This is a genomic window from Pseudofrancisella aestuarii (genome assembly GCF_003574475.2).
GTDB lineage: Bacteria > Pseudomonadota > Gammaproteobacteria > Francisellales > Francisellaceae > Francisella > Francisella aestuarii.
The window spans coordinates 115,344-173,014 of record NZ_QLIS02000001.1; the positions used below are offsets into that span (position 1 = coordinate 115,344).

Consider the following 57,671-nt stretch of genomic DNA (forward strand, 5'->3'; position numbering starts at 1 on the left):
TATTAACTGATTCAGGTGGTCAGTATAAAGATGGTACTACGGATGTAACTAGAGTTCTTCATTTTGGAAGACCAACTAAAGAACAAAGAAGATATTACACTTTAGTTTTAAAAGGACATCTTGGACTTGGTAGAGCGGTATTTCCTAAAGGGACTAAAGGCTCACAGCTTGATGTATTAGCAAGAGAGCATTTATGGCATTTTAGTGCTAACTATGCTCATGGTACAGGTCATGGGGTTGGTAGTTTCTTAGGAGTGCATGAAGGTCCTCAGTCTATTAGTGCAGCCTCTCAGCAAGAGCTTATGCCTGGTATGATCTTAAGTAATGAGCCAGGAGCTTATTTTAAAGATGATTTTGGTATAAGAATAGAAAACTTATGTTATGTAAGAGAAAGAAATGTAGATAGTCCAACTGGTCATGGACCTTTCTATTATTTTGAAGACTTAACTCTGATTCCTTATGAATTCAAGCTGATAGAAACAATAATGCTCACTTATACTGAGAAGAAAACTATAAATAACTATTATAGTAGAATTCGTAAAGAAGTACTTCCTCTCATAGAAGAACAAGAAGTGAAAGACTTCTTACTATATAAAACAAGACATATTAAATAATGAATAAAAAATACATTAAGATTTTTCTCTTCTTATTTCTTGCCATAACTGGTGGTTTTTCAGGCGCTTTCTTTGATAAATATAACTTAAAAGAAAAGTTTGTAAATTTTAGATATGAAATTTATCAGTTTTTCACACAGGAAAATAAAACTGATTCTTTAAATCAAGATGATGTAACTACACAACCAGAGCAGGAAGAAAAAACTAGCTTTTGGGCAAGGCTAGCTTCTGATAAAAAAGATGATGCAGCAGCTGCAGCTCAGTTTGATGATTTAAAACAATATGCTCCAGAAAGGACTCTACCAGCAGTTACTAATTATTGTCATGATTTTCTAATATATGGAAATCCTAGTTTTAATGTAACTTCAGGCTTAGGAAAAGTTGATCTATATTTATGTCGAGATGGCTATGTTGCAGGTTACAACTATCAAACAAAAGAGCCTACTTGGGTGGCATTTAAACTTACTAGTGCAAAAGTAGCAAATAAGAATGAAAGAGAGGATGCCTTTAGAGAAGATTCTGATGTTCCATTTGTTTATAGAGCTACATTATCAGATTATAAAAATTCTGGATATGATAGAGGGCATTTAGCATCTTATGCATCTATGGACTTTAGTAAAAAATCTGGGTATGAGTCTTTCTTATTATCTAATATTGCACCACAAAAAGCGGGTCTAAATAGACAGGGGTGGGAGAGATTAGAAACTTATGAAAGGATTTGGGCAAATATGTATCAAAGTATATATGTTTATACTGGACCTATTTATAAGAAAAAAACTATCCATAAAACGATTGGTGACAATAAAGTTGCTGTGCCTGATTATTTCTTCAAAATAATATATGTGCCATCTACAAATAAAGCTATAGCTTTTGTAATGCCTAATTCGAGTGTTGATAAAAAAGATGTTGATAAATATAGAGTTTCTATCAAAAGCATAGAAGAAAGGACTGGGCTAAATTTCTTATCACAAGTTTCTGATAGAGATAATGTGGTTGATAATGTTTCTCCTATGTGGAGAACGGCTTACACATAATCTAAACTTTAGTTTGCTCAATATACCAGTCACTTAAAGATATTACACAGTTACCATAACTTATTGACTGAAAAGAACCACCTTTATATACATAACTTACATTTTGACATATTTTATTTCTTAGCTCTTGAAACTCTTCAGTATTATGATTTTTTATCTTATCTATAGCTTTATTGGATTCTTCAATTTTTGCTTTTAGGCATTGATTTATTTCATAAGTATTTCCCTCATTGCATTCATTAGCGAATGAAAAAAATGGCAGGAGTAGAGCAATTAGCAATAATCTTTTCATTAGTTTTATAAATATGACTTTTTATAATTATATTACTTAAATTATTTAATATTTTAAATATAAGAAAAAGTTATTAACTTAATAAAATCAATATATTTAACATTTGTGTTACATGGGTATAACATAACAACCAAGAAAGACAGATACATAATTATAAAAGGTAAATAAAATGAAAAAGATAATCAGTTTAATGTTAGTAAGTAGTTTATTAGTAATGCCAGTTTATTCAATTGCTTTAGCAAGTGTGAGTTCTTACAGACCTTCAGTTGTGTTCAAACATGCTTCACAAGGTATAGACAGTTATGGTCAAGATCGTTATTTTGATCAAGTAGATAATATACAAATAAGATAGGAATTTAGATTAGAAAATTATTTTAATTTGTCAGAAATATCTCCAACAAGAGAAGGATCTTCTAGATTTACACTTATAGGTTTTTGTCCTTTATCAAGGTCTACTTTATTTAAATCAATCCATACACGATTACCTACAGCAACACTAGAGTAATATAATTTTTTACCACTTAAATCAGATGCGGATGTCCATACTGTTGGCCATGTATCTTCTGGATTTTGAGAACCTTTACCTTCAATCATTGCAGTTAAGCTACATTCTAAATTATTGAATGGGACACTAGCCATATTCATGATGCTATACATATCTCGGATAGCATTATTTTGAGATTCTGAGGTATCAGGTAAAATGGTTGTTGAGTAGTATGTACGAGCAAATCTATTTAATGAATTAGCACCACCTGGAAGATTATCAATACTATATTTTTTACCATTAGCAGAAAGTTTTAATAAGTTTTTAATCTGCTCATCATAGTTAGGTTCATTTGCCATAACTGTGTAACTTGGGTTATGGTATGTATAAACTTTTCCATCTGAGAACTCAATAATTGCTGAATCACCACTACTATCTTCAATTTTGTAATGGATAGGTAGTTTAACTTTTTTACCATTAACAGAAGCTGGATAGTTATGTAAATTATATTTCTTGATACTAGCTAATACTTCATTTACATTACTAAAATTTCCAAGTATATAGTGTAGCCACTTTATACTATTGATAGTTGGTTTATTTGGATCAATTTTAACTGTTGTTTCTTTACCATTATAAAGTATATGAGCGGCAAGTCCTTTTTCATTTAGTCCTTCTGAAGCAACACTTCCCCAGTTTGTTTCTTCTATAACTACATACCCATATTTATTTTTCCAGTTAACCGTGTTTTTTGTTTCTTCAGGGGTGGCGCCAGTAAATTCAAGATTTCTAGGATATACTGTAAACTGTGATTGGACAGCTAAGCAAACATCAAAATTTCTAGAAGCAAAAGTACCATATGGTTTAAAATCATGTGTAGCAACAGTACAAGCATTAGCTATACCTGTTAAACCTAAAGCTGCTAAAGTAGTAATAGCAGTAATACTCAAAATCTTTTTCATTAATATCTCCTTTTCAAAACTTGAGCGCCATAATAAAAGAAGCACTACTAAATTTATTTTCTAAAATATTGTTAGTTAAATCAAGGTAAGTACTTAGCAGCTAGTAATTAGAGTTATAAATACTTATAGTTGAATTGTTAAAGCAGTATCGCTGATAAATTTATCAATTTTGTCTTTGTTTGTAGTTGTTATAAAAACTTGAGAGCTTAGTTTTCTTAAGTAATTAAATAACATTTCAGTATGGTTATAATCAAGTTCTGATGTTATGTCATCAACTAAGTAAATACATCTATTTTCATTCTCTAAATTATGTATTTCACCTTGAGCTAATTTTATGGCACAAATAAGGAGTTTCTGTTGCCCTCTAGAAAATATATCTTGAATAGGCTTATGATTAATTGTTAGGATAATGTCCGCTTTGTGAGGGCCATGATTTGTGACATTATATTTATTGTCATTTTCAAAATTTTCTTCTAAAACTTCTATTAAGGTTTGATCATGTCTCCAACCTTTATAATAATCAATATCCAAATTTAAATCAGGATTAAAGTTTTTTAGAATTTCAAAAACTTTAGGTTTTAGCTTATCAAAATATATTTGCCTTTTGACATCAAGAAGATCCGCAAATTCTTGTAATTTTTTATCTAAACTAGCTATATAGTTTCTAGGATAGTTTTGTTTTAAAGCAGAGTTTCTTTGTTTTACTAAAAACTTAGTTTGTTGCCATATTTTTAGAAAGGTTTTATCAAGATAAAAAGCGCCCCAGTCGAGTATTTTACATCTTTGTTTTGCACCAGAGTTTATTAGATTAAAAGCTTCTGGATTTATTAATTGTATAGGTAATGTCTTAGTTATTTCTGTATGGCTTTTTTGTATCTCATAGTTTAGTTTACTAACACTGTTGCCATTTTTTTTTCTTGAGAGAGCTATTGTTATATCATCATCATTATTTTTAGCTTTTGAAAATATAAAAAACTCATCAGATTCATGATTTATTATTCTATTTAATTGAGAGGTCCTAAAAGATCTACTGTGAGAAAGAAAATATATAGCCTCAAGTATAGAAGTTTTACCAGAGCCATTTTGCCCAATTATGAAGTTAATGTCTTTTTCAAAAATTAAATCTTGAGAGCTTATATTTCTAAAATTTTGTAACTTTATATTAGAGATATACATTTTTAGGTAAGCTCTAGACTATTTTTGTAAATTTGTTGTTCTAGTATATCAGGATCTTCCATATAAAGATTCTTTAGCAAATCAAAAATCTTTATTATATTTTGTGGCTTATTTATAGACTCTTTAGAATCATAGAGATTCATATCAGGAGAGTCCGTTTCTAAAACAATATCTTTATAAGATACTTTGTGTAGAGTATCTTTTAATTTAGCAGTTGGGTGAGATAGTATTCCACCAATACCTAGCTTAAAACCAAGATTAATAAATGTTTTTGCTTCTTGATAAGTTCCATTAAAAGCATGAATTATTCCACCATTTGTAAAGCTAGTATCTTTAATTATTTTAATAATCTCATTATGTGTTTTTACTGAATGGATAATTACTTTTTTATTAAGTTCTTTTGCTATATTTAGCTGTTGAGAGAAGGTATCTATTTGTTTATCAAAATTGTTAAATCTCTTATCTAAACCAATTTCTCCAATAAGTTTACAATTATTTTCAAGAGTATATTTTTTCAGTTGTTCTATATGCACTTGAGAGTGTTTTTCTATAAAGATTGGATGTAGTCCGAAGCAAATAGAGATATTGCTAAACTTTTCCCTCACATGTATAAGCTCTTGCCAGTTTGAAAAACTAGTGGCTGGATTTATGAATTTGTTAATATTTAATGATTTACATTCTTCAATAATATCATCGCGAGAATCATCAAATATTTCAAAATCAAGATGGCAATGTGTATCAATAAACATAGGAAGAAATTTATTTTATTAAATTTTATCAATAGCTTTATTACTGTATAATACCTTAAGTGGATTAAATATTGAATTTTGCTATCTTTAAAAGGTTTATTATGACTATTGAAAAAAAAGATTTTTTATTTGAATTAGGTACTGAAGAGCTACCTCCTAAAGCTCTTAAAAAATTAGCTCAATCATTATTGTCAAGCGTAGAAGAACAGTTAAAAGAAGCTAAAGTGAGCTTTGGTAAAGGAGTATGGTTTGCTTCTCCAAGAAGGTTGGCTTTTTCTATTCTGGATTTAGCAAGTGAGCAAGAGGATGTTATTGTTGAAAAACAAGGACCATTCTTACATTTAGCATATAAAGATGGTCAACCTACACAAGTTGGTTTAGGCTTTGCAAAATCTTGTGGAGTAGAGTTAGATGAGTTAGATAAAATAGATACTCCAAAGGGAGAAAAACTTTTCTTTAAGTCTATTCAAGAAGGGCAAAAAACAACTAAGCTTTTAGAAGAAATAATAGCTAAAGCTTTAAAGCAACTTCCGATACCAAAGATGATGAGATGGGGTGATTCATCAGTAGAGTTTGTAAGACCTGTACATTGGGTTTTAGCTATGTATGGTGATGATGTTGTTGATATGACTATACTTGACCATAAAGCTAGTAATATTACATATGGACATAGATTTCATCATCCAGAGGCTATTTCAATATCTCGTATTTCTACATATAAAGATAAATTAGCTCAAGCTATGGTTTTAGTAGATTGGGAAGACAGAAAAGCTTTAGTGATTGAACAAGCAAAAGAGCTAGCAGCAAAACATGGTTATAATGTGGTTTTAGATGCTGATCTGGTAGAGGAAGTAAATGCAATAGTTGAATTTCCAAATGCTATGTTATGTAGCTTTAATAAGGACTTCTTAAGAGTTCCTCAAGAAGCATTAATATCTTCTATGCAAGAACATCAAAAATGTTTTCCGTTATTAGATAATAATAAAAAAATGGTTGCTAATTTTATTACTATCTCAAATATTCAAAGTAAGAAGCCAGAGTTAGTAACTACAGGAAATCAAAAAGTTATGAATGCTAGATTGTCAGATGCAGCATTCTTTTATGATACAGATGTTAAAAAACCTTTAGATAGCTTCTTAGTTAAGCTTGAAAATGTAACTTTCCAAAATAAGCTTGGAAATATGCTACAAAAGGCTAAAAGGATAGCAAATACATCACAAGAGCTAGCTAAGCTATCTCAAGAGGATGGAGAAATTGCATATAGAGCAGGGCTTTTGGCAAAAGCAGATTTAATATCAGATATGGTTTTTGAGTTTACTGATTTGCAAGGCATTATTGGTAAGTATTATGCAAAAGCACATGGTGAGCCTGATGTGATAGCTGATGCTATAGAGCAGCAATATTGGCCAAAATATTCTGGTGCAGAGCTACCACAAAGTAAGATAGCTAATTGTGTTGCTTTGGCAGATAAGCTAGATACTCTAGTTGGAATATTTGGAATAGGGCAGAAACCTTCAGGTAACAAAGATCCTTTTGCACTTAGAAGATCTGCTATAGGTATATTAAGAATACTCCGTGATACAGATCTAGATATTTCTTTAGAACAGGTTTTAGATGTGGCTTTTTTAAGCTATAAAGAAGTAAATAATCTAGTGTTTAAAACTGATATTAAAGATGAAATAATAAGCTTTTGTATAGATAGATTTAAGAATCTATATAAAGAAGAAGGTGTGCCAAATGATGTATTTGAATCAGTAATTAATACTAATTCTTCATCTGTAAAAGATTTTGGTTTAAGAGTGCAAGCGATTACTGGATTTTTAAATTCTAGTTCAGCAGCTAGTCTTATTTCATCTAATAAGAGAGTAGCAAATATTCTAGCTAAAAACTCTCAAGAATTAAAAGGTGCTTATGATATTTCTATAAGTAATAAAGCTGGTAATCAATATGAAATAAATTTAGCTGAGAATATAGAAAAAGTAACTCAAAAAGTTCATCATGAAGTTTCTATTAGAAATTATGAAACAGCTTTAGAGCTTCTAAGTAGTCTTGATAAAAGTATTAGTGATTTTTTTGATAATGTAATGGTTATGGATGAAGATGATAGTCTTAGAAAAAACCGTATAGCATTATTAAATAATCTTCATAAACTATTTATTTCAGTAGCAGATATTTCTAAATTAAATTAAGTTCTTTTAAAATCTGATTTTTCTTTACTTGAATGATTTTGTGTGGAATTATTCATTTGATGCATTCGGCAAATAATTTTAAGGAAAAATCATGAATAAATTATATAAAAGTTTTGTATTGTTAGTATTAAGCACATGGGGAGTAATGAGTTATGCTGCTTTTACTCCTACTAATCTTACACAGGCAAAAGATCAAGTTAAAGAATATTATGAATCTGGCCAACACGCCATAGAAGTTAGTGAAACTCTTCAAAAAGCTAAAGATGTTTTATATAGAAGTGCTTGGTATAACAAGAAAATAAAAGAGCCTAGGAAATTAGCTATAGTTTACGATATTGATGATACTGCATTAAATAACTATTCAATTATGAAGAAGTATAGTTTTGCAGATACTGATGCTGTGTGGGATGTCATACAGAAAAGTACAGATATTCCAGCTAATGAAGGTGCTTTGGAATTATATAATGAAGCTCGTGAGTTAAATGTGTCTGTGTTCTTCATCACAGCTAGATTAGAGAAGTATAAAGACACTACTAAAAAGGCTATAGAAAATGCAGGCTATACTGATTATCAAGGACTATATCTAATTAGTGAGAAATATGAAAAGCTACCATTTAGTGATTTCAAAGCAGATGTTCGTAGAGAGATAACAGAAAATGGCTACCATATAGTATTAAATATAGGCGATCAATATAGTGATTTAGTAGGTGGATATTCTGATTATGTTTATAAACTTCCTAACTATATGTATGGAAGCTATTAATTAAAGTTTAGATTTATCAAAAAATATTTTTCTAGTTTCTTTAGAAAAGCCAACTATTCCTTTATCTATAAATTCATCTATTATCTGTTCAGGGATATCTTTATCTAATTTCTTGATAATCAATCGATAAAAAGCATCTTTAGAAGTTTCTTTAAAATGTTTTTTGTATTGATGTTGTTGTACCTCTTCTGAGCATTCTAAAAATTTTTTTATTCTAACTCTAGGATCTGTATTACTTGTTCCTGTTACACACCCTTTAGGGGCAGAAGTTGCTATATTAAAACCTTTTCTAGTATAGTAAGAGGCGATTCCTCTAAAAATTCTATCATTACTAAAAATTGTAATGCTAAGGTGAGTACGAAATTCACGATATCTTTCAACATATTCACCAACTTTAGCGCAAATGTAACCATCCATATTATCTTTATTACCTTCGCCATAAATAATAGGGACTAACTCAAAATTATTATAAATCCGAGTTTTTTCATAGTTTGCTTCTAACTCTTCATTATTTGTAAAAACTATTACACGATCAAAATTTTCTGAAGAAACTAATTCAAAATTATTATAGTTTTCAGAATCAATAATGGCTAATCTTAGATATTCCATAATTAAGACCTTTAATAGATGTAGTATATTTATATTTTACAATAAAAGGCAGATTACTAATATAGAAGTCTATTTATTAAGTTTTTGTTTGATAACTATATAAGCATCACGAAAAGATAGGCCTTGTTCAACTAATTTATAAACCTCTTCAGTAGCATATAAATCTGAAGTCATAGCTTGTTCTAGTTTGTCGGTATGAATTTTCAGATTTTCTATAGTGGAGTTAAATAATAGGATTGTATTCTCTATTAATTCTATTGCTTCACAGAAAGGAGCTTTTGTTAATTGATAATCACGATTATAGCCACTAGGAACGCCATCAATTATAGAAGTAATTTGTTGTAAGTAACCTTGATATAGTTTTGCATTGCCCCTCATAATCTCAAATAGATCATAATTACGCTTTTGAGGCATTATAGATGATCCAGTTGTGTATGAGTTATCAAGGCTAAAGTAGTTAAATTCAGACATTGTGAAAAGCATCATATCATTAGCAAATCTTGAGTAAATACTCATAGGATTTGATAATGTTTGAAGAATTAGTTTTTCAAAATATCCTCTAGAAAAAGCACAATAAATAGGATTTTCTTGTGTTCTATTAAAACCAAGTTGTTCAGTTGTATAATCTTTATCATGCTTAAAATTATCAATACCAAAACCTGATGCAGATCCTAGAGGGTTTTGGTTTATGACTTTATTGGTAGTTGATACTAATAGAAGAGTATCTTCTAAAGCATCTGCAAAAGAACCTAACCATACTGAAACCGTTGTTGGCATAGCTTTTTGCATATGTGTATAACCAGGCATTGGAGTATTTACATATTTATTAGCTTTTGTCCGTAGGGTATAAATATTTTCCTGTATAGCTTTTTCCAATAGTTTAATTTTATCTACCATAAAAAGACGAAGCATTACTAGAGACTGATCATTTCTACTTCTTCCAGTATGTATTTTTTTACCAACATCCCCATAGTGTGTGCAGAGATATTGCTCAATTGCTGTATGACTATCTTCTTGATCTTGAGTTATTGAGAATTTATCTTCAGCTAAAAGTTCTTCTATCTCTTGAAGGCCTTTTTCTAATAGAGAAAGTTCATCCTTGGAAAGCACATTTATTTTATGCAACATTTTTGCATGAGCTAAGCTAGCTTGTAGATCATATTTTAATAGTTTCTGATCAAGTACATAGTCTTGACCTACAGTGTATTTTTCAACTATAGGTAAGAGTTTATCTGTTTCAGTTTGCCAAAGTTTTTTACTCATAATATTTATTTCTTATTTTTCATTATTGAATAAGCGGTACGTTGAGCTAAGCTATGAAGTTCTATAAATCCAGCAGAAGCATTATGGTTGAATAAATCTCCACCAGCTTCAAAAGTTGCTAGCTCAGGTTTAAGCATAGAAAAAGGTGATTCTACAGCGACTACTTCTATATTACCTTTATATAAAGATATAGTAACTTTCCCTGTAACCTTTTTATTTTGTTCTTCTATAAATGCAAGAATGTTATTCATAACAGGATTATACCATTCAGCAGCATAAGCAAGATAAGCCCATTTGCTATCCATAAATGATTTTAGTTCATTTTCCTGACGTGTAGAAACTAATTGCTCTAGTTTTTTATGAGCAGCTATTATAATACTTGCTCCTGGATTCTCATAAATTCCTCTAACTTTTAAACCAATTAATCTATCTTCAATAAGGTTAAACACTCCAACTCCATGTTCACCACCAATCTTATTACATTGCATGATTAGCTCAGCTAAAGGCATTGACTGACGATCTAACTTAGTTGGTATACCTTCAACAAAATCTAATGTAATAGTTTGAAGCTTATTTACAGCATTCTCAGGAGTTTTACACCATTGTAGAATAGCCTCTTTAGGAGCAATTAAATTTGAATGTTCTATTTCTCCACCTTCTGCAGTGTTTCCCCACATATTCTCATCATATGAGTAGGGTTTGTCTTTTTGTTGTTTAACAGGTATGCCATGTTTTTCAGCGTATTCTAATTCTTGCTCTCTACCCATTCCCCATTCTCTAACAGGAGCGATTGTTTTTATATTTTCATCTAAAGTAGTAAGATAACTTTCAAAACGAACTTGATCATTACCTTTACCAGTACAGCCATGGGCAACAACTTGGCAATCATATTTTTTAGCTACTTCAACAGCTATTTCTGAAATAATAACTCTGCCAAGAGGAGTTGAAAGGGCATAGCCTCCCTGATAATCAGCATTTGCTTTAATAGCTTTACTTATAACCTCATCTGCAAAGCGAGTTTTTGCATCATATACAACAGCATCTATAGCTCCTAAATTTATAGCTTTTTGTTTTATTTGTTCTAAATTGTCAGCTACTTGTCCAATATCTATAGTTAAGGCAACCACTTCTACTTCATATTCTTCTTGTATCCATTTTAACATTACAGAAGTATCTAGACCTCCAGAATATAGTAGAAGGCAGCGTTTAAAATCTCCTTTCTTTGCCTCATGACTAGCAACTTTTTGATATTGTTTTGACATATAAAACTCTCCCCATGTAAATTGAATTTTTATTCATTCTATCAAAAAAAAATGCAAGTACAAATATTTAGTTACAGCTAATATATAATTATTATTCTCTGATGTTATTATGCTATTAAAAGGTTTTAATATTATGTTATTTAAAATATACTCATAGAATAATTATTCACAAAAGTGAAAAATGAAGCTATTTATAGGTATTTTTCTGATTATTGGTTCTACTATAGGTGGTGGCATTGTAGGGTTGCCTATAGCTGCTGTTAATTTAGGTTTTTTAGGAAGTTTATTTGCTATATTTTTAGTGTGGTTAATAATGACTATTACTGGATTATGTATATTAAAAATCTCATATAATTTGCCAGTTGAGCATAATACATATTTTACACTATCTACTAAATACTTAGGTTTTAAGGGAGCTAAGTTTAGTGTTTTTGGGAGCTACTTGTTAATTCTATATTTAACTTTAGCTGCTTATATATCTGGAGTTAGTTCAGCCATAAGCTTATATCTTTTAGAAAGTAGTAATTTAAGCTATTTATTATCAGGAGTAATTCTGATTTTCATATTAGGCGGAATTACAGCATATAATTCTAGACTAATAATTAAAAGTAATGTCCTATTTGTAACAGCTAAGCTTTCTCTTATTGTTGTGGCTATATTTTTAATTTTTTATACTACTAATACAGTTGCTATAAGTATTAATAGTTATCCTATTCGTTCAGTTGGAGCATTATCATTTTTGTTTGTTTTATTTAATGCATTTGGCTATCACTTTATAATCCCTAGTTTGGTAAAGTTTTATGATCGATATTTATCATTAAAAACTTTAGCATTTCTACTTATCTTTAGTACTTCATTAATAGCTTTTATATATATGGCTTGGGTTTTAGCTATATTCTTTACTATACCTGTAGATGGAAGTTATGGGATGTTAAGTATCTATGATAGTGAAAATCAGCTTGTAGCTTTTAACAATAGCATTAGTTTTTTCACTAAGTCTAATGCTATTAGTAATATACTTAGTGCTTTTCAACTTATATCAATGGTGGGTTCTTTTTGCTGTATTTCTATAGGTGTAATGGATGCTTTGAGAGATGCTTTTGGCCAGAATGCTTATATTAAAGTTCTTGTTTGTACTTATTTACCACCACTTATTTTAATGTGTCTATCACAAAATATGTTTTTAATTGCGATGTCACTAGCTGGGATACTAACATTCTATGTTGAAGTATTTGTACCTATTGCAGGAGTAAGAAATTTTTATAAAAGTCTAAAGGTATAAGCTTATAAAAACTTTATAAAAAAGTTAGAATGCTACTATATTAGTAAAGTATTAAGTTATATGAGCTATCCAGTTTTAGAATATTCTTATATAGAACTTCCAGAGGAGTTTTATTCTAGTCAGACTTTAGAAAATTTTCTTGATGCAAAAGTAATTATATTTAATCATAAATTAGCAAATGAATTAGGATTAGATGTAAGTAGTTTAAATGAAAAAGAATTGTTAGGTTTTCTACTTGGAAAATCTAGTAAAAATCCAATAGCACAAGCTTATGCGGGACATCAGTTTGGAAACTTCACAATGCTTGGTGATGGAAGAGCAGCATTAATTGGAGAGTATAGAACAAAGTCTAATAAATTATTCGATATACATTTAAAAGGCTCAGGGAAGACTAGATACTCTAGAGGCGGTGATGGCAAGGCTGTTTTAGGTCCTATGTTGAGGGAGTATATAATTAGTGAAGCTATGAGTGGTTTTGATATACCAACAAGCAGGTCTCTAGCAATAATCTCTACAGGGGAACCAATTTATAGAGATGGGCTAAAGAAGGGAGCAATAGTTGTTCGTGTAGCAAGTAGCCATATCCGGGTTGGAACTTTCCAATATGCTGCAACTTTGGGAGATAAAGAGTTAGAGTCTCTGTTAGATTTTACTTTGAGAAGATACCAAATTGATCCAAAAGATAATAAAGCAAAAGCATTACTTGAATATACTGTAGAGAAACAAGCTAAACTAATAACTGAATGGGAAAGAGTAGGTTTGATTCATGGAGTAATGAATACTGATAATATGACTATCTCGGGAGAAACTATAGATTTTGGGCCGTGTGCTTTTATGGATGAATATCATCCAGACACCGTCTTTAGCTCAATAGATAGAAGAGGGCGATATGCTTTTGCAAATCAAGCACCAATAGCACAGTGGAACTTAGCACGATTTGCAGAAAGTCTTTTACCTTTACTTGCAGATAGAACTGAAGAAGCTATAGACATTGCTCAAGAAATTATAGAAAAATTTGCTGACCTATATAAAAATAGTTGGCTTAAAATGATGTCAGCAAAATTAGGGCTAGTAAATTTTCAATCTCAAGATCAAGAATTTATAACTAAGCTACTAGAATTAATGGCTAAATATAGATTAGATTATACAAATACTTTTTATGATTTAGGCAATGATTCTTTAGATGTATCTAATAAGCTAGATTTGGAGCAGTGGCTTAATAGTTGGCAAGAAAGAATAAAAGAGACTAGAGAAGAATCTTTAAAATTGATGAAAAAGACTAACCCTATATTTATTCCAAGAAATCATAAAGTTGAACAAGCTTTAAGAGCAGCAGAAAATAAGAATGATTTATTACTATTTAATAAATTATTAAAGGTATTACAAAAGCCTTATGACTTTAATCAGGATTATAATGAATATATGCTTCCACCTAGCTTAGATGAGAAGGTAGAACAGACATTTTGTGGAACATGAAACCTTAAAGTTTGATAGATTTTGCTTTCTCTTTAGCTTGGTTAAGAAGAACTTCTTCAGCTATATCTTTTTTTGCTACTCCTTCTATACGGATAATCTCAATATCAGTAATACCAATAAAGTTTAGTATAGTTTGTAGGTAGCCTTCTTGATAATCTAAAGATTTAGCAGGCTCTTCTCTATATACTCCTCCTTTACTAAGAATAAGTATAGCTTTTTTGCCTTTAACTAAACCTTCAGGGCCATTTTCTGTATAACGAAATGTTTTTCGAGCGATAAGTATATGATCAATCCAAGCTTTTAGCATAGAAGGAATACTAAAGTTGTACATAGGAGATTCTATAACTATTACATCAGCAGAAAAAAGTTCATCTATTAACTTATTTGAAAGGGCTAGCCCTGCTTCATCATTAGTAAATAAAGCATTAAGAAAATTTGGATTTAAATGATTAATAGTATCTTTTACAAGATCTCTTTCTATAATTTGTGTTTCAGGAGCTATATTTTTAAAATGATTTATCAAAGTATTTCCAACATTTCTTGAAAAAGACTTTTGAAGATTACTGCTTGTTCTTATATGTAAAACTTTTTTCATTATTCTTATCCTTTTTTTTTCTTAAAAGTCTATAGACTATATTCTGATAATTGAAAGAAAAAAGCAAGAAGGTACAGAAATGTCAGATACTTACAAAAGTGTTACTAATAAACTTTCTGAGGAAAGTTGTAGGTCGTATAGAGAGGTTTTAAGTTTAGTAGGGGATAAGTGAAGTATTGTATTGATAAATCACTATTAGAAAATGAAACTAAACGATTTAGTGAATTACAATATGATATTAGTAAAATTTCACAAAGAATACTATCATTAAGTCTTCGAAATCTAGAGCGTAATGGTTTAGTTTCTCGTAGAGTGGAATCAACTATTCCTCCAAGTGTATATTATTCGCTTACACCTTTTGGAGAAACATTATTAGTACATATTAAAGGAATAATTGATTGGACAAGAAGGAATTATAAAGAAATCAAAAAGTCTCAAGAACTTTTTGATCAGAAGAAATAAGTATTATTGTTTTTCCCAAACACTGCTATTTGATGGAGTTTCACCTTTAGTCCACCATTTAGCTTTATAAGTGTTTCCGTTATAAGTTACTGTTTGACCACCAGTATAAGCTTGGTTTTTATCCCAAGCACCACCAACTACAAATGGTTTTTCCCAAACACCACCATTTGATGGAGTATCACCTTGTGTCCACCATTTAGCTGTATATGTTGTACCATTATATGTTACCTTGTCCCCAGTATTGTAAACCTTGCTAGAATCCCATGTTCCATTGCTAGGAGCTGGAGTCGGCGCAGGTGTTGGAGCTGGAGTCGGCGCAGGTGTTGGAGCTGGAGTCGGCGCAGGTGTTGGAGCTGGAGTCGGCGCAGGTGTTGGAGCTGGAGTCGGCGCAGGTGTTGGAGCTGCTGAACCTACTTTTTCCCATGCGTATTGACCATAAATTCCAAGTATATTATAAGCTGAATTTGAACACCATCCACCTTCTATACACTTATAATTATTACCATCAGAAGCTGTAACAATATCTCCAGTCTTATATGCATTTCCTGCAACATAATTTTGATAATTACCTGGAGCTGGAGTTGGCTCAGGTGTTGGAGTCGGAGTCGGCTCAGGTGTTGGAGTCGGAGTCGGCTCTGGAACTGAATTATTAACAGTAGTAAATTGTATACTATCTTTCTTAGATGTACCTGATGATGAGTTAGCAATAACTTCAATACTATAACTAGCTCCTTCTTCTAAATTAGTAAGAATATAATTTTGACTAGTAATGTTTGAAGCCACAGTACTTCCATCAAGAAGAACTGTATAAGTTATAGAGCCATCAATTTCTGGCTTATTCCAAGAAATATTAGCAGATGTTTCAGTTATATTATCAACTGATGCATAAAGAGCATCAGACTGATATACTTTAGCTACAGCCTCAATTAGAGATTTATTAGGATCTGTAGAGTCACCATCTGCTTCCCAGAACATAGTTCCACCAAGATTCATACTCTTAGCATATTTAGTTTTTTCACCTACAGACCAAACATCATCATAAGTAATGAAAGTTTTTGTAGAAGGACTATATGCCCAAGGTTGAAGCGCTACTTTACCATACTTGTTAAATATATCTATATTTGATTTTGTATCATAGAATTTTAAATTAGATAATCCACTTACAGGTTTTGATGTGCCACAACCATTTACAGGATCAGCTACTGGATTGATTAAACATTTATAGTCAAATACTCCATTTTCATAGTCACCAAAACCAGGAGCTGTTATAGTTTCAAATAATCCACCATTTGTATCACTATCTACCATCATAGATCTTGCATATAAAGGTAGACCTACTATTAATTTATCGGCAGGTACACCAGCTTTAATATAAGCATCAACGGAACCTTTAATTGACCAGCCACCTTCTTTACCTATTGCTTGATCTAAAGTAGATCCATCACCAGCATCAGTAACGTTATCTTGAGCATCAGCTGGTGATTCTCCAGCTGTATATACTTTATTTTGATATGGAGTATCACTAGGGAAGTCAAGTGACGCTTGGAAGTATGCAGGGAATCCTGTTCCCCATGCACCTTGATAGTCATAGTTCATGATATTAATTTCATCTACAGTTTGCCCAACTTGTTTCCAGAAGTCTGGTACACTATTTGGGTTACTAGAATTTTCCATAGCTTCTATACGGCTTCTAGCACCATTAACAGCTATAGCAAGATAGTATTTCTTACCATCTGCTTGACTAGCTTTATCTAATTCTGTACGAAGAACTTTAAGGAAAGCTAACATTTTCTTAGATGGAGCAACTTCATTACCATAGTCAGACCACCATTCCCAGTCAATATCTATACCATTGAAGCCAAGCTTACGCATCAACTCTACTGACTGCTTAGCAAAATTTTGCATACTTTGTTGGTTTGAAGCTAATGCATCAAACATTGGAGCTGTAGTAACTCCATTATTAGTCCAACCACCAAATGATAAAAATGATTTTAAATAAGGATATTTTTGAGCTGCTCTAGCTGCTGCAGAAAGTCCCCATGTATCAGCTGAAGCATCTAAAGTTTTTATATTACCAGTTGACTTATCAAATCCTATAAAAGCATAAATTATAGTATTTAATTTGTCATATTTGAAAGTATATGGGTCGTATTTACGTCCCCAAACTGCCCATTGAGCATAATATGCAGCATTAGTATATCCTGGAGCTGGATCTTTACATACGTTATCAGCACAAGGCCTTTCAATTTGTAAATCTTTACCATCAACTTTTAGATCGTATATTATAGGAACTACAACACCAGGTAATACAATAGCATTACCAGAATCAGTTCCCATAATGTCACAAGATTGGGTTAAGTTTAGTGATCCGCCATTACTTAGTGATAATTTAGTTACATAGTTTCCATTAGCATTTTGAGTAGTATCATATTTAATAAGATCTGCTCTAGCTCCAAAACATGTACCCCAACCCGTTTTAGGTTTGAAGTTACTAGTAAACTCAACTACTTTTGCAGAAGATACATTACTAATTTTTAGAACTATTTTATTGTTATAGTCTTTAAATGGTGCCTGAAAATCATACGTTTCAACGTTGTTTACAGGAGTAGCATTTACCATAGAAAATGAGCTTAAACCCATTAATGCGCAAACTGCTGAGACTAATTTCGTTTTGTTTCTCATAGAGCTTTCCTTTAGTTGTTTAGTTAAAATATAAATATTTTTATTAATTATATGTTGTATAAAAGTTATTTCAATTAATGTATACAGCAAATATATTTATTTATAATAATTTTAAACTTAAAAATAAATTATACAACAAATACTGACCATAATATTAAAATTAAATTAATTAATTGTTATAATAATATTAAGATTGGAAAGTTAATTAGACTTAATTTTTTGTTAAAAGTTTTATAAAGCTTTCTATAAAACTTAATCTTTCTTCAGCTGTTTTGGTAATTTTAGTTATAAGTAAATCTTGATCTTTTGATAGTTTAAAATCCATAGGTCTACTTTGAATAGCTTTTATTAATAAAGAAGGATCAAATTTTAATGGTGTTGAAAATACTATTTTTCCACTAGTGCTAAACATTTTAATTTGTTGTATTCCTAGCTTCATGGCATCTAATCTAATATGAGCAACTTTTAATAGGTATTGTACTTCTAAAGGAAGTAGTCCAAAACGATCAATAAGTTCAATTTTTATATCTATTAATTGTTTATGATCTGCTTTAGATATTCTTTTATAAATATTTAGTCTAGTATTTACATCGTTTACATAGTCATCCGTTATAAGAGTTGGAATATTTAGTTCGACTTCACAAGTATTCGCATTTATAAGCTCTTCTACATTTAATTCTTTGCCAGCTTTTATATTAGCAATAGTCTTATCTAAAAGTTCCATATATAAATTTAGACCAATACCATCAATGTTTCCACTTTGCTCTTTGCCTAATATTTCACCAGCACCTCGAATCTCTAAATCATGATTGGCAAGCATAAAGCCACCACCAAGAGAATCTGTAGAATCAATAGCGTCTAATCTTTTTCTAGCATCTTTAGTAATACTAGTCTCATCAGAGATTAGTAAATAAGCATATGCTTGGTGATGAGACCTTCCAACACGACCTCTAAGCTGATGTAATTGTGCAAGCCCAAACTTGTTAGCATTCTCTATAATTAGAGTATTAGCATTTGGAATATCTATACCTGTTTCAATAATAGTTGTACAAAGTAATATATGAAATTTGTTATGTTTAAAATCAAACATAACTTTCTGAATTTCTCTTTCACTCATTTGTCCATGAGCAACGGTAATTCTACACTTTGGAAACATCTCCTCTAGAATTTCTTTTTTCTTTTGAATAGTTTCGACATGATTGTGAAGATAGAATATTTGTCCACCACGCATAGTTTCTCTAAGTATAGCTTCTCTAACTATATTACTATCATATTCTTTAACAAAGGTTTTTACAGATAATCTTTTAGCAGGAGGAGAGGCTATTATAGAAAGATCTCTAAGCGAGGAAAACGCCATACTCAAGCTTCTTGGTATAGGTGTGGCTGACATTGTTAAGATATCTATTTCAGCCTTTAAAGCTTTTAGTTTCTCTTTTTGATCAACTCCAAAACGATGTTCTTCATCTATTATTAGTAGACCTAAATTCTTAAATTTAATTTTAGAAGAGATAAGTTTATGTGTTCCAATAATAATATCGACATTACCTTTTTCTAAATCTTCAAATAACTCTTCTTGTTTTTTTGCTGTTTTTGAGCGAGTAATAACTTCTATATTTACAGCAGTATTAGCAAAGCGATCTCTAAAATTATTATAATGCTGTTGGGCTAATATTGTAGTAGGTACAAGTATAGCTACTTGTTTCTGATTATGTGTAGCTAAAAAAGCGGCTCTCATTGCCACCTCTGTTTTACCAAAACCAACGTCTCCACAGATTAATCTGTCCATTGGCTTACTTGCTATCATATCTTTAAAAACATCAGAGATAGCTTTTTGTTGATCTAAAGTTTCTTCATATGGAAAATCAGCACAAAATCTAAGATACTCTTGTTCATCAAGATGATTTGAGAAACCTTGTTTTAATTCTCTTTTTGCGTAAATTTCTAATAAATTAGCAGCAACATCAATAATTCTTTTTATAGCCTTATCTTTTTGCTTGCTCCATTTATCAGTGCCTAATTTATTTAAAACAATATTATCTGTAATAGATGAGTTATATATACTTATTAAATTTAAAGATGTTACAGGAACATAGATTTTCGCATTATCAGCATATTTTAGTAATATAAACTCATCTTTCTTGTTATTAATCTCTAGAATTTCTAAACCTTCATATTTTCCAATCCCATAGTTAATATGGACTATGTGCATACCTTTTTTTAAATCTGTTAAGTCTTTTAAATCAACTGTAGGTAAGTCATCAAAATTTTTAGATTTAGCTATAGCCTTAGTATGTTCTGGAAAAAGCTCTGATTCTGTAATTATTACTATTTTACTAGAAATAACTATACCTTCTTGAAAAGGCGAATATATAAGAGAGTATTTACTGTCTGAATTTAGTGCATCATCTAAACTTTTAAAATTAGATAGTTTTAACCCTATTTTTTTGAGATGCTCTTGAAGAATCTCTCCTCTTCCTAAGGTATCTGTCGAAAATATTATCTTTTCAAAGGATTTGTTATCTAAAAAATTTTGTAAATTATTAAATGGTTTATTTAGTTTATAGTTTGCATTTATATTTGGTAAATTATCGATAGGTAAAATTTTTGATTTGCTAATATCATTTTCTAACCATTTTATTACTTTATAATTTTTAATGTTTTCTTGTATATTTTCTAGAGTTAAGAAAAGTTCTCTATATTCTAAAATCGGCCTATCAATATCTATATTAAGTTGTTTATATCTATTTTTAACTTCTTCAGTAAAAGCATTAATAGAGCTATAAATATCACCAAATAAATGGATATTTAAATTTTGAGGTAAATAATCGAATATATTTTCTAACTTTTTATAAAATAATGGAGTATAGAATTCAATACCACTAAAAAACTCTTTGTTCTTTATATATTTTACAATGCTACTATTTTTTACATTACTTCCAAAAAAATCTTCTAATTTATTTAGAGCAAGGTTGATTGAGTCATTATTGTAAATAATTTCATGAGTCGGGATTAAGCTAATTTCTTCTATGCTATTAGATGATCTCTGTGTTTCTATATCTAGCTCTTTTATACTATCAACTTCATCATCAAATAAATCTATTCTATAAGGTATATTTGAACCAATGGGGTATATGTCTATAATGTTTCCACGAATGCTAAATTCACCTTTCTCAAATACATTATTAACAAAGCTATATCCTAGATCAATAAGTTTAGATTTTTGTTTAGTGATATCAAAGGTGTCGTTAACTTTTAAGATAAAGCTATTTTGCTCTAGGAATATCTTTGGAGCTAATTTCTTTAAAATTGTAGAAATATTAGAGATTAAAATAGTATTTTTAGGGTTATTTTCTAACTTGTATAATATTTTCTGTCTAGTAGATAAGATATCATTGGAAGCTGAAAATCTATCATAAGCAAGTATCTCTAAGCTAGGAAAATATAGCACTTCAAGTTTAGAGTCTTTTGTTAAATATTTTAGTTCATCATAAATTTTTGATGCTTGTTGAGAGTCTTCTGTAATTATAAAATGAAAATTATTATTACTTTTTATAAATTCCTTTATGAAAATACTAAAAGAAGGGCCATAAGCATTAGAAATTATAGTGTCTTTAGAATTTATAGTATTAGGAATCATATTTAAAGAAAGTTAAAGTATAAAAGAAAAATAAGAGTAATTAGTCTCTGTCACCAGCAATAGCGCCAAAGAATTGAAGTAGGGTAACGAAGATATTAAATAAAGAGACATATATATTAACAGTAGCTAATATATAGTTAGTTTCTTCACCTCTAACAATAGCATTTGTCTGCCATAATATAAAACCACCAGAAATAAAAGCAATTACTAAAGAGATTACTAAAGCTAAAGCAGGTAACTGTAAAAATATATTAAGAACTATAGCTACTAAAGCAACTATTGCACCAATAGCACAAAAAGCACCAACTCTATTAAAGTTTCTTCTAGGATTCATAGCTATTGCAGATAAGCCTAAGAATATAGCTCCAGTAGTTCCAAGAGCCATCATTATAAGCTCTGATCCATTTTTGAATGTAGCTATATACATATTTAAGATAGGACCTAATGTATATCCTAAAAGACCAGTTAAAGCAAAAGTTAAAACTATTCCCATAGGAGAGTTTTTAGTTGCATTAATACCAAATAGTAGTCCTATATAAACTACAATCATAAGTAGAGGATTTATAAATCCAGCACCAGATTGCATTGCTATAAAAGCAGTAAATGCACTAAAAAGTAAAGTCATAGATAGTAACCAATAAGTATTTCTAAGAACTTTATTAGCTCTAATTGTTGATTCTTGGCTTAAAGAATCTATAACTCTAGTATTATTTTCAAAATTATTCATTATGTTTTCCTCATCTGAATTAATTCAATTTTAATATTTTTAAATCGCTAATAATATACCATAAATAGCTTCTAAATTAAATAAGAGCTTTTAAGCGTATAGATATGAGATAAAGATTAAGGAAGAGAAAGTTAAAAATAAACAAGCAGTTATTGTAATTTCATTTTTACTTCCAGCAAGTAGTTTACCTAAGGAGAAAAATACAGGAACAATAAACACATTAATTAATAATGATATAATTGTTGCTAGAATAAACATTATTAGACTTATTGTTTCTCCAATAAATAGTACTGCAACAGCAAGTAATATAATTTTAAAAATTTCTATATAAAATATTAGTTTAATAAGTTTTAGATTGATTATAGAGCTTATTTTCAGCGTTAATATACGGGCTTTCCATGCAAAATATATTAATAAGCAAAAAATGTATTCAATGCCTAGGAAAATAGATACATTCGCACTAGAATTAACATGAAGATCTTTTAGATTAAGCTCATATTTTAAAAATGTTAAATATATAACTTTATTAACTATTATTATAAATAAGCAGAAATAAATATATTTTAAGAGTTTTTTCCCATCTTCTTTATTATTTATTAGTGTTAAGATAGTTAGGGTTATTAATGCAATTGGGAAAATAGCTATATTAAATAAACTAAATATAGCTAAATTATTTAAGTAATAAAGAACGATTAATGAAAAAGCGATATATATAGTAAATACTCCATATACACTTATATTAAATCTTTCAGTTTTATTATTTAATGAAGTATTTAATTTATAATTATATTTTAGGAAAAAAATAAGAGTAAAAAATACAACAATAAAATAGAAAATTCTAAAGTCAAATAATGTTTTTACAAAAAGATAGTGAATAATATCACCGATAATAACACCTAGTATAATACTAGAAAAAAATCCTAAAAAACCGTAGAGTCTTCTAGAATCAGCTTTTAGATAGAAAGAGCTTAAACTAAATAAAAGGTTAGATATAACTACTGTTAGGCCAACGGCAAATACAGCAAGCCCAAAAATCTGTATATTATGTATAGTTGAAAAAAGTAAAGCAGCCATTATAAATTGTAGGCCATGGACGATTGATTTATTTGAGCCTAGTAAATAATTACTTATACATCCAAAAGTGGCAGCAAAAAATATTACAAAGAAATAATCTCCTCGAGTATAAAATATTCCAACTTCACTATAGATATTAAGCAAAGACATAAAAGGATCTATGCCAGTTGAGACACATAAAGTAATAATGGCAATTATATGTAGCCCTTGAGGTTGGCTAAAATATATATTGCTATGAGCTTTATTACTTACTACTTGTCTTTCCATAGAATTATTCTTTTAATACCTTTTCTAAATTAGCTACATAATCTTTTTCATTTGGAATTGAGTTATATTTTTGAGATTTCCAAATCTCCTCTGCAAGATGATCCATCATAATATGATGAACTTTATGCTCATCTTTATATTTCTCTATAAGTTTATTATAAATACTTCTAATTTCCAAAGGTCTATTAGTTTGGTATTGCTCTATGATAGCTAAATGAAGACTCATATGTAGGAAAGGGTTTACTTGACCACTTTCAGGAGAGTAATCTGTATCAATATTTTTTTCAGTTAGCATTGATTGATATTCAGGGTGTTTTTCTATAATTCTAACTATCTGTTCTTCTAGAGGGGTAAGAACTTTCTTATTTTGAAATTTCTGCCAACTAGATATGTATAGCATACGTAACTCATTTCTATCTTGAGAGAATATCATATGTATTTTTCCTTATCTTTATATTCGCAGTATTCAAAAATAACACAGTTTCTACATTTTGGTTTTTGAGCTGTGCAGATATATCTACCATGTAGTATTAACCAATGATGCGCATCTTTTAAATATTCTTTAGGTATTACTTTTAATAGCTTTTTTTCAACCTCAACTACATTTTTACCTTTAGCTATGGGTATTCGATTAGCTAGTCGAAAAATATGAGTATCGACAGCCATTGTTGGTTCTCCAAAGGCAGTATTTAAAATAACATTTGCGGTTTTTCTACCGACTCCAGGTAGAGATACTAAATCATCCATATTATTAGGAACGATACTATTAAATTTATCAATTAAAATCTTACATGTTTGTATAACATTTTTTGCTTTAGTTTTATATAAACCGATTGATTTTATATATTCAGCAAGTTTTTCATATCCTAAGTTGTAAATTTGTTCCGGAGTATTTGCTATTTTGTATAATACTGAGGTAGCTTTATTAACACTAACATCTGTTGCTTGAGCAGATAATATGACAGCTATTAGAAGCTCAAAAGTAGAGGAATATTCTAACTCTGTAGTTGGACTTGGATTATGCTCTTTTAATGTTTCGAAGATTTTGATTCTTTTTTCTTTATTCATTAGTGTTTTTTTTCTTATTTCTAAATTTAGCTAATGATGCGGCAATATATGCTTTTTTATCCATATCTTCTGCAGATGCGATATTTTTATATGTATCTCTTTGTTTTTCTTTTGTTTGTAACTGTTTTTGTTTATGAAAAATATATCTGTCTCTAAAGTGATTTTTTTGTTCTGTATATTGTTCATCTGTTAGTTTTTCTGGTTGTTTATTTTCAGCTAATTCAACTAGAGATATACAATCCATAGGGCAGGGCTCTATACATAGCTCACAACCTGTACACTCTGATTCTACGATGGTATGCATTAATTTTTTTGCTCCAACAATAGCATCGACAGGGCAGGCAAGTATACATTTAGTACATCCTATGCATAAATCTTCATCAATCTTTGCTATTGCTCTGGGTTTCTCTAAACCTAACGATTCATCAAGAGGTATCTCTTTTTTATTAAGGAGTTTAGATAATTCTTTTATTGTTTTTTTTCCACCAGTTATACATTTGTTATGAGTGTCGCCATTAGTTATAGCTTTTGCATAATTATAACAGTCATCATAGCCACATTTTGTACACTGTGTTTGTGGAAGGATTTTATCTATAGCTTCAATTGATATAATCATTTTTACACTTATTAATATAATTTAATGTTTGTTTTTTCTTCTATACCTTTAAGGTACTTCTCTACATTAACAGGTATTTTAACTAAGTCTTTCATTATAGTAATTAAACTTAAAAAAGGGAAAATATTAATATCATCCCAAGAAAATTTATCACCATTAATAAAAGGATAATTTATATATGTATCTATTTTATTAAGTAAAGTTTGTGTTTTTAAAACAATTTCTTTGGGTGGATTTTTGTATAGTTCATCCATATCACCAATATAAGAGCTTTTTTTATTAATAAAATAGTCTTTAGCACTTTGAGTCGGAAAGTCTTTTTTATTATTAGGGTGGTTAGGAACTCTTGAATAAGTAATTTTTTTAGAGATATTCTGAAGTTCAGAAATTAAGTTTTTCAATTCTATATTATTTTGACTAGTGGCTATATTAAAGTTTTGTAATCTAGATATATATTCACAAATATCATTACTTTCCTTTAAAAATTCACCATCACCTTTCTCTATAAAAGGTACTTGTTTAGAGCCTATTTTATCTACATGAGCTTTTTCATCATCATTTGCTAATATTACTGTCTCATATTTTAGATTGCTTAGATCAGCAACAAGTCTAGTTTTGATACAGTAAGGGCAGTGATTATAAATATACATTTTCATGTGTTTAAAAGAAGCAGAATATTGTTTATTAATTTGCCAATTATAGCATTCATAAGAAAGAAGTATAAAGTTAGATTATAAAGGATTTTGAGGCTTGAATGTTCTCTTTGCAGCTTCTTGATCTAATAAATACAAACCAGCATCTTTAACTAGTTTGATTTTGTTTATCATATCACAAACGTTAGCTTCTTCTTCAACTTGCTCATCTATAAACCATTGTAAGAAACTTTTTGTAGCATGCTCTTTTTCTTCTAAAGCAATATCCATTATTTCATAAAACTTTCTAGTAACATCTGCTTCATGCTTTAAAGTTTCTTCAAAAACCTCTAAAAGTGAAGAGAATTTATTTCTAGGAGCATCAAAGCCGCTAACTTCTATACGACCACCTTTATCATTTATAAATTTCATCATTTTTTTTGCATGAAAAAGTTCTTCTTCATATTGAGCCATAAACCAATTTGTAAAACCACTTAGTCCTAAATCAGCAGTTGCACCAGCCATAGCTAAATAAATATGAGCTGATTCAATTTCATAGTTAAACTGGGCATTTAGAGCATCTTCTAATTTTTTTGATAACATTTTTATTTCCTCTTAATCTAAATTTTTCTATTACAACCTAATAATTTTAAAGGTTTTTGACATATTATTCAAAAATAAAATTTTATGTATATGATGTTTATAAAAACATGTTTATTTCTTATAATGTATTAAAAATTTATAAATAAACGAGTTTTCTTAAATTTATGAAAGAAATTTCTAATATCAAAATTAAAATTGAGAGCGGTTCTAAATATACTACAGAGCAGGGTTTTTCTGCAGTTAAAGATGGAATAAAAAATAAAAAAGAAAACTCTATACATATTAGAAAACCAGAGTGGTTAAAAGTAGAAAAGCAAAATTCTAAAGAGTATTTAAAAGTAAAATCTATAACAAAGAAACATAAACTTTCTACAGTATGTGAAGAAGCTAAGTGTCCAAATATAAATGAATGCTGGTCTCATGGTACAGCAACTATAATGCTTATGGGAAGTGTATGTACAAGAGCTTGTAAATTTTGTTCTGTAGATACTGGTAACCCAAAGGGTTGGCTTGATAAAGAAGAGCCTAAAAATGCAGCAGAAAGTGTGAAATTAATGGGTCTGGAGTATGTTGTTTTAACATCAGTTGATAGAGATGATTTAGTAGATGGTGGGGCACAACATTATGCAGATACAATTAATGAAATAAAAAAACTTGATCCAAGTATAAAAGTTGAAGCTTTGACTCCTGATTTTGCTGGAGTTGAAAAAAGTATAGATAAGATCTTAAATACTAAAGTTGACGTAATAGCTCAGAATGTTGAAACAGTTGAAAGATTAACAAAACAAGTTAGAGATCCTAGAGCAGGTTACTGGCAAACATTTGATTTTCTAAAATATGTAAAAGAAAAAAATCCTAATGTACTTACAAAAACTAGTATTATGGTAGGGTTAGGAGAGACTGATGAAGAGATATATCAAACGATGGATGATGCTATAAAGTCTAAAGTTGATATAATAACTCTTGGTCAATATATGCAGCCAACAAAAAGTCACCTAAGTGTACAAAGATTTGTAACACCTCAACTATTTGAAGAATATAGAAGAGTAGGATTAAGTAAGGGCTTTTTAGAAGTTGCATCTGGACCTATGGTTAGGTCAAGCTATAGGGCCGATAGAGTATTCAAAAGAAATAACTTAGATTTAACAAATTAAGGTGAGTGAAATATGGCAAAAGTAGCGGTAGTACTTTCTGGCTGTGGATATTTAGACGGGTCAGAAATTCATGAGGCTGTTTTAACATTATTATATCTAGAAAAGCAAGGAGTGGAGTGGCAGTGTGTAGCTCTTAATGAAGAGCAAAAGCATGTGGTAAATCATATTACTCAAGCTGTAGATGCAAAAGCTTCTCCACGTAATGTTTTAGAAGAATCAGCAAGAATAGCTAGAGGTAATATAGTAGATATTGCAACAGCTGATAGTGATGATTATGATGCTGTAATATTTCCTGGTGGATTTGGAGCTGCTAAGAATATTTTAGATTTTGCTTTTGTTGGAAATGAGACATATAAGATGAATGAAGATGTCCTTAAATTTGCAAGATCTTTTTATTTAGCAGATAAACCAGCTGGTTACATATGTATAGCTCCTATGATGATTCCTTTAATATATCCAGAAGGAACTAAGGCAACAATAGGTACTGATGAAAGCACAGCAGAGATATTAGAAAAGAAAGGGGCAAAGCATATACCTACCCTAGCAACTGATATTTGTGTTGATGAAACTGTTAAATTAGTTTCTACTCCGGCTTATATGTGTGCAAAAAATATTTTAGAGGCTTCTCAAGGAATAGAGAAGTTAGTTCAAAAAGTTGTTAGTTTTATATAATTTTTAGGTGAGAATATGGCTGGTCATAGTAAATGGGCAAACATTAAACATAAAAAAGCAAAAGAAGATGCAAAAAGAGGTAAGGTTTTCACTAAGCTTATTAGAGAGATCACTGTAGCATCTAGACTTGGTGGCGATGATAAAGACTCTAACCCTAGATTAAGAGCCGCAGTAGCAACAGCATTATCAAATAATATGAGTAAAGATACTATTGAGCGAGCTATTAAAAAAGGTGCTGGTGGTGAAGAGGGTGGAAATTTAGAAGAGGTAAGATATGAAGGTTATGGTCCAGGTGGTGTAGCTATCTTAGTTGACTGTATGACTGATAACCGTAATCGTACTGTCGGTGAAGTTCGTCATGCCTTTACAAAACATAGTGGTAACTTAGGAACTGATGGTTCAGTATCATATATGTTTAATAAAAAAGGCATTATCTCTTTTATCGAAGGTGTTGATGAAGATACTTTAATGGAAGTAGCATTAGAGGTTGGAGCTGAAGATGTGATAGCACATGATGATAGCTCTATAGATGTGATCACAACTCCTCAAGATTTCTCTGATGTACAAGAAGCTTTAGTTGAAAAAGGCTTTAATGCTGGATCAGCAGAAATAACTTTTGATGCTGATATTAAAGCTGATCTTGATTTAGAAACAGCAGAAAAAATCATTGCCCTTATTGATAGGCTGGAAGATCTTGATGATGTACAAAACGTTTATTCTAATGCTAATTTTTCTCAAGAAGTATTAGAGCAGCTCTCTTAGGATGTTCTAATAATATGATTATATTGGGTATAGACCCAGGTTCTCGAATCACTGGTTTTGGAGTAATAAAAGCTTTTGAAAATAAGCTTTACTATGTTGCTAGTGGTTGTATTCGTGTTACAGAAAAAGAAACTGCTAACAGACTAAAACAAGTAGCTGATGGTATAAATGAAGTTATAAAAATATACTCACCGACAGAGGCAGCTATAGAACAAATATTTATGTTTCAGAATCCTATGGGGGCTCTAAAGCTTGGTCAAGCTAGAGGAGTTGCTATGTGCACTTTGGCTAATAATTTTTTATCTGTTAGTGAGTACTCAGCAAAACAGGTTAAACAAGCAGTAGTTGGTACTGGTGGAGCAGCTAAGTCACAGGTTCAGCATATGGTTCAATCATTATTAGGTTTAAGCAAAAAGCCACAAGAGGACGCAGCAGATGCTTTAGCAGTTGCAATATGTCATTATCATAGTAGTAAAAGTTTAGCTAGATTAACAGGTGCTAGCAAAGTTACTAATAAACGAATAAAGTAGGATTGAACATGTCGATAATAATCATAGCTAATATTAAAGCTAAGAGTGATAAAATTAATTTTATAAAAGCAGAGCTTACTAAACTTATTGAACCCACGAGAAGTGAGCCTGGTTGTTTGCAATATAAGCTTCATCAAGATAATGATAATATTACACATTTTCTTTTTTATGAGGAATGGGAAACTAGAGAGTTTTGGGTAGAGCATTTAGAGAGTGAGCATATAGAAAAATTTAGATCAGCAACAGAAGGCTGTATTAGCGAATTTATTATAAATGAAATGACATTAAAGTCATAATCTTAAGGCGTAATCACATGATAGGTTTAATTAGAGGAAAACTTTTAGATAAAGATCCTACAATGTTATTAATAGATGTGAATGGTGTGGGTTATGAAGTTGCAGTACCTATGACAACTTTATATAGACTTGGTAATGTAGGTGAAGAAGTTACTCTTTATACACATTTTGTTGTTAGAGAAGACGTTCAGCAGCTATATGGCTTTAAGTCAAAGATTGATAAAAAAGTTTTTCAAGAGCTTATAAAAGTAAGTGGAGTAGGTGCTAGAACAGCAATAGCTATACTTTCAGGCATGGAGTGTAATACTTTACTTCATTGTATAGAAAATAAAGATTATGGACTTTTAGCTACTATCCCAGGTATTGGTAAAAAGACAGCAGAAAGACTAGTTATTGAGATATATGATAAGATGATAAAACTCTCTGGTGAAATATATGGCTCTTCACCAACAGCAGAGGGGCTAACTGTGGCAACTACTTCTATAAGTGTTACAGAAATTCATATGCAAGGAAATAGTATTTTCTCAGAAGCAGTTGATGCACTATTAGTATTAGGTTATAAACAAAAAGAAGCTGAAAAAATGATTCGCTCTTCAATAAATGAATCAAAAAGTGTTGAGGAGGCTATACGTAAAGCTCTTCAAGGTTCAATAAAGTCTAGGAAATAATCTCATAATTTTTAGCTCGACTTGTTAAAGGGTTTTTTGTTGCTCTATCTGCATACTTGTAATCAACAAATCTATTTAACAAATGAGGATCTCTATGCTCTGGAATACCGAGTCTAGTAGTTGAAATAATTTTATTTGGTTTATATCCGTAGTCAGCAATAAATAGATCACTATTAAAAGTCTTTTGATCCCAATCTTTTACTTTAATATTCAATGCTTTGCAAAGTAGAGTTTGTCCGGAGAGGAGTTTTTCTATATCTCTTACTTTATTATTTACACGAGGATTTAGCTCTAACATTATATTAACCATTTCTTTATTATTTATAGCTTCTGGAAAAATAATTGCTGATTTTATAAGAACAGCCGCACCATCGCCTTTTGCAGAAATGTTAAGAGAGTCATGACCTCTAGAGTAGTACATATAAATTGTGCCAGCAGGCATAAACATAGCTTTACGCTTTTCTGTATATCCTAAGGAACTATGGCTTGCTTTATCATCGATATCATAAGCTTCGGTCTCAATAATTTGAGCTTGTAAAAGCAAGTTATTGTATTTTCTACAGATTACTTTACCTATTAAGTCTATAGACAGTGACTTAGCATCTGTATTAAAAAAATCTGTATCTAATTTTAGCATCTATGATTTTATAAAATATCTATTGCTTTCGAATACTACAATTATGGTAATAAACAATCAAGAAATTAACCTTTATATGGCGTTGGCTAAGTATATAAATCCATAAGTATGTTAATATTGAGCATAGATGATTTTCTATTAAATTTTAGAGGCTACTATTTTGATTTCGATAGGTAAATACCATAATTTAAAAGTTTTAGATAAAAAAGCTAACTATATAATTCTTGATGCTTTAGAGCTGGGTGAAGCAATATTACCAGTGTCTGAAGGACAAAACTTAGAAACAGGGGATAATGTACAAGTTTTTTTATATCATAATTCTAATTCTGGGCTTGTAGCTACTATGAAAAGTGGTATACCAGCAGTCGGAGAAGTTGCTTACTTAAAAGTTAAAAGTATTGGGAAAATAGGTGCATTTTTAGATTGGGGATTAGATAAAGATCTTTTTGTGCCATTAGCTGAACAGCATAGACCATTTGAGGAAGAAAAATCCTATTTAGTATATTTGTATTTAGATAAGATTAGTGGACGAATCACAGCATCATCTAAGATAAATAAATTTATAAAGGATTACGCAGAGGGTGATCTAGAAGCTAATCAAGAGGTAGATCTTATCATTGCTAACTCAACAACTATTGGTCATAAAGCAATTATAAATAATACTTATTGGGGAGTGCTTTACAGCTCTGAAGTTTTTACAAGATTAAGCTTTGGGCAATCTATAAAGGGTTATATCAAAAACGTTCGTGATGATGGTCGTATAGATTTATCTTTGCAATTAGTTCATAAAGACTTAGATAAAAATGCTAGCTTGATTGAAGATTATCTAGTAACACACAGAGGATTTGCACCATTTAATGATAAATCTGATCCAGAAGCAATAAAAAGACAGTTTGGTATAAGTAAACTAGCTTTTAAAAGGGCTATAGGAACACTTTTGAAACAACAGAAAATTTCAATAAAAGAAGATGGTATTTATTTGAATAATTGATTAATGATTTTATTTCTTATTTTTCTCACGAGCAGCTTCTCTAGCTTGCTGCTTTTTAATTTTGTTTAATTTTGCTAACTCTTTGGCTTCATCACCAACGTGTAAAAAACCTTTTTCTGCTGCTAGTTGAGATTGCTTTTCACGTTCAGCAAAACGAGCTTTTTGCTTTTCACTAGCTTTATCATAACAATGATGGCAGCTTATACCTTTAACATATTCAGGACGCTTTTTATCCTCTTCTGTAATTGGCATACGGCAAGCAAAACATTGATCATAGTTACCTTTTTCAAGATCGTGGTTAACTGCAACTCTTGAATCGAATACAAAGCATTCACCTTCCCACATAGTTTCTTCTTTTGGCACTTCTTCTAAATATTTTAGGATTCCACCCTGTAGATGATAAACTTCATCAAAGCCTTTAGCTTTTAGTAGAGCGGTAGACTTTTCACATCTAATACCACCTGTACAAAACATAGCCACTTTTTTATGTTTTTTAGGGTCTAAATTCTCGTCGACATACTCAGGAAAATCACGGAAGTTTTCTGTGTGAGGATTTACAGCATTTTTAAATGTACCAATCTCTATCTCATATTCATTACGAGTATCTATAAGTAGAGTTTCAGGGTCGGAGATTAAAGCATTCCAGTCTTTTGGTTTTACATATTTGCCACAAACTTTATTTGGATCAATCTCATTAACACCTAAAGTTACGATCTCTTTTTTTAGTTTAACTTTTGAGCGATAAAAAGGCATCTGCTCATGGAATGATTCTTTGTGATCAATATCAGCTAAACGAGAGTCTGACTTTAAATACTCTAATAAACTATTTATACCATCACGAGTTCCTGCAACAGTACCATTGATTCCTTCATTTGCTAAAAGTAGAGTACCTTTAACATTATTCTTTATCATCACATCTAAAAGAGGCTGACGCATTGCCTCAAAGTCTTCTAATGTAACAAACTTATACATCGCACATACAACTATTTGTGACATATGTTTATCCAAGAAAATTATTTAATATTTTGAAAGTTGATATTATACATCATGTTAAAAATATTAAAATGCTTTTGAGTAATCTCTAAATTACAGAAGTTTTAATTTTCTATAGCTTTTTGAGAGTTACTGTTCTACTTTAAAGCCAGATGTTTTATCATTGTCAGATACTTTATCTTATATGAGTAAAACTAATGTTTTTTAAAAATCTTACAGCTTTTAAAATCACAGATGTAAATATTGACTATCTTGAAGAGTCATTAAATAAATTAGCATTTAAACCGTGTAGTAATTTGCAGAAATCTTCTAGAGGTTTCATAAATCCTTTTGTTAAAGATGATGAGAAGTGCTTATTTAGGTTTAATCACCTAGCAGCTTTTTGTTTACTAAATGAAGATAAGCTACTACCTGCTCAAGTGATAAATGAGCAAGCACAGGAACATATCGAAGAGCTTGAATTAACTAGATACGTTAGTAAAAAGGAAAAAACTCAAATCAAAGAAGACGTTGAGCAAAGACTTTTGCCACAAGCATTTAGTAAGTTTAAAAAGACCTTTGGCTATTTGGATTTGACTAATAATTATCTAGTAATAAATAGTGTATCTGATAAACAGGTTACAGAAGTTTTAGAGCTGTTACAAAGATGTGAACTTAAGTTTGAACCAGTTATAAAAGAAGAAACAGATATATTAACAACATGGCTTGTAGATAATGCCTATCCAGTAGATGTTGAGCTGGCAGATAAATGTAAGCTAACTAGTGCAGTAGGTGATAGTATCGCAAATATATCATGTCAGGGTAGCGGTATGCTGAATGATAATATTAAAGCTTTTATTGATAATGGTGGTTATATTACAGAGCTTGCTATAGTTTGGCGTGAGCAATTAGCAATGGTTACAAATACAAAATTTCAGTTTAAATCTATTAAATTCTTAGATGGAATCAAAGATTTAAATAAAGAAGATAACCATAGTCATGAAGCTGATCTACTTTTAATGGCTGATGTTTTTACAGACCTAATAAATACTATGCAGAGTTGGATGGAGACAGATTAATAAATAAATCATATATATATAAAATAAATTTCTTTCTTTAAAAGATTGTTTTCTAAATATTTTCTCTAGATGGTAATAATAAGTCCATTAAAATATAATTATTTTTTAATATCTAAATTGATAAATTTAAGGTGTGGATGTGAGTATAAAATATGAAAGATCGGATTTTTCAATGGCTACGCTTATTTCTGGAAATAATAAGTTTGAAAAATGTGCTGTTATATTAAACTTTCCAAATCATTTAGATATAAGGTTTAATAGTTTAGAAGATAAAGATAGGTTTAAAAAAGAATTCTGTAAAAAAGAAATGTCTAAAGAATTAAAAGTTATTAGACATGGTTTTTCAGATTTGTTACTTACATACTGGATAGCTTCATGTAATGAAGATGTGCCACCAAAGCTTGTTGCAGTTGTTACATTTACTTATGCATTTAGTGTTCAACGGTTACAAGAAGATACCTATCAAACTAAATTTAAAGAAATATATATAGAGTATCCGTTTTTTTATTATAACCATTTTTTTAGATCATTAATTAACGGTTCAGAATTTGTTTTTTTTGAAAATAGCCTTATTAAAATAAGTTTTTATGAGGAAAAGAAAGAATTTAAAAGTTATACTGGTAAAAATTCACAAAGAGAAACAGTTAAAAGATATTTTCATATTACTAATAAAAAAAATGATGTTGAGTTTCTAATAAAAGATATTTTCATAATTTTAAAAAAGATTAATTATTTTTTCACAGTAATTTTCCAAGATTTACCTATTGAGCCAGAGAGTGTTTATTTTTCATATAATGCTTTAGATTCATTATTATTAGAGCGTAAATATTCCAATGATACGCATGTATCTTTTGTGTTTCAGTCGTATATAAAAGAATCTATATTAAGATTATTTCATAATTTTTATAAAGAATATGATAGGTTAGAGTATAGTTGTTATGCTTTAGATATATGTAACTTTTCTAACTGGTCGAAAGAGGCTAGAAGTACTGAGCTAATATTTCTTTTTAATGGTTGTGCCCATGCACTAGATGATATTACTAATCAGACCTCTAAAAAGAATTCAAATACTCAATTAATGAATAAGTTAAAAATCATTCGTGACGAAAATAATTTAGATAAAGAGGTATATAAAGTTTTAGATGAGTTGATTGAATTTAAAAGAAATCAAAAAGATAATTATAGAAATCGTTTAAAAAGTTTAATAAAGAGTTTTGCTCTACATGATTTTAAAGATGTTTTATCTGCTGATGATAAAGAATATTTGAAACAAAAAAAACCAGAATTTTCAATTTTTCTAGATAGAAATTCATCTTCTATGTTTTTATATGATCTATTTATGAAAGAGCCTTGTTTACTAAATAAAATGGAAAATAAAACAATAAAAAATATAGTATCTGAAATAGTTGATTGTAGAAATAATTTATCCCATGGTAGAGATATAAAAAATATTAATAAACTTATTGAAGCATTTATAAATGTAAAAGTAATTTTACGTCTGGCTATCATAGATATTATTGATAATGAGAGTCTAATAAATAAAACCCATTTATGGTTAAAGAGTAGAGAAGAGTTATCTAGATATTATAAAAACATAGAAGAATAATATCTGAGATTTTTCATTTACATAATATTTGCTTAATATATGTAAATAAATTTTTCAGTGAAGTGGTTTTATAAAGCTAATGTTTCAGGTATCGCAGTGATATAAATACCAGCGACTCCTTCTGAATCTATCCACATCTTTTCAAACTTACTTGGATTTAATATAGTTAATCCATAAGGAGATTTAATATTTGTATGATGTGATGCAGGATCTATTAAAAATATAAGATCTTTATCTTCCGCCATCGTTTCTCCTAATTTTTGGTACCCAACAGCTAGTGCCCAGTGACCACCCCAGTCAAACCAATTTACTAATGTAGGTATACCTTTTTCTATATTTTCTCTTATCTGCTTTATATTTCCATTTATACCAGAGTGAATTTTGAGACTATATTTGCTTAGTATTTCAGCTAGCTTTTGAGCTCTTGTACCATAGATGTTTCCAGTATCAGCATCATTTGCAAATTCAAGTTCTGTTTGCTTGTTTACTTCTGAATCATCTAATAGCTCATAATAGTTGAGTAAGCTAATAGTCGCAGCTGGACCACAGGTTATTTCTGTAGATTGTTCATAGTGATTAATATCAAGTAGAATAATATTTTCATCAGATTTTAGATTATATAGTTCAGCAATTTCTTTAATTTTACTAATGCTAGAAAATTTAGGTTGTTTAATCATATTTTAAAACCATAAAAGAGGTTGGCTAATTATACAACTGTTTGGTAAAAAGCCAAGCTTTGGCTATGGTATATAATATGAATGTGTTTAAGATACTTTTAGTTCTGTTTTGCTGATTTTGTAGCATTAATAAAGAATCTACCAAGTAATGTGGCTCTATTTTTAAACTATGGATTACCAAAGATGGTGCATACGGAAGTGCTAAAATACCCAAGTGATACTGAGTACCCAACTTTAATACAAGCTGAACCTTATAATGCCAATGACTCTGAACCAAACCCAGAAGATGATAGTGATATTATGGGGGCTCTATGATTGAGACTAGAGGAAGAAAAGATCTGATTGAGCAAGGGCAAATCAGAGTAATGCTCGCTTTAGATTTCTTAGCTGATGAACTTTATACAAACAGACAAATCTTAAAAGAAGTGACTGGAATTACTTCATCACAAGGTATTGGTGGATTTATTAAAAGACTAGAAAAGCTAGGTTTTGCTAGAGAGATAAATCTACCAAGTGTGGAAGAACCAAATAAAACTTATAAGATAATAGGTATAAATTCTCAAGGTATGGCAGAAGTTAATTATATTGATAGAAGAGGTTTTGAGATAAGCAAGCTTAAACATAGTCAGCTATTACATAAGTTTCTTTGTCAGCAGATACATTTACAAGCAGTTAAACAAAATCATAAATATATCAGTGGTAGATGGCTAACAGATGAATGGTTTGGTGGTAAGAATATCAAAAGACCAGATGCTATTATCATTACACAAGATAATCAAAAGATAGCTATAGAAGCTGAGAGAACTATAAAAAGTAAATATCGCTATCAGCAGATAATAGTTCAATATCTAAAGATAATAAAAACTGGTCAAATTAGTAAAGTTAGATATGTAATGCCAGATCAAGCTAAAGCTCAAATGGTTGAAAAAGCTATCAAGTCAATAAAGTCAGTTACTGTTTCAACTAATGGGCAGAAACGACTGTTTAATCTGACTGATGAAGTTTGGAAGTGTTTGAATTTAAAATTATCTAACAAAAGATCTAAGTTGTAAGAGCCTTACTGCTTAATATTTGTTTTAATTATCATAATTAATCAAAATTTTTTTATATATTTTAATTGATATAATAATTCTCAAAAGCTTATATAAATTAAACGATATGACTCTTGAGAGAAAAGTAGCAAAAGTATTTAATCTAACAGATGATAACTGGATGAAGCACGCTAATCCATGGAGTGTTTGGACTAGGTATTCTGTACTTCCGTTGATTGTCTTAGCCTTTTGGAGTCGTATTTGGATAGGTTGGTGGTGTATTATTCCAGGGATTATTTCTTTGTTATGGATGTTTTTAAATCCAGTATTTTTTAGTAAGCCTAGATCAACAAAAAATTGGGCTTCAAAGTCTGTATTAGGAGAAAGAGTTTACTTAAATAGAGATCGTATTGAAATTCCTAATATTCATAAGACACCTCTATATACTATACTTAATACAATTTCTTCTATTGGAATGATATTAGCAATTTGGGCGATTATTTACTATTCTGTTTGGGGAGCTATATTTGGAACTGTGCTAGCTTATATAGGAAAAAGTTGGTATTTAGATCGTATGGTTTGGTTATATGAAACAATGAAATCAAAAAATAAAGAGTATCAAGATTGGGAGTATTAGATGAATTAATTTAGATCTTATATTTCTTGAGTTACAAGATTATGCTGTGTTCCTAAGTTTATTTTGCCATCAGTTGAGTAAATTTTAGATTCAATAATATCTCCGACCTTTAAATAATTATCTTGAGATTCTTGCATCTTTAAAAATAACTTCCATTTAATTTCATCAGGTAGAAGATTCCCCAAAAACTTTTTGATGCCACTTGGTGCTCTTAGAGCACAACCACAAGGTGTTCCTGTTGCAATTAAATCACCTTTATCTAGATTGTGTATTTGAGATAGTTCAGTGATGGTTTTTTCTATACCAAAAACTAAATCTTTTGTATTACCTTTTTGGCGATTATTACCATTTACTGTTAGCTCTAGGGTTAAGTCATTTAAATATTGGAATTCACTACTATCTAATATGTATAAGTATGGTCCAATAGGCCCAAAAGTACGAAAGCTTTTACCTTTATAGAACTGTATTTGAGGTATCTGAATATCTCTAGCACTAATATCATTAACGATAGTAATTGCTGCTAGATATTCATGTAAATTTTCTTGTGTAATATTTATAGTGCTATCTATATTTTTTCCAATTACTATACCAAGCTCAATTTCATAGTCTAAAAACTTTACAAGTGAAGGTTTAATAATATCTGAATTGGCACCACACATTGAACTTTCATCTTTACGAAATAGCATATTAAAATTCTTTTTATTAGGATTTATTCCTGACTCAATCATATGTTGTTTGTAATTAGCTCCAACACATAGAAATCGTTGATTTTGAGTGATGGGTGATAAAATTTTTATTTGAGCTAATGGTATAGAATCTTTTGCTATTTCATTTATATTATATTGTTTTAAATATGTAATTATTTCTGCTGTGGTTACACACTTATTTTTAAGTTTTAGCTCTTGTACATGACTAGAAGATTCTTCGTTGATTACAGCCCAGAATGGTAAATTATCACCTTTACAAGCTCTTAGTAATTTTATTCCCATATAAACCAAACTCAATATATAATATGTTATATGGATTATAACTTTTTTGTAAGTTATCAGCTATCTATATTATTCATAGTAAGGATTCTTCTGAGCTATTATAGATAAATAAGTATGTTAAGGTCATTTTCACTCTTTTAGAAAGTATTTATATATAAAATTAACTCATGCCAGCCCAACAGCTTCAGTATAGCCACTACTAAAAAAGTATTTCTAACTTCTAAAAAAACATCTAACCTTGCTAATCCATAAATACCTAGATAATCACTGTATAGCTTTAGCTAATGCGATGACTAAAATAGGCTCTTCAGCGTAATGCTTCGCATGATTAATACTTAGAAACGCTATTGTAAAAGATTTATATAGCCTTAAAGCTATCTAAATCAATTAGCGTTTCAGATAATAGTTGAAAATACTCATTTTTGATTTATATGATTGCTGATAATTAAGAACTTATTTTTCTAGATTAATGTATGCTAGATCGAGTAATATAATCTCTAAGAGATACTTACTTTTTTAAAAGATATCATTTAAGTAAATTATTGAAATATAAATTCTCAAATATTGTTTTTTAATTTTAAAGCGAAATTTTTAGGTGGGTTTATAGGTGGGTTTATAGGTGGGTTTATAGGTGGGTTTATAGGTGGGTTTATAGGTGGGTAGAAACAAAAAAGCCCGCTACAAAGTAGACGGGCTCTATGTTCATGGCGGAGAAAGAGGGATTCGAACCCCCGGACCTGTTACAGTCAACGGTTTTCAAGACCGCCGCTTTCGACCACTCAGCCATTTCTCCGAAGTGATAGGGTAAATTATACAAATATTTTAAGGCTTTTCAATAACTTTTATCTAAAAAAGAAAACTTTATCAAATCTTTGATTAATTGGCTTTTTAAAGGTGTTAAAAAAGTTTAGAATATAGTTTGTGGTGTATATAGCTCGTTATTAGGAAAATTTTAAAATGTCTAATTTTCATACTCATTCCCATTCGGATGATTTAATGATATTTAGTGGTAATGCATCTAAAAACTTAGCAAACAAAGTTGCTGATGCTTTAGGTGTAACATTAGGTAATGCTGTCGTAGATAAGTTTAAAGATGGCGAAATCCAAGTGGTGGTTAATGAGAATGTTCGTGGTAAAGATATTTTTATAATCCAATCTACTTTTCCACCAAGTGATAACCTAATGGAATTAGTTCTGCTTATAGATGCATTAAAAAGATCTTCAGCTGATAGGATTACAGCAGTACTTCCTTATTTTGGCTATGCTAGACAGGATAGAAGATCAAAATCAGCAAGGGTTCCTATCTCTGCTAAAGTTGTTGCAAATATGCTTCAAGCAGTTGGTTTGGATAGAATACTTTCTGTAGATATACATGCTGAGCAGATTCAAGGTTTCTTTGATATTCCTTTTGATAATGCTTTCGCAACAAAGATTTTCCTTGAGTATGTTAGAAATAATCCAGAAAAATACGATAACATAAAGATTGTATCTCCAGATATGGGTGGTGTTGTTAGAGCTAGATCTGTTGCTAAAAACTTAGGTGTAGAAATCGCTGTAGTTGATAAGAGACGCCCTAAGCCAAATGTTGCAGAAGTTATGAACATAATTGGTGAAGTTGACGGTAAGCACTGTATTCTAGTTGATGATATTATGGATACAGGTGGTACTATGTGCCAAGCAGCTACAGCATTAGTAGAGAAGGGTGGAGCCGCAAAAGTTTCAGCTTTCTGTGTGCATCCTCTATTGTCTGGAAATGCTATAGAGAATATTAACAATTCTGCGATAGATGAAGTTATCGTTACAGATACTATCCCTCTTAATGAAGCTGCAAGAAATTGTCCTAAAATAAAAGTTATTTCTCTAGCTCCATTGTTAGCTCAAATCATCAAAAAGACAAATGAAGAAGAGTCAGTTAGTGATATCTTTAGAATGGATGGTCTTATCGATTAATTTCTTGTAGTACTTTATTGAAGTTTCTATATTATTCTATTATAATTCACAGGTTAATCTAGGGTCGCATAGATTAACTATATATGTTCAAAATTTAATAAAAGGAATTATGAAATGGCAAGTTTTGTTTTAGAAGCTCAAAAAAGAACAGACTTAGGAACTGGTGCGAGCCGCCGTCTAAGAAAAGATGGAAAAATCCCTGCTGTTATATACGGCGCGGGTCAAGAGGCATTATCAGTTACTTTAGATCACGATAGAGTGTTACACTCTACAGAAGATAAAGCATTCTTCTCTAGCGAAATCACTCTTAAAATTGATGGAAAAGAAGAAAAAGTAATAATCAAAGCATTACAAAGACATCCATACAAAGTAAAATTAGTTCACGCTGATTTCATGAGAGTTTAATTCTAAACCTTATCCAATCTTCAAATAATTTTATTTTTATTTTCTTTTACTTAGGTTAATTTGTTAGTTTATAGATTATTTTGTGAATCATAGCTAAAATATAGCTACCAATTTTTTATAAGCAAATAGATGGATATTTATACCATTATATTAATTTTAACTTTATTAGTTTTATTTTCAGCTTTTTTCTCTAGTTCTGAAACGAGTATGATGGCTCTAAATAAGTATAAATTAAAACATTTAGCAAAGAAAAATAATAAGCAAGCAAAAAGAAGCTTAGAACTCATCTCAAGACCAGATAACCTTTTAGTAAGTATTCTAATTGGAAATACATTTGCAAACATCTTAGCATCAGCATTGCTAGCACGTTACTCTGAAAGCCATTTTGGTGAACTTGGTTTAATGATATCAACAATAGTGTTAACGATAATTATATTGATTTTTGGGGAAATTATTCCAAAGTCATTTGCTGCTGTTTATCCTCAGAAATTAGCATTTCCATTTTCATTACCTCTAAAAATAATAATAATAGTTTCTTATCCATTAGTAATAGCTCTCAATGTAATTTCAAAGATTATCTTAAGACCTTTTGGAATAAAGCTAGAAAATAGTAATGCAGAAGCTTTGAACAAAGAAGAAATCCATACTGTAGTGCATGAGTCTAATGCAAAGCTTGGTGCTAAAAATAAGAATATGTTACTAGGCGTCTTAGAGTTAGATAAAATCTTTGTACAAGATGTTATGGTTCATCATAATAAGATTGAATATATAGATATAAATCAATCAATAGATAAAATAAAAGCTAGGCTAATCAAAAGCAAAAGTTCAAATCTAATCTTATGCCAAGATAATATAAATGATGTAATAGGTGTTGTTAAAATGAGCGATATAATGCGAATTTTAATGTCAAAATCTAGTATATCAGTAGCTAGATTAAGAAAGGTGGCTATACAACCATACTTTATCCCAGAAACAGTATCTCTACAATCTCAGTTAATCAACTTTCAAAAGAAAAGCTTACGTTTTGCAATCGTCGTTGATGAATATGGAGATGTTACAGGAACAATAACTGTAGAAGATATTATGGAAGAAATAGTTGGAGAATTCTCTGATAGATTTGATGTGCATAATAATATCCGCAAAATAAGTAATAATTCATATATTGTAGGTGGTAGTGCAACTCTAAGAGAAATAAATAGGCATATAGAAGTTCATTTAGAAAGCGAAGATGCAAAAACACTTTCAGGTTTTATTATTGAAGAGATAGAAAATTTACCTTGTGGAGAATGCTGTATTAAGCAGGGTAATATTGTTTTAGAGATTCTAGATATTAAAGATAATAAAATTAATTCTATAAAATTAACGATATTGAATCAGGCTATAATTAAACATTAAATCTGAAGTGAATTACATCGCCATCTTTTACAATATATTCTTTACCTTCTAATCTAGCTTTTCCAGCTTCTTTAGCTCCTTTCTCTCCATTGAATTTTATGTAGTCATCGTATGATATAACTTCCGCACGAATAAAGCCTCTTTCAAAGTCTGTATGGATAACTCCAGCTGCTTGTGGTGCTGTTGCTCCAACAGGTATTGTCCAAGCTCTTACTTCTTTTACACCAGCAGTTAAATATGTATGTAAATTAAGTAAATCATATCCAGCTTTTATAACTCTATCTAACCCTGTTTCAGTAAGACCCATGTCTGCTAAAAATTCTAGTTTTTCATCTTTTTCTAGTTGAGTTATTTCTTGCTCCATAGCAGCACAAACAGGTACGACATTAGAGTTTTCACTTTTTGCATATTCTACAACTTTATCTAGTAAAGGATTATTCTCGAAACCATCATCATTAACATTAGCAATGTATAGTACTGGTTTACTTGTAAGTAGGGGAGTTTGCTTTAACCATTTAGCTTGATCATCATTTAGCTCAAAAGTTCTAGCAGGTTTCTCAGCTTCAAGATGTTCTTTTAGTTTTGTATAAAAATCAGCTTTGGTTAAAGCTTCTTTATCTCCACCTTTTTTCATTTTAGCAAAACGTTGGATTGATTTATCTACAGATTCGATATCAGCTAGAAGAAGCTCCATATTTATAGTATTAATATCATCTATAGGATCTACTTTTCCATTTACATGAATAACATTATCATCATCAAAACATCTAACAACATGAGCTATTGCATCAGTTTCCCTAATATTAGCTAAGAATTTATTACCTAAACCTTCTCCTTTACTAGCTCCAGCAACTAATCCAGCAATATCAACGAACTCCATAGTTGTTGGTAGTATTCTCTCAGGGTTTACTATTTTTGCTAGCTCATCTAGTCTTTTATCTGGTACAGAAACGATACCGACGTTAGGGTCAATTGTACAAAAAGGGTAGTTTTCAGCTTGTATGCCTGCTTCGGTAAGAGCATTAAATAGAGTTGATTTACCAACGTTTGGTAAACCTACGATACCACATTTAAATCCCATAATAATTCCTTATTAATATTTATTTTGAATGTAGCCTGTTCATTACGGGCTCAAAATTGCATTTTATTATATCATCTAAAAAACATATCGCATTATCGATAGCTTCATTAATCTGTTTTTCTTGTTCTATTGATGGATTTGATAGAACATAGTTAGCAACTTTATTTTTATGACCTGGATGACCTATACCAATTCTAAGTCTTGTATAATCATCAGTTCCAAGATGTTGGTGTATGCTCCGTAGACCATTATGTCCACCATGTCCACCACCTTTTTTTAATCTAATATCTCCAGGATTTATATCTAACTCATCATGAGCAATTAATATTTCATCAGGACTAATTTTATAAAAATTAGCTACCTTAATAACAGCTAAGCCACTATTATTCATATAAGTATTTGGAAATGCAAAGATTACATTTTTTCCATGTATATTAACTTTAGAAATATAAGCATTTAATTTGCTATTTAGACTAAATGATTCATTGTTTTGTTGAGCTATTTTACTAATAAACCATTCACCAACATTATGACGAGTATCTTCATATTCTTTGCCTATATTGCCTAGGCCTACAATCATTTTTATGCTTTTATTCATATTCTTGAGAAGTTATGTAATCTAAAACTATTTTTGATGTTGCTTGGATAATTTCATCTTTAGGTTTGGCATTCTTGTCAGCTTGAGTATAAAGGATGCTCATAATAATAGCTTTTTTACCTTTAGGCCATAAGATAGCAACATCATTTGTACTGCCATACTCACATGTTCCTGTTTTATCACCAATTTGCCAACCCTCAGGAAGACTATAAGCTATCCTATTTTTTCCAGTATCATTTTCTTTTAACCATTTTCTGAAAAGCTTTTGGTGCCTTTTGTCTAACACATCATCACTAAAAGCAATTTTGTTAATGTCTCTAGCTATCGATTTAGGAGAGGTTTTATTGAAATTATCATGGAGATTAATATTATTTATGTTAGGCTCGTTAGCTGTAATAATAGTATCTTTATCATTTAAGCTTATAATAAATTCATTTAGTTTTTTTAAACCACCAAGCTCATTTATTAATAAATTAGCTGCTGTGTTATCACTTAAAATTGCTGCCTTACTTAAATCTTTTACACTTAAAGATTTATTTATATTTTTAGAAGTTACAGGTGTATATCCTATAATATCTCCTTCATGGATTTTTATTTTTTTATCTAATAAATCTGGATTTGTCATGCTTTCTTTAAGTATAGCCCCAACAACAAGAAATTTATAAACACTACAAATTGGAAATTGAAAGTTTTCATTATATTTAAAATTTTTCCAATCATTTCTATCTATAGTGTAGATACCAACTTTACCACCAAATTTACCTTGAACTCTTGATATTTTGTTTTGAACTTGAATATCACTAGCAAATGAAAAGCTTGAGATTAATATAAGGAGTACACTGGTTAAATATTTCATTAGAACTTATTAGATGTTAATAGTAAAAATTCATTTACTTTTTTAATGTTGTCTTTTTCGGCAACTTTTCCTGGAGTTAGAGGGAGTTTGCCACCACCTGAGATTCTTAAATAATCTTCATTATTTTTATATACGATAGTAGGAAAGCCAGTTATGTATTTTATTAACCCATCATTATTTTCAACTCTTTCATTTGTTTCTTTAGATAGTTGTTTGTCATATATTTTTGAGTTCTCATAGCTCAAAAGAGCATTTAATGGATTTTCTGAGTTATAGATACTATTTGCTACATTTTTACTATTATCTAAAGCTCCAACAATAATCCATCTAACAGCTAATTGTTTTTGTTTTATTGCTTCTTGAGATGCATTAAAAAGAGCATGACAAAATTCACAGCCTGGATCAATTATTGCATAAAATTTATGAGGAGCATTATCATCTCCCTGCTGAATATAGGCAGCTTTTTGCTTTATCGCTACATATAACTGATTAGCTCTATCATCAGTTATAAAGTATTTAGTATATAGCTTATTTAAATTAGTAACTTTATCCTGATTAATGTCCCAAGCTAATAACTCGCCGTTGACTATTACAAAACCATCTTCGCTAGTGAACGTAACAGTTTTTTTATTAGGATCTTTTTTATCTTCTAATATGAAGCCTTGTAAATGAATGCCTGTGTCAAACTGTTTTACTATAGAGTATTGAGGAAATGCTTTTTCAACCAAAGCTTTAGCTCTAGCAGTATCATTTCCAGATACATTCTTAAGGCTAAAAATATATAAAATAATTACTAAAAAAACGACAAAAGTGATTAGAGCAATAAGAGCTTTTTTATTCATAAAATTCACTTTAGTTTTGTATTAACATCAGATGATTATAACATATATACAAGCTATCTTTAGTTAGTAAATAGAAGATTACTGCTAAAATGATCGCTGGACCAAACGGTAAAACACTTGTTTTTTCTTTTTTAAACAAACTTAGAACGATTGCTAATATAATTCCTATAATACAGCTGATAAATACTGTGTATAAAAGCATCTGTACACCAAACCATGCGCCAATAGCAGCTAATAGTTTAAAGTCGCCATATCCAAAGCCTTCTTTTCCAGTAAGTATTTTATATAGCCAGAAAACACACCATAAAGACAGATAACCTACTATAGCTCCCCATACAGCGCTATTTAGATCAGTAAACATTCCATAACTATTTAAAATTAATCCAATCCAGACAAGAGGAAGAGTTAGACTATCAGGTAATATTTGATGTTTTGCATCAATAAAGAACAAGGGAATGAAAAATGTTATAAGTAGGATAAGAGCATAAGCTTGATTAGTTAAACCATAGAAGTAAATGATTAAAGTAAAACTAACTGCAGTTAAAAGTTCTATTAAAGGATATTGTATAGATATAGTATTTTTACAAAAATAACATTTGCCTCTCAATAATAGCCAACCTAATATAGGTATATTATGTCTATATTTTAACTTATTTAGACATTTAGGGCATTTTGATGGCCTTGAAAGACTCTCTTTTTCTTGATTATCATTTGGTATATTTAATATTTCTTTAGCTATGCTTTTTTCTTCTAAATCTATTTTTCTAGGAAGTCTATAAATAAGAACATTTAAAAAGCTTCCAATCGAAGCACCAATAATAAAACCAAAAAACAAAATTAAGTAAAATTCAGACATTAACTAAAATGATAATTTAAATAAAAGAGCATTATATAGATAACTATTTTGAAAATACAGAATTAACTATTTATTATTTTTTGCTGTTTTTCTTCAGTAAGTTTTCTCATTTTTACTTTATTAACTCCATCAATAGCTGCGATACGATAAGCTTCTGCCATTGTGGGATAGTTGAATGTAGTGTTTAAGAAATATCTTATTGTATTATATTTACCAGGCATAGCTTTTATAGCCTGTCCAATATGAATAATCTCAGATGCTCTATGTCCGAAGCAGTGAACACCTAATATTGTTCCATTTTCTGGGTCAAATAAAATTTTAAGCATACCAGTTTTATTTCTAGAAATTTGAGCTCTAGCTAATTCTTTAAAGTATGATCTACCAACTTCATATGGAATTCCCTCAGCTATTAAAGCTTGTTCGGTTTTTCCAATAGAACTAATTTCAGGTCTAGTATAAATTCCTGTTGGTATATCATCAACAAGCTGATCATTACATGAACCATCTATAATATGAGTAGCTGCAAAACGTCCTTGGTTAAAAGCTGCTGAAGCTAATGATGGTGAACCAATAACATCACCAACAGCATAAATATTAGGTACAGAAGTTTGATAACTATCATCAATTAATATTAGACCTCTACTAGAATCAGTTTTAACTCCAATTTTTTCTAAATTTAGACCCTCTATATTACCTGATCTACCAAGAGCAAATAAAATATAATCCGATTCAATAATTCTTCCTGATTTTAAAGTGATAGTAACACACTTATCATTAGCTTTTATTGACTTATAAGTTTCATTATTTATTAGATGAATATGTTGGTTTATACAAAAGTGATTTGTTAAATTTTCAACAATTTCATCATCTAAGAAAGACATTAACTTATCTCTAGTATTTATAAGATTAATATGAATATCTAAAGCTCTTAATATTGAAGCATATTCGCATCCAATAACACCAGCACCATAAATTGAGATAGATTTTATATTTTTGTCTTGAAGAGTTAGGATTTTATCACTATCTAATATTCTAGGATGAGAAAAGTCTATATCTGAAGGGTGGTAAGGTCTAGATCCTGTTGATAATATAAAATTTTCAGCAGAAATTGTTTCACTTGAGCCATTTTTTCTAGTTATTTTTATAGTATTTTTATTTACAAAACTAGCAAAACCATAGAATATATCAATCTCATGGTTTATGTACCTACTTTCCTTAATTTTAGTTTGAAGCTCAGCAATGTCATAAGCTCCTTCTAACATTTTAGGGAAGTCATAACTTCCTTTTTCACCAGACATACCAATTTCTCTAGCGATCTGTCTTAATGTTTTACTAGGAATAGTCCCCCAGTGAGTACATCCACCACCAAGAGCATCTCCTTCTACGATAGCTACTTTTTTTCCATTTCTAGTAGCTTTCATTGCAGCTCCTTCACCACCAGGACCACTACCAATGATTATTATATCGTAATTAAAATCCATTATTTTATTCTCCTAGAATATAAAAATACGTTTATATAAAAATATTTCATCGCAAATAATATCATTTATTTTTTATCTACAAAAGACTTAACTTCGCAATGCTTATTTATTAACATTTCAGCTACCTTTCTTGTTGGTGAGACAATTTGATCAACACCAATATTATTAGCTATATTTATATTTTCTTCTTTATCTAATTTAATTGCAATAAAAGGTAAATCATCTTTTTTACTATTTTTTAGAATTTCTTTTATGGCTAATAAAGTCAAAATATTATCAGAATCTTTATCATTCAAAATAAATATAGTTTTAGCTTTATGAATATTTGCTTGCTTAAGAGCATCAGAGTCTGATGATTCTGCATCGATAAACTTTTTTCCTTCATCATTAGAATCTATAAACTCCCCTTTATAGTTTTCTTGAATAACTACTATATCAGTAAGAGTTTCAGAATATTTTGCAATCATATATTTTGCTATCTCTGTATAGCCACATAAAATCACATGATTTTTCATAAAAACAACTCCATCTTTAAATTTAAATCTTGATATGATTTTCCCTATTACTGAGCTTGCTAGTAAAGTAACAATAGTAGCAAATACACCAATTCCTAGTAACATGATACTCATTGTAAACATCTTAGCTTCTTGGGTTACTGGATGAATATCTCCATAGCCAACAGTGCTAAAAGTTACAAAAGTAAAGTAAATAGCATCTGTAATAGTTTCAATGCCTTCAAATTGGTTTCTAAGATAATAAACACCGAGTACGCTATAAACAACAGCTAATAAAAATGTGAAAGTAATTATAAACTGTTGGTATGATATATTTTTAGATATTTTTTTATTAAATACTCTGGTGAAAGCTAGTAATAAAATTATCTCGAAAGCATGAACTGTGAAGGTAATATTGTATGAGAAATGATTATCTTGTATGTAGTCGCCTAGCATTGACAGTGTAATTAAAATAACAGCAATAGACCAATAAAATCTTTTTCTTTGGTAAATTCCTTTTGCTATAAGAATCATTAAATAACCAAGGACTAAAGGCATTGCTATACCTAGCCCTATATTAAATTTCATACCTAAATCATATAAATCAGATGTGATACTATTATCTATATGTAATGAAAATATTTTATTTATAACAGGAATGGCTGTTGCCATCATAGTTATAAAACCATTTAATGCAATAGTAATAGATACTATTAAAGGGACATATTTCTGAATATTAAGTTTCTTATAATTTATTTTTTCTAGCATTTAGCCTGATATATAGAAATTAATATAGTTACTAAGAAGTAATTATAAAATATAGTACTTATGAAATATAGTTAAAAACTTAAATTTATAAAGTATTTGGTTCTTTATGAATACTTGCTAATTTTCTTACTTTAGGGATTATAAAAAATAATATAGTTGCAGAAATGAAAGCAAGCATAGAAAGTGAAATAAATAATCCTTCATAACTTGAATTAGTTACTAGAGGGTTTGTATCAATATTTTTATGAGCTATAGAAATAGAAAGTAGGCTGGCGATGACTCCAGATGTACTGCCTGTTACTACCATCCAAGAACCCATCATTAAGCCCTGAAGTTTAGGAGTAGCAAGTTTACCAATCATAGCATAGCCTGTAGGGCCTATAAGTAGCTCTCCTAAAGATTGGAAAAAATAACTAAGTATTAGCCAAATAGCAGAAGTGTATCCATTTCCTCCAGAGGTGAAGACTCCCATAACCAACATTAAAAAACCTATTCCCATAAATATAATCCCAAAGCAGAATTGCATAGGGAAAGAAAAAATGAATTTTTTACGTATAGTCACTAGCACTAAAGGAAGTAATGGTCCACCTACTGCAATAACTATAGTATTTACATTTTGGAACCATTGAGTAGGTATTGTTATTCCTAAAAAATGTCTATCCACATTTGATTGAGTAAATACAGTTAGAGCCATTGGTGCTAATGAATAAGCTGACCAAAAAACCAATCCAAATGTGGCTAAAATAACATAGGCATATACTTTATCTCTTTGAGCTTTCGTTTTTTGTTTTTTAGCAATTGGTATAAACATGAATAAGAAGCAAAGTCCAATAATAAGAGCTAAGATATTTGTATTTAATGGAAATTGAAGAGCTATAAATAAAATTATAATAGTTAATAAAATTATACCTAGTCCATAAGAGTTATATTTTACGAGTATGGAATTTCCAACTATAGTTACTTTTCTAACTAAAGGGGTCGTTTTATCTGCGACAGTATTCCAGCCAATGGATAATAATATAAAGGCAATTACATTAGTTACAGTAGTTAATAAAAATAGAATGTTATAACTTTGGCTTGAATGAAAGATTCCAGCAATAGTGAAGCCAATAAAAAAACCAACATTCATTCCAGCATAATTCCAAAAAAAAGCAGCTTCTCTTTGGTGATCATCTGATGAGAATTGTTGGGTTAACATCATATTTATACAGGGAACATTTAATCCACAACCAGTTAGAAATAGAGATAGAGCAATATATAAATTCCATACATTAGGTTTAATTAAGAAAAGGCATGCTAAGATTTGTAAAAACATACCTACTAGGAATAATACTCTGTAACTTACTAATCTACCTCCAATATATCCTCCTAAGATATGAAGACCATAATTGAAAGCAACAAAAACTCCCATTGTGGCACTAGCTTTTGCTACTGAAAAACCAAGAGCCTGTGTCATAAATAAAACAAGGGTTGAATATAATACTGCGAAACTTATAGTTGAGAATAATTGCGTAGCTAAAAGTACATTGGAAGCTTTTTTGAATGAAAAAGAATTCATAACTAAAATCCTAAACTAGTTAATAAAAACATTTTATATATAGTATTTTGAAAAGTATATCGACATTAACGTGTAGTTAAAAAAAAATGATAATGTTAGAATTAGGATAATTTATAAAAAAATATAAAATATAAATTTAATTTTCATGAATAAAAAACAAATAAAAGCGGTATCTCTAATTTCTGGCGGCTTAGATTCCATGTTAGCGACAAAACTAATGCAAGATCAGGGTATCCACGTTGAAGGAATTAACTTTTTTACAGGTTTTTGTGTTGAAGGACATACCCATGCTATTCGTAAGCAGAAAGAAAATAAGCAAAAAAGGAATAATGCTCTTTGGGTGGCAGAGCAGCTTGGTATCCAACTACATATAATAGATGTGATTGAAGAGTATAAAGACGTGCTTTTGAATCCTAAATATGGATATGGTGCTAATATGAATCCATGTCTTGATTGTAAAATCTTTATGGTTCGTAAAGCAAAAGAATGGGCTAAAGAAAATGGCTTTGATTTTATTATAACTGGTGAGGTTATAGGTCAAAGACCGATGTCTCAAAGAAAGGACACAATGCCAGTTGTTCAGAAACAATCAGGAATTGATGATTTGTTATTAAGACCTTTGAGTGCTCTTAATTTGCCGGAAACTAAGCCAGAAAGAGAAGGTTGGGTTGATAGGTCTAAGCTTTTAGGCATAACTGGTAGAGGACGAAAAGATCAGATGAAACTTGCCAAAGACTGGGGTATTGATGATTATGCTTCTCCTGCAGGTGGTTGTTGTTTTTTAACAGATAAACAATATTCTGACAAACTAGTTGATTTATGGAAGTCAAGAAATTCTAGAGATTATGAGTTTGATGACATTATGCTTTTAAAAGTTGGTAGACATATTCGCTTTAAACCAGATTTTAAATTAATCGTTGGAAGAGAAGAGGGTGAGAATAATTATTTAAATGGTTATAAAAATCAGTTTGTTAGCGCATATTGCTCATCACATTCTGGCCCATTAGTTTTAATAGATGGAAAGTTTGATAAGAACGATGAAGAACTTACAGCTAGTATTATTGGAAGATTTACTCAAGGAAAAACAGCTGATAGTGTAATAATAGTTTTTGGATATCTTGATGGCACAAATAAAGAAGTCACAATAAAGCCAATGGCTAGTGATGATATAAAAGAAGAGTGGTATGTCTGATATGCAAGAACTGAAACTAGAAAGACTATTGTGTCCTATGCCAGTTATAAAAACTCAAAATAAACTAAGAAGTATGAAGTCTGGTGAGATCTTAAAAGTTATTTGTACAGATCCTGGAACTATGCATGATATTCCTGCTTGGTGTAGAGTAAATGGTTATAGTATAGTTAAAGCAAGTAAAGAAAATGATGGCAAATTTGAATTTATTATAGAGGTTAAATAATGGATCAATCAATATTAAATATGTTAGTGTGCCCAGTTTGTAAATCAAATTTACATTATGATAAAGCAAAAAATATATTAGTTTGCAAAGCTGATAAGTTAGCTTATCCAATAAAAAATAATATTCCAGTTATGTTAGTAGAAGAAGCTCAAAAGTTAAATATTGAAGAGATAAAGAAATATGGCTAAATATATTGTTATACCTGCAAGGTTAAAATCAACAAGACTTCCGAATAAAATGTTACTAGATATAGCAGGGAAGCCTATGATCCAGAGAGTTTATGAACAAGCTATACAGGCTAAAGGCTTTGATGATGTCATAATAGCTACAGACTCTGTAGAGATTAAAAACAAAGCCGAAGAGTTTGGTGCAAAAGTTGTTATGACTGCAGAAAATCATGAATCAGGAACAGATAGAATTGCTGAAGCAGTAGAAAAAATTGGATTATTAAATAATGATATAGTTGTTAATGTCCAAGGAGATGAGCCATTAATACCTATTAAAAATATAGAGCAAGCTGCTAATTTATTAGAGCAAAAAACAGAGGCTGTAGTTTCTACTTTATGTGAACAAATCACTTCGAGTAAGGATGTTTATAATCCTAATAATGTAAAAGTAGTTTTTGATGATAATAAATATGCGCTATATTTTAGTAGGGCTCCAATTCCTTGGGAAAGAGGATTTTCAGAGGATAATATAGTAAACAAGGCTGAATATTTTAGACATATAGGAATTTATGGCTATAGAGTTGAGTTTCTTAAACAATATTCAGAACTTTCTCGCTCACCTATTGAGCAGTATGAATCTTTAGAGCAATTAAGAGTTCTTTGGCATAGTAAGAAGATAGCGATAGAACATGCGCTAGAAAGCACACCGGCTGGAGTTGATACTTTAGCAGATTTAGAAAAAGTTAGGGAGTATTTTAATGTTTAAGCTAGATCAAAGATTAGAAAATGATACTTTTGAAGTGGCTGAGATTTTAGACTGTAAAGTTTTAGTTATAAATAACTCTTCTGTTCCTTGGTTTATAATTGTTCCTTTCACAGAGAAGACAGAATGGTACCAGTTGGATGATTCTGTACAATACAATATAAATAGCATTATGAATAAGCTATCTGTGTTTTTAGAGAAAGAGTATAAGGTTCATAAGCTTAATATTGCTACTCTTGGAAATGTGGTTAAACAAATGCATATACATGTGGTGGGGCGTTTTAAAACTGATCCAGCATGGCCAGCTCCAGTATGGGGTAACTTAAAAACTAAAGAATATACTGCTCAAGAGAAAGAGATAATTATAAAAAAGACGCTAAAAGTTTTAGAAGAGATTGAGTTATAGAAAAGAATATATTAATCCAGTAGTTACAATATTTACAGAAACTCCATTAAAAGTTCTCGCATAAATATAATTAACTCCTAAACTTAAATTATCAATAAATTTAATAGGTGTTCCTATACTAAATGGAAAAACTACAAAGCCAGTTTGGGTGTTATTACTTTCAAGGTAAGAAGAAGGAGCTCCTTTAGCATTTTCAATATTTTTTATGCTATTGTGACTAAGTCCAGCTCCCACTCCAGCACCAAGTTCTAGATAGTCATTTATTTTATAATAATATTTCAGTATTCCCATATAATTATTGTTTACTTGAGTTGTAGAGTAAGCATTTGATATTATTCCTGAATAACCAAATTCAGCCGCAAAACTTTCTGTAAATCTATAACCTGCGGTAGCAAATATTACTCCACCCGCTGGTGATGAAGTAGCTTGCCCCCATCCACCACTTATTCCTATAAAAGGAGCAGGCTCAAAATCTTTGGTATTCATGTTGTCAAAATTATAGACATTATAATATTCACTTTGATCTAATACATCTTCTTGCTCTAGTGTCTCAGAACTAAAACATATACTTGGTATAAGCAACAAGAGTATAAAAAAGAACTTATAATGTTTATAAAACATTCAATATCTTGATAATTAAAATACTTTTGAAAGAATATCAGTTAGATTAAATATTTATAATTGTTTATAGCAAAAATTAAGAATTAGCTTTTGCTAATTTTATATCAGCATTAAGAGTTATTTCTGTAGCAACATCCATTGGTTGTTGACTATAATTTGAGGCTCTAGCTACACTCATTAAATTAACAGTATCATTTCTCATAATCTGCTTAGACTGGTATGAAGAGAATGTGATGTCATGAATAGTATATTTCTCATCAAATTTTTGATTTAAGTTTTTAGTTTGTTCTTTAGCTTCAGCTAGCATTTCTAATCTTAGGTCATTTTTAGTATTTTCAATTTGTTCTAAAGTAGGTTTGTAATCGATAGATGAGATTTGATATTTTTTACCATTTGAACTTAATGAAGGAAGCTTTGTTGTAAGATTATTTATTTGATCAGAAGTTAAGCGATTCTTAAATAAGATATCTACATTTATCAAATCATTAGGAGTTTTATTTTGACTATAGCTATATGTATCCCAATCTTTAGTATTCGTAATTTTATTTAGAGCTTCTTTTGTTTGCTGCTGAACTTTTGATAAATCATCAGGAACTATTGTAGCATTTAGCTCTACAATTACAGAAGCATCATTTGCTTTTATAGTTTTTTCGGAAGTGATTGTATAGTTAAGGGTATCTAACTTGCTACAATCGTGATCTTTTGCAAAAGAAACTGCAGGAATAAAAGAGAGTGTTAATAATATAATATTAAGTTTTTTCATGTTTTGCTCCAAAATATTTTAGATCATTAATTATGGTTTACAACTTTATGAGTACCATTGCAAGCTTTTGATATATAAAACAAAGGTTTTATTTTAAATCTATTAAAATAATTTTCTTCTAAGTAGTCTTTGTATTTTTCTAAAACATTTTCTTTAACTAGATGAATGGTGCTTCCACCAAAACCACCACCTGTCATTCTTGCTCCATAAACGCCATCAAAAGTTTTAGAAAGTTCTACTAAATAATCAAGCTCATCACAGCTGACTTTATAATCATTTTTTAAAGAATCATGGGATTGATACATAAGCTGCCCAAGCTTTTGCCAATCTTTTTCTTGCATTGCATTAGCAGCATTAAGGACTCTATTATTTTCGGTGAACACATGTTTTGCTAAGAGATATTTTTCTTTAGAAAAGTTTTCATTTGTAATACTTAAAGAGTCATCTGTTAACTCTCTTAATGATTGTAAACCATTAAAACTAGCAATACTTTCACAATCTTGTCTACGTTGATTATAAGCAGACTCAGCAAGGTTATGCTTAATGTTAGTATCACAAATTAATAAATAAGTATCATTTAAATTAAAAGGAATATTTTTGTAGGAAAAATTTTCACAATCTATTAATGTTGCATTATCTTTGCTGGAAAAAACGCATGCCATTTGATCCATAATTCCACATTTCGTGCCAATGTATTTATGTTCAACAAATTGAGCTATTTTAGTTATTTCTAAAGGAGATAGATTTAATTTATTTATTTGATTATAGGCATAAGCAAGAGCTGTAGTTAGTGAGGCAGATGAAGATAGTCCAGCACCAAACGGTAAATTGCTATATATGTATATATCTACATTTGAATATTCTTTAGATAATGATCTATCAATTACTGTTTTAATAGTTCCTTTAATATAGTTTTGCCATGAGTTTTCTAGTTTTTTTTCTACATTCTTAGGATTAAAAGAAAATCTGTCATTTAAGTTTTTACTATATACATTTATATGGGAATCGCTGTTCTTAGCTATAGCAATAAAAGTTCCCATATTTATAGCTATAGGCATTACGAAACCGTTATTATAATCAGTATGTTCTCCAATTATATTTACACGTCCAGGCGAAAAGTATATTTCAGGATTTTTTGAATAAAGCTTTTTAAACTCATCAAATATATTCATTTCAGACACTAGATATCGACCTCAATATTTCTTAATGTTTCAGCAGCAAGCTCAGGAGTTATATCTCTTTGAGATTCACCAAGCATTTCAAAACCGACCATAAATTTTTTCACAGTGGCTGACCTTAATAATGGTGGATAGAAATGAGCATGTAATTGCCAGAAATCATTTTTTTGAGCAAAGGGAGAGCCATGCCATCCCATTGAGTAAGGGAATGAAGTATTAAATAGTTTATCGTATTTAACTAAAAGGATTTTTAATATTTTAGAAAGGTTTTCAATCTGTCTCTTACTCAGATAATTTAGATGACAGCATGGAAATCTTGGAAGAAGTAATGTTTCATAAGGCCAAGTTGCCCAAAAAGGAACCACAACTACCCAATCACCATTTTTAGCTACTATACGATCTTTTTCTTTAATTTCTCTGTTTACATATTCAAGAAGTAAATTTTTATTATGACTCTTGTAAAAATCTTTTTGATGAATGTATTCTTTTTCAGCCTCAGTCGGTAAAAAGTCACAAGCCCAAATTTGCCCATGAGGGTGAGGGTTTGAGCAACCCATTATAGAGCCTTTATTTTCAAATACCTGTACCCATTGATACTGTTTACTCAAATTATCAACTTCTGAAACCCAAAGATCTATGACTTTTTTAATGTCTTCAATTTCCATAGAAGCCATAGTTAAGTTATGTTTTGGAGAAAAACAAATAACTTTAGCAATCCCATTAGCTTCTTCTAATTGGAATAGTTCATCTGAATTATAAATTTGATTAGAGTTTTCTTTAGTTAAAGCTGAAAAATCATTTTCAAAAATAAAAGTCTCATTATACTTTGGATTTATTTCATCATTTGCTCTTTTGTTT

The 57,671-nt window shown here is 30.0% G+C and carries 61 protein-coding genes and 1 tRNA gene (2 of these 62 cut by a window edge); 28 read left to right on the forward strand and 34 right to left on the reverse strand.

All coding sequences use genetic code 11. The features are described 5' to 3' along the window. Both DNK87_RS00565 and DNK87_RS00570 read left to right on the forward strand, forming a co-directional pair. Positions 1-614, forward strand: the 3' end of a protein-coding gene (locus tag DNK87_RS00565) for an aminopeptidase P family protein (protein WP_119330719.1). It extends 1,177 nt beyond the left edge of the window; only the last 614 of its 1,791 coding nucleotides appear in the window; its start codon lies beyond the left edge, outside the window; it ends in the stop codon at positions 612-614. Then, positions 614-1,648: a DNA/RNA non-specific endonuclease gene (locus DNK87_RS00570; protein WP_119330718.1), complete on the forward strand. Its 1,035-nt coding sequence runs from the start codon at positions 614-616 to the stop codon at positions 1,646-1,648. Before DNK87_RS00565 ends, DNK87_RS00570 begins: the two co-directional genes overlap by 1 nt. A gap of 1 nt (position 1,649) precedes the next feature. Here DNK87_RS00570 and DNK87_RS00575 read toward each other — a convergent pair whose 3' ends face one another. After that, positions 1,650-1,940, reverse strand: a complete 291-nt coding sequence (locus DNK87_RS00575) for a lysozyme inhibitor LprI family protein (RefSeq protein WP_119330717.1) — start codon at positions 1,938-1,940, stop codon at positions 1,650-1,652. Between the two features lie 169 nt (positions 1,941-2,109). On the opposite strand from DNK87_RS00575, the gene DNK87_RS00580 reads away from it, so the two are divergent. After that, positions 2,110-2,292 carry a hypothetical protein gene (locus DNK87_RS00580; protein ID WP_119330716.1) on the forward strand — a complete coding sequence of 61 codons (183 nt, stop codon included), beginning with the start codon at positions 2,110-2,112 and terminating at the stop codon, positions 2,290-2,292. Between the two features lie 17 nt (positions 2,293-2,309). On the opposite strand, the gene DNK87_RS00585 is transcribed toward DNK87_RS00580, so the two are convergent. From DNK87_RS00585 to DNK87_RS00595, 3 genes are all read right to left on the reverse strand, one after another. Further along, positions 2,310-3,383: a linear amide C-N hydrolase gene (locus tag DNK87_RS00585; RefSeq protein WP_119330715.1), complete on the reverse strand. Its 1,074-nt coding sequence runs from the start codon at positions 3,381-3,383 to the stop codon at positions 2,310-2,312. 123 nt (positions 3,384-3,506) lie between these two features. Beyond that, a complete protein-coding gene (recF, locus tag DNK87_RS00590) occupies positions 3,507-4,559 on the reverse strand; it encodes a DNA replication/repair protein RecF (protein ID WP_119330714.1) in 1,053 nt (350 codons plus the stop codon). Positions 4,560-4,561: 2 nt separating this feature from the next. Further along, a complete protein-coding gene (locus tag DNK87_RS00595) occupies positions 4,562-5,308 on the reverse strand; it encodes a TatD family hydrolase (RefSeq protein WP_119330713.1) in 747 nt (248 codons plus the stop codon). A 101-nt stretch (positions 5,309-5,409) separates the two neighbouring features. Here DNK87_RS00595 and glyS point away from each other — a divergent pair, with 101 nt between their 5' ends. Together glyS and DNK87_RS00605 are read left to right on the forward strand one after the other, a co-directional pair. Then, positions 5,410-7,497 carry a glycine--tRNA ligase subunit beta gene (gene glyS, locus DNK87_RS00600; protein WP_119330712.1) on the forward strand — a complete coding sequence of 696 codons (2,088 nt, stop codon included), beginning with the start codon at positions 5,410-5,412 and terminating at the stop codon, positions 7,495-7,497. A gap of 91 nt (positions 7,498-7,588) precedes the next feature. Beyond that, positions 7,589-8,260, forward strand: a complete 672-nt coding sequence (locus DNK87_RS00605; protein ID WP_119330711.1) for an HAD family acid phosphatase — start codon at positions 7,589-7,591, stop codon at positions 8,258-8,260. Here DNK87_RS00605 and DNK87_RS00610 read toward each other — a convergent pair whose 3' ends face one another. The 3 genes from DNK87_RS00610 to DNK87_RS00620 all read right to left on the reverse strand — a co-directional run bounded on the left by DNK87_RS00610 (position 8,261) and on the right by DNK87_RS00620 (position 11,394). Beyond that, entirely contained in the window at positions 8,261-8,869 is a 609-nt protein-coding gene (locus tag DNK87_RS00610) for a PIN domain-containing protein (RefSeq protein WP_119330710.1), read from the reverse strand. It lies immediately after the preceding gene. A gap of 69 nt (positions 8,870-8,938) precedes the next feature. After that, a complete protein-coding gene (gene argH / locus DNK87_RS00615; protein WP_119330709.1) occupies positions 8,939-10,132 on the reverse strand; it encodes an argininosuccinate lyase in 1,194 nt (397 codons plus the stop codon). A 5-nt stretch (positions 10,133-10,137) separates the two neighbouring features. After that, a complete protein-coding gene (locus DNK87_RS00620) occupies positions 10,138-11,394 on the reverse strand; it encodes an argininosuccinate synthase (protein ID WP_119330708.1) in 1,257 nt (418 codons plus the stop codon). A gap of 181 nt (positions 11,395-11,575) precedes the next feature. On the opposite strand from DNK87_RS00620, the gene DNK87_RS00625 reads away from it, so the two are divergent. Together DNK87_RS00625 and DNK87_RS00630 are read left to right on the forward strand one after the other, a co-directional pair. After that, on the forward strand, positions 11,576-12,676 hold the full coding sequence (locus DNK87_RS00625; RefSeq protein WP_119330707.1) for an aromatic amino acid transport family protein: 1,101 nt from the start codon (positions 11,576-11,578) through the stop codon (positions 12,674-12,676). A gap of 60 nt (positions 12,677-12,736) precedes the next feature. Beyond that, complete coding sequence (locus tag DNK87_RS00630) at positions 12,737-14,152, forward strand: protein adenylyltransferase SelO (RefSeq protein WP_119330706.1); 1,416 nt, start codon at positions 12,737-12,739, stop codon at positions 14,150-14,152. A gap of 4 nt (positions 14,153-14,156) precedes the next feature. Here the strand turns inward: DNK87_RS00630 and DNK87_RS00635 are convergent, their stop codons facing one another. Further along, entirely contained in the window at positions 14,157-14,747 is a 591-nt protein-coding gene (locus DNK87_RS00635) for an FMN-dependent NADH-azoreductase (RefSeq protein ID WP_119330705.1), read from the reverse strand. A 168-nt stretch (positions 14,748-14,915) separates the two neighbouring features. Between DNK87_RS00635 and DNK87_RS00640 the strand changes: the two genes are divergently transcribed. Next, entirely contained in the window at positions 14,916-15,209 is a 294-nt protein-coding gene (locus DNK87_RS00640; protein WP_244614580.1) for a winged helix-turn-helix transcriptional regulator, read from the forward strand. Between the two features lie 3 nt (positions 15,210-15,212). On the opposite strand, the gene DNK87_RS00645 is transcribed toward DNK87_RS00640, so the two are convergent. The 9 genes from DNK87_RS00645 to DNK87_RS00685 all read right to left on the reverse strand — a co-directional run bounded on the left by DNK87_RS00645 (position 15,213) and on the right by DNK87_RS00685 (position 26,515). Further along, a complete protein-coding gene (locus tag DNK87_RS00645) occupies positions 15,213-17,891 on the reverse strand; it encodes a glycosyl hydrolase family 18 protein (RefSeq protein ID WP_244614581.1) in 2,679 nt (892 codons plus the stop codon). Between the two features lie 211 nt (positions 17,892-18,102). Next, positions 18,103-21,528, reverse strand: coding sequence for a transcription-repair coupling factor (gene mfd / locus DNK87_RS00650; RefSeq protein ID WP_119330704.1), 3,426 nt, complete (start codon positions 21,526-21,528; stop codon positions 18,103-18,105). 40 nt (positions 21,529-21,568) lie between these two features. Then, complete coding sequence (locus tag DNK87_RS00655; RefSeq protein ID WP_119330703.1) at positions 21,569-22,255, reverse strand: Bax inhibitor-1/YccA family protein; 687 nt, start codon at positions 22,253-22,255, stop codon at positions 21,569-21,571. A gap of 90 nt (positions 22,256-22,345) precedes the next feature. After that, positions 22,346-23,596 (reverse strand): hypothetical protein, encoded by a 1,251-nt coding sequence (locus tag DNK87_RS00660; protein WP_119330702.1) that lies wholly within the window; start codon positions 23,594-23,596, stop codon positions 22,346-22,348. Positions 23,597-23,600: 4 nt separating this feature from the next. Further along, positions 23,601-24,029, reverse strand: coding sequence for a DUF1841 family protein (locus DNK87_RS00665; protein WP_119330701.1), 429 nt, complete (start codon positions 24,027-24,029; stop codon positions 23,601-23,603). Continuing rightward, a complete protein-coding gene (gene nth / locus DNK87_RS00670) occupies positions 24,026-24,664 on the reverse strand; it encodes an endonuclease III (protein ID WP_119330700.1) in 639 nt (212 codons plus the stop codon). Before nth ends, DNK87_RS00665 begins: the two co-directional genes overlap by 4 nt. Beyond that, positions 24,657-25,280 (reverse strand): RnfABCDGE type electron transport complex subunit B, encoded by a 624-nt coding sequence (locus DNK87_RS00675; protein ID WP_119330699.1) that lies wholly within the window; start codon positions 25,278-25,280, stop codon positions 24,657-24,659. The genes nth and DNK87_RS00675 overlap by 8 nt, the downstream gene beginning before the upstream one ends. Positions 25,281-25,291: 11 nt before the next feature. Further along, a complete protein-coding gene (grxB, locus tag DNK87_RS00680; protein WP_119330698.1) occupies positions 25,292-25,936 on the reverse strand; it encodes a glutaredoxin 2 in 645 nt (214 codons plus the stop codon). Between the two features lie 75 nt (positions 25,937-26,011). Then, positions 26,012-26,515, reverse strand: coding sequence for a ferritin (locus DNK87_RS00685; protein WP_119330697.1), 504 nt, complete (start codon positions 26,513-26,515; stop codon positions 26,012-26,014). 164 nt (positions 26,516-26,679) lie between these two features. On the opposite strand from DNK87_RS00685, the gene lipA reads away from it, so the two are divergent. Genes lipA through ruvA form a run of 6 tightly spaced genes read left to right on the forward strand, consistent with a single transcriptional unit; the run spans position 26,680 to position 30,597 of the window. Next, positions 26,680-27,669, forward strand: coding sequence for a lipoyl synthase (lipA, locus tag DNK87_RS00690; RefSeq protein ID WP_119330696.1), 990 nt, complete (start codon positions 26,680-26,682; stop codon positions 27,667-27,669). A gap of 12 nt (positions 27,670-27,681) precedes the next feature. After that, a complete protein-coding gene (gene elbB, locus DNK87_RS00695) occupies positions 27,682-28,341 on the forward strand; it encodes an isoprenoid biosynthesis glyoxalase ElbB (RefSeq protein ID WP_119330695.1) in 660 nt (219 codons plus the stop codon). Between the two features lie 15 nt (positions 28,342-28,356). Next, positions 28,357-29,103 (forward strand): YebC/PmpR family DNA-binding transcriptional regulator, encoded by a 747-nt coding sequence (locus DNK87_RS00700; protein WP_119330694.1) that lies wholly within the window; start codon positions 28,357-28,359, stop codon positions 29,101-29,103. Positions 29,104-29,117: 14 nt separating this feature from the next. After that, positions 29,118-29,633: a crossover junction endodeoxyribonuclease RuvC gene (gene ruvC / locus DNK87_RS00705; RefSeq protein WP_119330693.1), complete on the forward strand. Its 516-nt coding sequence runs from the start codon at positions 29,118-29,120 to the stop codon at positions 29,631-29,633. A gap of 8 nt (positions 29,634-29,641) precedes the next feature. Further along, positions 29,642-29,929, forward strand: a complete 288-nt coding sequence (locus tag DNK87_RS00710; protein WP_119330692.1) for a putative quinol monooxygenase — start codon at positions 29,642-29,644, stop codon at positions 29,927-29,929. 17 nt (positions 29,930-29,946) lie between these two features. Then, positions 29,947-30,597 carry a Holliday junction branch migration protein RuvA gene (gene ruvA, locus DNK87_RS00715; protein WP_119330691.1) on the forward strand — a complete coding sequence of 217 codons (651 nt, stop codon included), beginning with the start codon at positions 29,947-29,949 and terminating at the stop codon, positions 30,595-30,597. Here ruvA and DNK87_RS00720 read toward each other — a convergent pair. Beyond that, complete coding sequence (locus DNK87_RS00720; RefSeq protein ID WP_119330690.1) at positions 30,587-31,234, reverse strand: DNA-3-methyladenine glycosylase; 648 nt, start codon at positions 31,232-31,234, stop codon at positions 30,587-30,589. The genes ruvA and DNK87_RS00720 overlap by 11 nt on opposite strands. Before the next feature lie 160 nt (positions 31,235-31,394). Between DNK87_RS00720 and DNK87_RS00725 the strand changes: the two genes are divergently transcribed. Then, the gene (locus DNK87_RS00725; RefSeq protein ID WP_119330689.1) at positions 31,395-32,225 is read left to right on the forward strand and encodes a CvfB family protein; all 831 of its coding nucleotides are present in this window, start codon (positions 31,395-31,397) and stop codon (positions 32,223-32,225) included. A gap of 9 nt (positions 32,226-32,234) precedes the next feature. Here DNK87_RS00725 and trhO read toward each other — a convergent pair whose 3' ends face one another. Then, positions 32,235-33,221 (reverse strand): oxygen-dependent tRNA uridine(34) hydroxylase TrhO, encoded by a 987-nt coding sequence (trhO, locus tag DNK87_RS00730; RefSeq protein ID WP_119330688.1) that lies wholly within the window; start codon positions 33,219-33,221, stop codon positions 32,235-32,237. Between the two features lie 194 nt (positions 33,222-33,415). On the opposite strand from trhO, the gene rdgC reads away from it, so the two are divergent. Then, complete coding sequence (gene rdgC, locus DNK87_RS00735) at positions 33,416-34,276, forward strand: recombination-associated protein RdgC (protein WP_119330687.1); 861 nt, start codon at positions 33,416-33,418, stop codon at positions 34,274-34,276. A 139-nt stretch (positions 34,277-34,415) separates the two neighbouring features. After that, positions 34,416-35,882 carry a hypothetical protein gene (locus DNK87_RS00740; RefSeq protein ID WP_119330686.1) on the forward strand — a complete coding sequence of 489 codons (1,467 nt, stop codon included), beginning with the start codon at positions 34,416-34,418 and terminating at the stop codon, positions 35,880-35,882. Positions 35,883-35,950: 68 nt separating this feature from the next. Here DNK87_RS00740 and DNK87_RS00745 read toward each other — a convergent pair whose 3' ends face one another. Continuing rightward, the gene (locus DNK87_RS00745) at positions 35,951-36,559 is read right to left on the reverse strand and encodes a C39 family peptidase (RefSeq protein WP_119330685.1); all 609 of its coding nucleotides are present in this window, start codon (positions 36,557-36,559) and stop codon (positions 35,951-35,953) included. 150 nt (positions 36,560-36,709) lie between these two features. Between DNK87_RS00745 and DNK87_RS08945 the strand changes: the two genes are divergently transcribed. From DNK87_RS08945 to DNK87_RS00755, 3 genes are all read left to right on the forward strand, one after another. After that, a complete protein-coding gene (locus DNK87_RS08945; RefSeq protein WP_162523376.1) occupies positions 36,710-36,874 on the forward strand; it encodes a hypothetical protein in 165 nt (54 codons plus the stop codon). After that, positions 36,871-37,611: a TriL protein gene (locus DNK87_RS00750; RefSeq protein WP_119330684.1), complete on the forward strand. Its 741-nt coding sequence runs from the start codon at positions 36,871-36,873 to the stop codon at positions 37,609-37,611. Before DNK87_RS08945 ends, DNK87_RS00750 begins: the two co-directional genes overlap by 4 nt. Positions 37,612-37,717: 106 nt before the next feature. Then, positions 37,718-38,227 carry a DUF6653 family protein gene (locus tag DNK87_RS00755; RefSeq protein WP_119330683.1) on the forward strand — a complete coding sequence of 170 codons (510 nt, stop codon included), beginning with the start codon at positions 37,718-37,720 and terminating at the stop codon, positions 38,225-38,227. A 17-nt stretch (positions 38,228-38,244) separates the two neighbouring features. Here DNK87_RS00755 and DNK87_RS00760 read toward each other — a convergent pair whose 3' ends face one another. Both DNK87_RS00760 and DNK87_RS00765 read right to left on the reverse strand, forming a co-directional pair. Then, a complete protein-coding gene (locus DNK87_RS00760) occupies positions 38,245-39,216 on the reverse strand; it encodes a fumarylacetoacetate hydrolase family protein (protein WP_119330682.1) in 972 nt (323 codons plus the stop codon). Between the two features lie 705 nt (positions 39,217-39,921). After that, positions 39,922-40,009: transfer RNA gene (locus DNK87_RS00765), tRNA-Ser, on the reverse strand. A gap of 164 nt (positions 40,010-40,173) precedes the next feature. Here DNK87_RS00765 and DNK87_RS00770 point away from each other — a divergent pair. From DNK87_RS00770 to DNK87_RS00780, 3 genes are all read left to right on the forward strand, one after another. After that, positions 40,174-41,166 carry a ribose-phosphate pyrophosphokinase gene (locus tag DNK87_RS00770; RefSeq protein WP_119330681.1) on the forward strand — a complete coding sequence of 331 codons (993 nt, stop codon included), beginning with the start codon at positions 40,174-40,176 and terminating at the stop codon, positions 41,164-41,166. Positions 41,167-41,280: 114 nt separating this feature from the next. Next, a complete protein-coding gene (gene rplY, locus DNK87_RS00775; RefSeq protein ID WP_119330680.1) occupies positions 41,281-41,571 on the forward strand; it encodes a 50S ribosomal protein L25 in 291 nt (96 codons plus the stop codon). Positions 41,572-41,700: 129 nt separating this feature from the next. Further along, on the forward strand, positions 41,701-42,966 hold the full coding sequence (locus tag DNK87_RS00780; RefSeq protein ID WP_119330679.1) for an HlyC/CorC family transporter: 1,266 nt from the start codon (positions 41,701-41,703) through the stop codon (positions 42,964-42,966). On the opposite strand, the gene ychF is transcribed toward DNK87_RS00780, so the two are convergent. The 8 genes from ychF to DNK87_RS00820 all read right to left on the reverse strand — a co-directional run bounded on the left by ychF (position 42,956) and on the right by DNK87_RS00820 (position 51,500). Further along, complete coding sequence (ychF, locus tag DNK87_RS00785) at positions 42,956-44,047, reverse strand: redox-regulated ATPase YchF (protein ID WP_119330678.1); 1,092 nt, start codon at positions 44,045-44,047, stop codon at positions 42,956-42,958. The genes DNK87_RS00780 and ychF overlap by 11 nt on opposite strands. Positions 44,048-44,066: 19 nt before the next feature. Further along, positions 44,067-44,645 carry an aminoacyl-tRNA hydrolase gene (gene pth / locus DNK87_RS00790; protein ID WP_244614582.1) on the reverse strand — a complete coding sequence of 193 codons (579 nt, stop codon included), beginning with the start codon at positions 44,643-44,645 and terminating at the stop codon, positions 44,067-44,069. Beyond that, complete coding sequence (bla, locus tag DNK87_RS00795; RefSeq protein ID WP_119330677.1) at positions 44,638-45,501, reverse strand: class A beta-lactamase; 864 nt, start codon at positions 45,499-45,501, stop codon at positions 44,638-44,640. Before bla ends, pth begins: the two co-directional genes overlap by 8 nt. After that, positions 45,501-46,343, reverse strand: a complete 843-nt coding sequence (locus DNK87_RS00800; protein WP_119330676.1) for a thioredoxin domain-containing protein — start codon at positions 46,341-46,343, stop codon at positions 45,501-45,503. The genes bla and DNK87_RS00800 overlap by 1 nt, the downstream gene beginning before the upstream one ends. Positions 46,344-46,353: 10 nt before the next feature. Then, complete coding sequence (locus DNK87_RS00805) at positions 46,354-47,199, reverse strand: prepilin peptidase (protein WP_119330675.1); 846 nt, start codon at positions 47,197-47,199, stop codon at positions 46,354-46,356. Positions 47,200-47,261: 62 nt separating this feature from the next. Beyond that, positions 47,262-48,680 (reverse strand): Si-specific NAD(P)(+) transhydrogenase, encoded by a 1,419-nt coding sequence (gene sthA / locus DNK87_RS00810; RefSeq protein ID WP_119330674.1) that lies wholly within the window; start codon positions 48,678-48,680, stop codon positions 47,262-47,264. 65 nt (positions 48,681-48,745) lie between these two features. Next, entirely contained in the window at positions 48,746-49,942 is a 1,197-nt protein-coding gene (locus tag DNK87_RS00815) for an ion channel (protein WP_119330673.1), read from the reverse strand. An 85-nt stretch (positions 49,943-50,027) separates the two neighbouring features. Then, complete coding sequence (locus tag DNK87_RS00820; RefSeq protein WP_119330672.1) at positions 50,028-51,500, reverse strand: peptide MFS transporter; 1,473 nt, start codon at positions 51,498-51,500, stop codon at positions 50,028-50,030. A 145-nt stretch (positions 51,501-51,645) separates the two neighbouring features. Here DNK87_RS00820 and DNK87_RS00825 point away from each other — a divergent pair, with 145 nt between their 5' ends. The 5 genes from DNK87_RS00825 to DNK87_RS00845 are packed head-to-tail and all read left to right on the forward strand — an operon-like array spanning position 51,646 to position 54,251. Then, a complete protein-coding gene (locus DNK87_RS00825; RefSeq protein WP_119330671.1) occupies positions 51,646-52,692 on the forward strand; it encodes a tRNA (5-methylaminomethyl-2-thiouridylate)-methyltransferase in 1,047 nt (348 codons plus the stop codon). Continuing rightward, positions 52,685-52,915 carry a sulfurtransferase TusA family protein gene (locus tag DNK87_RS00830; protein WP_119330670.1) on the forward strand — a complete coding sequence of 77 codons (231 nt, stop codon included), beginning with the start codon at positions 52,685-52,687 and terminating at the stop codon, positions 52,913-52,915. The genes DNK87_RS00825 and DNK87_RS00830 overlap by 8 nt, the downstream gene beginning before the upstream one ends. Next, positions 52,915-53,103, forward strand: a complete 189-nt coding sequence (locus tag DNK87_RS00835; RefSeq protein WP_119330669.1) for a Trm112 family protein — start codon at positions 52,915-52,917, stop codon at positions 53,101-53,103. Before DNK87_RS00830 ends, DNK87_RS00835 begins: the two co-directional genes overlap by 1 nt. Then, a complete protein-coding gene (gene kdsB / locus DNK87_RS00840) occupies positions 53,096-53,848 on the forward strand; it encodes a 3-deoxy-manno-octulosonate cytidylyltransferase (protein ID WP_119330668.1) in 753 nt (250 codons plus the stop codon). Before DNK87_RS00835 ends, kdsB begins: the two co-directional genes overlap by 8 nt. After that, the gene (locus DNK87_RS00845) at positions 53,841-54,251 is read left to right on the forward strand and encodes an HIT family protein (protein WP_119330667.1); all 411 of its coding nucleotides are present in this window, start codon (positions 53,841-53,843) and stop codon (positions 54,249-54,251) included. The genes kdsB and DNK87_RS00845 overlap by 8 nt, the downstream gene beginning before the upstream one ends. Here the strand turns inward: DNK87_RS00845 and DNK87_RS00850 are convergent. The 4 genes from DNK87_RS00850 to DNK87_RS00865 form a co-directional block, all read right to left on the reverse strand. Continuing rightward, complete coding sequence (locus tag DNK87_RS00850; protein WP_119330666.1) at positions 54,246-54,872, reverse strand: outer membrane beta-barrel protein; 627 nt, start codon at positions 54,870-54,872, stop codon at positions 54,246-54,248. The two genes, DNK87_RS00845 and DNK87_RS00850, sit on opposite strands and share 6 nt — an antisense overlap. Before the next feature lie 76 nt (positions 54,873-54,948). Then, positions 54,949-55,635 (reverse strand): hypothetical protein, encoded by a 687-nt coding sequence (locus DNK87_RS00855; RefSeq protein WP_119330665.1) that lies wholly within the window; start codon positions 55,633-55,635, stop codon positions 54,949-54,951. A gap of 26 nt (positions 55,636-55,661) precedes the next feature. Further along, a complete protein-coding gene (galK, locus tag DNK87_RS00860) occupies positions 55,662-56,807 on the reverse strand; it encodes a galactokinase (protein WP_119330843.1) in 1,146 nt (381 codons plus the stop codon). Positions 56,808-56,815: 8 nt separating this feature from the next. After that, positions 56,816-57,671, reverse strand: the 3' portion of a protein-coding gene (locus DNK87_RS00865) for a UDP-glucose--hexose-1-phosphate uridylyltransferase (RefSeq protein ID WP_119330664.1). Its footprint extends 182 nt past the window's final position; the window shows 856 of its 1,038 coding nt (coding positions 183-1,038); the start codon falls outside the window, past its right edge; its stop codon occupies positions 56,816-56,818.

Coding starts and splice junctions, on each gene's coding strand:
- DNK87_RS00635 (WP_119330705.1), bottom strand. CDS start 14,747: ATGAAAAAAGTTTTACATATAAGAACAAGCAGTAATCTTCAAAAGTCT.
- DNK87_RS00575 (WP_119330717.1), bottom strand. CDS start 1,940: ATGAAAAGATTATTGCTAATTGCTCTACTCCTGCCATTTTTTTCATTC.
- DNK87_RS00805 (WP_119330675.1), bottom strand. CDS start 47,199: ATGTCTGAATTTTACTTAATTTTGTTTTTTGGTTTTATTATTGGTGCT.
- DNK87_RS00665 (WP_119330701.1), bottom strand. CDS start 24,029: ATGATATTCTCTCAAGATAGAAATGAGTTACGTATGCTATACATATCT.
- DNK87_RS00700 (WP_119330694.1), top strand. CDS start 28,357: ATGGCTGGTCATAGTAAATGGGCAAACATTAAACATAAAAAAGCAAAA.
- DNK87_RS00630 (WP_119330706.1), top strand. CDS start 12,737: ATGAGCTATCCAGTTTTAGAATATTCTTATATAGAACTTCCAGAGGAG.
- galK (WP_119330843.1), bottom strand. CDS start 56,807: ATGAATATATTTGATGAGTTTAAAAAGCTTTATTCAAAAAATCCTGAA.
- DNK87_RS00595 (WP_119330713.1), bottom strand. CDS start 5,308: ATGTTTATTGATACACATTGCCATCTTGATTTTGAAATATTTGATGAT.
- DNK87_RS00620 (WP_119330708.1), bottom strand. CDS start 11,394: ATGTCAAAACAATATCAAAAAGTTGCTAGTCATGAGGCAAAGAAAGGA.
- DNK87_RS00685 (WP_119330697.1), bottom strand. CDS start 26,515: ATGTTATCAAAAAAATTAGAAGATGCTCTAAATGCCCAGTTTAACTAT.
- glyS (WP_119330712.1), top strand. CDS start 5,410: ATGACTATTGAAAAAAAAGATTTTTTATTTGAATTAGGTACTGAAGAG.
- DNK87_RS00835 (WP_119330669.1), top strand. CDS start 52,915: ATGGATCAATCAATATTAAATATGTTAGTGTGCCCAGTTTGTAAATCA.
- ruvA (WP_119330691.1), top strand. CDS start 29,947: ATGATAGGTTTAATTAGAGGAAAACTTTTAGATAAAGATCCTACAATG.
- DNK87_RS00610 (WP_119330710.1), bottom strand. CDS start 8,869: ATGGAATATCTAAGATTAGCCATTATTGATTCTGAAAACTATAATAAT.
- grxB (WP_119330698.1), bottom strand. CDS start 25,936: ATGAAAATGTATATTTATAATCACTGCCCTTACTGTATCAAAACTAGA.
- DNK87_RS00570 (WP_119330718.1), top strand. CDS start 614: ATGAATAAAAAATACATTAAGATTTTTCTCTTCTTATTTCTTGCCATA.
- DNK87_RS00760 (WP_119330682.1), bottom strand. CDS start 39,216: ATGGGAATAAAATTACTAAGAGCTTGTAAAGGTGATAATTTACCATTC.
- mfd (WP_119330704.1), bottom strand. CDS start 21,528: ATGATTCCTAATACTATAAATTCTAAAGACACTATAATTTCTAATGCT.
- rplY (WP_119330680.1), top strand. CDS start 41,281: ATGGCAAGTTTTGTTTTAGAAGCTCAAAAAAGAACAGACTTAGGAACT.
- pth (WP_244614582.1), bottom strand. CDS start 44,645: ATGAATAAAAGCATAAAAATGATTGTAGGCCTAGGCAATATAGGCAAA.
- DNK87_RS00830 (WP_119330670.1), top strand. CDS start 52,685: ATGTCTGATATGCAAGAACTGAAACTAGAAAGACTATTGTGTCCTATG.
- DNK87_RS00675 (WP_119330699.1), bottom strand. CDS start 25,280: ATGATTATATCAATTGAAGCTATAGATAAAATCCTTCCACAAACACAG.
- DNK87_RS00720 (WP_119330690.1), bottom strand. CDS start 31,234: ATGCTAAAATTAGATACAGATTTTTTTAATACAGATGCTAAGTCACTG.
- trhO (WP_119330688.1), bottom strand. CDS start 33,221: ATGTCACAAATAGTTGTATGTGCGATGTATAAGTTTGTTACATTAGAA.
- DNK87_RS00605 (WP_119330711.1), top strand. CDS start 7,589: ATGAATAAATTATATAAAAGTTTTGTATTGTTAGTATTAAGCACATGG.
- lipA (WP_119330696.1), top strand. CDS start 26,680: ATGAAAGAAATTTCTAATATCAAAATTAAAATTGAGAGCGGTTCTAAA.
- DNK87_RS00820 (WP_119330672.1), bottom strand. CDS start 51,500: ATGAATTCTTTTTCATTCAAAAAAGCTTCCAATGTACTTTTAGCTACG.
- sthA (WP_119330674.1), bottom strand. CDS start 48,680: ATGGATTTTAATTACGATATAATAATCATTGGTAGTGGTCCTGGTGGT.
- DNK87_RS00850 (WP_119330666.1), bottom strand. CDS start 54,872: ATGTTTTATAAACATTATAAGTTCTTTTTTATACTCTTGTTGCTTATA.
- DNK87_RS00780 (WP_119330679.1), top strand. CDS start 41,701: ATGGATATTTATACCATTATATTAATTTTAACTTTATTAGTTTTATTT.
- elbB (WP_119330695.1), top strand. CDS start 27,682: ATGGCAAAAGTAGCGGTAGTACTTTCTGGCTGTGGATATTTAGACGGG.
- DNK87_RS00660 (WP_119330702.1), bottom strand. CDS start 23,596: ATGGAAAGACAAGTAGTAAGTAATAAAGCTCATAGCAATATATATTTT.
- DNK87_RS00585 (WP_119330715.1), bottom strand. CDS start 3,383: ATGAAAAAGATTTTGAGTATTACTGCTATTACTACTTTAGCAGCTTTA.
- DNK87_RS00800 (WP_119330676.1), bottom strand. CDS start 46,343: ATGAATAAAAAAGCTCTTATTGCTCTAATCACTTTTGTCGTTTTTTTA.
- ruvC (WP_119330693.1), top strand. CDS start 29,118: ATGATTATATTGGGTATAGACCCAGGTTCTCGAATCACTGGTTTTGGA.
- DNK87_RS00655 (WP_119330703.1), bottom strand. CDS start 22,255: ATGAATAATTTTGAAAATAATACTAGAGTTATAGATTCTTTAAGCCAA.
- DNK87_RS00745 (WP_119330685.1), bottom strand. CDS start 36,559: ATGATTAAACAACCTAAATTTTCTAGCATTAGTAAAATTAAAGAAATT.
- bla (WP_119330677.1), bottom strand. CDS start 45,501: ATGAAATATTTAACCAGTGTACTCCTTATATTAATCTCAAGCTTTTCA.
- DNK87_RS00645 (WP_244614581.1), bottom strand. CDS start 17,891: ATGAGAAACAAAACGAAATTAGTCTCAGCAGTTTGCGCATTAATGGGT.
- DNK87_RS00750 (WP_119330684.1), top strand. CDS start 36,871: ATGATTGAGACTAGAGGAAGAAAAGATCTGATTGAGCAAGGGCAAATC.
- DNK87_RS00855 (WP_119330665.1), bottom strand. CDS start 55,635: ATGAAAAAACTTAATATTATATTATTAACACTCTCTTTTATTCCTGCA.
- ychF (WP_119330678.1), bottom strand. CDS start 44,047: ATGGGATTTAAATGTGGTATCGTAGGTTTACCAAACGTTGGTAAATCA.
- nth (WP_119330700.1), bottom strand. CDS start 24,664: ATGAATAAAGAAAAAAGAATCAAAATCTTCGAAACATTAAAAGAGCAT.
- DNK87_RS00755 (WP_119330683.1), top strand. CDS start 37,718: ATGACTCTTGAGAGAAAAGTAGCAAAAGTATTTAATCTAACAGATGAT.
- DNK87_RS00825 (WP_119330671.1), top strand. CDS start 51,646: ATGAATAAAAAACAAATAAAAGCGGTATCTCTAATTTCTGGCGGCTTA.
- recF (WP_119330714.1), bottom strand. CDS start 4,559: ATGTATATCTCTAATATAAAGTTACAAAATTTTAGAAATATAAGCTCT.
- DNK87_RS00845 (WP_119330667.1), top strand. CDS start 53,841: ATGTTTAAGCTAGATCAAAGATTAGAAAATGATACTTTTGAAGTGGCT.
- kdsB (WP_119330668.1), top strand. CDS start 53,096: ATGGCTAAATATATTGTTATACCTGCAAGGTTAAAATCAACAAGACTT.
- DNK87_RS00580 (WP_119330716.1), top strand. CDS start 2,110: ATGAAAAAGATAATCAGTTTAATGTTAGTAAGTAGTTTATTAGTAATG.
- DNK87_RS00625 (WP_119330707.1), top strand. CDS start 11,576: ATGAAGCTATTTATAGGTATTTTTCTGATTATTGGTTCTACTATAGGT.
- DNK87_RS00710 (WP_119330692.1), top strand. CDS start 29,642: ATGTCGATAATAATCATAGCTAATATTAAAGCTAAGAGTGATAAAATT.
- DNK87_RS00770 (WP_119330681.1), top strand. CDS start 40,174: ATGTCTAATTTTCATACTCATTCCCATTCGGATGATTTAATGATATTT.
- DNK87_RS00815 (WP_119330673.1), bottom strand. CDS start 49,942: ATGCTAGAAAAAATAAATTATAAGAAACTTAATATTCAGAAATATGTC.
- rdgC (WP_119330687.1), top strand. CDS start 33,416: ATGTTTTTTAAAAATCTTACAGCTTTTAAAATCACAGATGTAAATATT.
- argH (WP_119330709.1), bottom strand. CDS start 10,132: ATGAGTAAAAAACTTTGGCAAACTGAAACAGATAAACTCTTACCTATA.